The sequence below is a fragment of the Mycoplana dimorpha genome (assembly GCF_003046475.1).
In the GTDB taxonomy this organism is placed as follows: domain Bacteria; phylum Pseudomonadota; class Alphaproteobacteria; order Rhizobiales; family Rhizobiaceae; genus Mycoplana; species Mycoplana dimorpha.
The window spans coordinates 338,923-393,285 of record NZ_PZZZ01000002.1; the positions used below are offsets into that span (position 1 = coordinate 338,923).

The following is a 54,363-nucleotide window of genomic DNA, read 5'->3' on the forward strand; positions in this document are numbered from 1 at the left end:
GTCGATAGCGCGGCATCAGGACACCATCGTGCCGGCGGCAATCGGCGTGCCGCGCAGGAAGTCGGCGACGTCGAGCGGCTTGGCGCCGGCCTTCTGCAGCCGGGTCAGCGACACAGCGCCTTCGCCGCAGGCGATCGCCAGCCCGTCGCCGGCAAGGACCGTCCCCGCCGTTGCCGAGCCTCCGGCCAGACGCGACCCGAGCACCTTGATCCGCTCCGCCTTGCCGGCGACCGGCAGTTCGAACCAGGCGCCCGGGAAGGGCGAGAGCGCGCGGATGTGGTTGTGGACCTCTGCAGCGGGCCGGGAGAAGTCGATGCGGGTCTCGCCCTTGTCGATCTTGGCGGCGTAGAGCACTCCGTCACCGGATTGCGGCGTTAGCGGAAGGTCGCCGGCCTCGAGCCGTGCCATCGCTTCGACCATCAACTTGCCACCGGCGTCCATCAGGGCATCGTGCAATTCGCCGCCCGTGGTGTCGGCGCCGATCGCCACGCGCCGCGTGAGCGCTACCGGCCCGGTGTCGAGTCCCTTGTCCATCTTCATCACCATCATGCCGGTCTCCGCGTCGCCGGCCATGATCGCGCGCTGGATCGGCGCGGCGCCACGCCAGCGCGGCAGCAGCGAGGCATGCCCATTGTAGCAGCCGAGCTTCGTGCCGGTGAGGATCGCCTCGGGTAGGAGAAGGCCGTAGGCGACAACGACGGCGACGTCGGCATCGAACACGCGGAATGCGGCGCGGTCCTCCTCGGCCTGGAAGTTCGGCGGGGTCAGCACCGGAATGCCAAGCCGTTCTGCCGCCTGGTGCACCGGCGACTTCTGCAACTCGAGCCCGCGCCGTCCGCCCGGCCGCGGCGGCTGCGAATAGGCGGCGACGATGGTATGGCCGGCCTCGGCCAGCGCCGTCAGCGTCGGCACCGAAAATTCCGGCGTACCCATGAAGATGATGCGAAGCGCCATGCGGCAAGGCTCCCGTCTAAGCTATTGCGCCCCTTCAAACGGGTTTACGAGCTTCAGATCAAGCCCCTCGAAGTCCTTTACATTGCGGGTCGCCAGTGTCGCGCCGTGATGGAGGCAGATCGCGGCGATCATGGCGTCCTTTGTCTCCATCCGGCGGCCGGCCTTTTGCCGTCGCGCGGAAATGTCGCCGTAGATTGCTGCCGTGTGCCGATCGAAGTCTAGGATCCGATTGGCAAAGTCGTCTTCAAGCCGTCGGTACGTTTCCCGAAGCAAAAGCCGCCGTTGTTCGTCTACCACCAAGGCGATGCCATAACGGATTTCCGCGACTGTTATGACCGACAGGAAAACATCGTGGATATTCCAGCGGTCGAGCCAGTCGAGTATATGATCGCTGTGCCGGCGCCCGCGAAGCTCAGAGGCTACGTTAGTATCAAGGAGCAGCATACGAGGCTACTCGAAGGACGGGGGAGCACGATCGGGCGACTTGCGGAATGTTTCGATCGCCTGCAGTTCATCGTCTTCAAAATGCGCCTCCCCGAGGATGCGGCGCAAGTGCGTGCCGGCCATTTCGCGCTGGTCGCCTTGCGTTGAAAGCAGAACCCTCCGGAGCAGAGCGAGCGCCTCTTGCGAAAGACTGCGCCCGTTGCGTTTCGCCGCTTCCTGGAGCTTGCATTTCAATGCGTCGTCGAGACCGCGCAGCAGCAAATCGCTCATTGTTCGCTCCGCCGTGATATCGATGATATCATAGGCTTCCGAAGAGCCGATTGCAATAATCGCCGACTTAGATCGCCTTCGATACGCGCATTTTGGCCGACTTGGTGAATTTGCGGATCACCATGTCCCGCTTGAGCTTGGAGATATGATCGATGAAGAGCACACCGTTCAGGTGATCGATCTCGTGCTGCAGGCAGGTGGCGAGCAGCCCGTCGGCGTCGAGCGTCTGCTCCTTGCCGTCGCGGTCGATATAGCGCACGGTGATCTCCGCCGGCCGCTCCACCTCGGCATAGTAGTCCGGGATGGACAGGCAGCCTTCCTCGTAGACCGAGCGAGTATCAGAAGAGCTGACGATCTCGGGGTTGATGAAGACGAGCGGCGTCTTCTCCTCGCCCTCCCGAGATACATCGAGCACCAGCATGCGCCGCGGCACGCCGATCTGGATCGCCGCCAGTCCGATGCCAGGGGCGTCGTACATCGTCTCGAGCATGTCCTCGGCAAGGCGTCGTGCCTCGTCGTCGACGGTCCCCAGCGGCGTGGACACCTGGCGGAGAATGGGATCGGGAAGGATAATCAGCGGTTTGATCGTCATCCGCCTCACTTAGCGGTTTGCCGTGCGCCTTTCAATCGGCTTGCTCGCTGTCGAGTAGCTGTTTGTTCACGTTATGATCTATCTTCGCGCCGAATTGATGCTATGTTTGCCCCATGAATCCGGATGCTCCCTTCCAGACCGCGTTGATTCGACTCCGCGACGTAATCGCCGGCGATCCGGCCCTGCAGCTCGCCTGCATGGCGGTCGCCTTCATCGCAATCGGCTGGGTCGTGCTCGCCCGCCGCGCTGGCGTCAGCCGGCGTGAGGCCGCCGCGACGTCGGAGGCCCGCCTTGCCGAACTGCTGCGTGCCCAGAGCGAGATGCAGGGCCGCATCGCCGCAATGGCCGACGTCTTCGGGGCGCGGCAGGCAGAGACGAACCAGGCGATCAACCAGCGCCTGGATGGTTTGACGCAGCGCCTAGGCCAGTCGATCAGCGAGCAGACGCGCGCCACCCATGAAAACCTGCGCCGCCTGCAGGAGCGGCTGGCGGTGATCGACACGGCGCAGACGAACATCCAGTCGCTCGCCAAGGACGTGGTCGGCCTGCAGGCGATCCTGGCCAACAAGCAGACCCGCGGCGCGTTCGGCCAGGCGCGGATGGAGACGATCGTCGCCGACGGGCTGCCGATCGGCGCCTACCAGTTCCAGGCGCAGCTTTCAAACGGCGTTCGCCCGGATTGCGTGATCCGGATGCCGAACGGCCAGCCGCCGCTCGTGATCGACGCGAAGTTTCCGCTGGAGGCGTGGAACGCTATGGGCGGGGCTCCGAATGCGGAGGGTTCGAAGCTGGCGGCCCAGCAGTTCCGCCGTGACATGGAAGTGCACATCCGCGGCATCGCCGAAAAATACCTGCAGCCCGGCGAGACGCAGGACACGGCCTTCCTGTTCGTTCCGTCGGAGTCGATCTTTGCCGCCATCCACGAGAATTTCGAGGGGATCGTGCAGCGCGCCCACCGCGCCCGGATCGTCATCGTCTCGCCGTCGCTGCTGCTACTTTCCATCCAGGTCCTTCAGGCGCTGCTGAAGGACCAGCGCATGCGCGAGCAGGCACACGTCATCCAGGGCGAGGTGATCCGGCTGATGGAGGATCTGGGCCGCCTCGACGACCGGGTGCGCAAGTTGCACGGGCACTTCACCTCGGCACAGAAGGATGTCGACCAGATCCTGACCTCGACGGAGAAGCTTGCCCGTCGCGGCGCGCGCATCGGCGAGATGGAGTTCGAGGCGATCGCCCCGGCGGGACGGGAAAAGAATGCGCCGGCTGCCGCCACAGAACGCGCCGTCGAAAGCCGCACCGGGCAGCTGAAACTGAGGGTAGTTGACGAAGACTGATCGCCTCGGGCAGTTTCCGGCAGGGCCTTACAGAGGAATGCCGCACCATGATCACCGTCTTCGGATCCATCAACATGGACCTCATCGCCACGACGGCGCGCCTGCCGCAGCCGAGCGAGACCGTCCCGGGGCACAGCTTCAGCACGGCGGCCGGCGGCAAGGGCGCCAACCAGGCGCTCGCGGCAAGGCGCGCCGGCTCCATGGTGCGCATGGCCGGTGCGGTCGGTGGTGATGCCTTCGCCGCCGAGTCGCTCGTGTTCCTCACCCAGTCCGGCGTCAATCTTGATCTCGTCAAGGTTGCCGACGTGCCCACCGGCACCGCTCACATCATCGTCGCGGAGGACGGCGAGAACGTCATCGTGGTCGTCGCCGGCGCCAATGGCGAGGTAACGCCGGCGGATGCGAAGGCGGCGGTCGCGCAGATGTCGGCCGGCGACGTTCTGGCGCTGCAACTCGAAGTGCCGGCCGAAGCGGTGGAGGCGGCGCTGGATGCAGCCAAGGCGCGGCGCGTGACATCGGTCCTGAACCTGGCGCCGTTCACGCCGGATGCGCGGAGGCTCGGCGCCAAGGCCGACATCCTCGTCGCCAACGAGATCGAATTCGAGCAGTTCTCGGGAAAAACCAACCTTTCGGCTGCCGAGCGCGAGGCAGAGCTGCGATCGCTACACGAGCGGACCGGCCAGACGATCGTCGTTACGCTCGGCGCCGACGGCGTCATCGCCATCCGCAGGGACAAGGTGTACCGCGCTCCGGGGCTGAAGATCGAGCCGGTCGATACGGTCGGCGCCGGCGACAGTTTTTGCGGCTATCTCGTCGCCTCGCTCGATGCGGGGCTGTCCTTCGCCGACTGCCTCCGTCGCGCCGCGATCGCCGGCTCGCTCGCCTGCCTGAGGCGTGGCGCCCAGCCATCGATCCCGGGCGCCACCGAAGTCGATGCGCACATGCAGGAGCAATAGCCACGGCCGCTGGTATATCGGCCAGGCCGACGCCGGCCTGCATACGAGGCGCGCGGTATTCGCTGGTCCGGCAAGGTCCCGCAACGGAGCGCCGTGCGCGGCTACCCGCGCGTCAGCCGGCGAAGGCCGCCTCGTACAGGTCCGGCTTGAACCCTGCGACAAACCGGCCGCCGAGATCGAGGATCGGCCGCTTGATCATAGAGGGCTGCGCCACCATCAGCGCGATCGCCTTGGCCACGTCGAGATCGGCCTTGTCCGCCTCGGGCAGCGCACGAAACGTGGTTCCCGCCCGATTGAGCACCGTCTCCCAGCCGAGCGCATCGGCCCATCGCCGGATTGACGCCGCGTCGATGCCATCGGCCTTGTAGTCGTGGAAGTGATAGGTGATCCCGCGGTCGTCCAGCCAGGTCCGCGCCTTCTTCATGGTGTCGCAGTTCCTGATGCCGTAGAGGGTGATCGTCACTTCCTGCTCCTTGTCGATATGTCTCCACCATCCAGTCCCCGCAAGCGGCCGCCAGGATCGGGGCTGCGATGCCTCGCTCACTCAGAGGCTGAGGAATTTTTCCACCACCGTGTCGACCTCAGCGCTCTTCAGCCCGGCGATGTTGATGCGCCCGGAGCCTGGCATGTAGATCGCGTGGTCGGCGCGCAGCCGCATCACGTCGGCCTCCTCCAGCGGCAGGAGCGAGAACATGCCCTCCTGCTCGGCGATCGCCGTCAGCACCTGCCAGCGCCGCGCCAGTCCGGCGGCAAGCCGTTGCCGGATCGTCGCCACCCGGACGCGCATGGTTTCGAGCTCCGCGGCCCAGTCCGACTTCAGCGCCGCGTCGCCCAGGATCAGGCTGACGACCGCCGCGCCGTGATCCGGCGGCATGGAATAGCTGGTGCGGGCGAGGCCGGCGAGGTTGGTGCGCACCGAATGCGCGGCCTCCCTGGTGGCGGCAATGGCATAGATCGCCCCGGTGCGTTCGCGGTAGAGACCAAAGTTCTTCGAACAGGAAACGGCGATGAGTGCTTCGGGAACGCCGCCGAGCAGGGTGCGCAGGCCCGCCGAGTCCGCCTCGAGCCCCTTGCCGAAGCCCTGATAGGCGCTGTCGACGAGCGGCAGCAAACCGCTGTTTGCGATCAGCGCCGAGACGGCGGTCCATTGCTCGGGCGAAAGGACACCGCCGGTCGGGTTGTGGCAGCTCGCGTGCAGCAGCACCGCCTCGCCCGCTTTGGCCCCCTTGAGTGCGTCCATCATGCCGTCGAACAGGACCGTCTGCGACGGAACGTCGAAGAACGGGAAGGTGACGACCTCGAGGCCGGCCGCCTTGAAGATCGCCTGGTGGTTCGGCCAGGTCGGCAGGCCGAGCCAGATCCGCCTGACGCCTGTGCGTGCCATGAGATCGGCGGCGAGCCGCACCGCGCCCGACCCGCCCGGCGTCTGCACCGCGGCGGTGGCAAGGTCACGCCCGGCCCTCCCGGCGGTCAGGTCCCACAGGCGTTCGAGAAAGACAGGATCGCCCTCCGGCCCGACATAGGTCTTCGTCGTCTGGCCGTCGACCAGCCGACGCTCGGCCTCCTTGACGGCGCGGAAGATCGGCGTGGCGCCCTGCTCGTCGCGATAGACGCCGACGCCGAGGTCGACCTTGCCCGGCCTCTCATCGGCCTTGTAGAGCCCGATCAGGGCGAGAAGCGGATCGTCGGGCTGGCGAGCGAGCGTGTCGAACATGGCAGGATCCCTGGCAAAGAACAGCTGCGGACGGTTTACGAGAAATCGCTTGCGATTACGAGCGCGATCTTTCCCTAAATAGGCGGTGCGTGGAGCGCGATATGCCTCCTCCGGCAACCTTCCGCTGTTTATGCCGTTGCAGCGAGAGGTAGCGTCCCTTATCTTCTGCCTGCCTGACCGCGCAAAGGAAGGATCGTTGAAGAGACTGAACGAGAAGGTGAGTTCCGTAGCCCTGTCTGCGATCCGCAATCGCCGCGGGCACCGCCCGCTATCGGCAAATCGCGACGGCGGCGATACGGTCATCGCCTCCTACAACGTCCACAAGTGTGTCGGCGTCGACCGCAAGTTCGACCCCGACCGGGTCGCCGAAGTCATCTCCGAGATCGATGCAGACGTGATCGCGATCCAGGAAGCGGACAAGCGCTTCGGCTGCCGGTCCGGACTGCTCGACCTGGCCGCGCTGGAGCGCTACTGCGGGCTCGTGCCCGTGCCGATCACCACCCTGTCCAGCACCGGCCACGGCTGGCACGGCAACATGCTGATGTTCCGCAAGGGAACCGTGCTGAAAGTCAGCCAGCTGAAGCTTCCCGGCGTCGAGCCGCGCGGCGCGCTTGTTGTGAACATCGACTTCCCGACGGGCCGGCTGCGGGTCGTTGCCGCGCATTTCGGCCTGCTCAAGCGGTCGCGTGAGCTGCAGGCCAAGGCGATCCTGGCGTCCGTGGCTCAGGAGGAGGAGATGCCGACCGTCCTCATCGGCGACCTCAACGAATGGCGCGTTGGCCGGCGCTCCTCGCTTTCGCCGCTATCGCCGGTGTTCGATCCGGCGGCCGGTGCCGTGCCGAGTTTCCCGTCGCGCTTTCCGGTCCTGGCACTCGACCGCGTGCTCGGCCATCCGCATGATCTGGTCGCGGCCGTCGAAACGCACGACAGTCCGCTCGCGCGCGTTGCATCCGACCATCTGCCGATCAAGGCGCACATCGATCTCCAGTCGATCTGGGAGCGATCCTATCGCGACCGGCAGGAGCACGCGGGGGCCGCCTGACGCTCAAAGGTAGGGTGATCCGAGCCAGACGATCCGCTCGATCAGCCGGCGGAAAAACGGCCGTGCCCGCAGCGCGGCAAGATCCACGGGCTCGGCGTGTTCCAGTGCCTGGCCGATCCGCCTTTCGATGCCGGCGCCGAACGATGGGTCGAACACCTCGATGTCGATCTCGAAGTTGAGCCGCAGCGAGCGCGGGTCGAGGTTCGACGAGCCGATATACGACCAGACGCCGTCCACCACCGTCAGCTTCGAATGATTGAACGTGCCGCGCGAGCGCCAGATGCGACAGCCGGCCTCGAGCAACTGGTCGAACTGCGCGGTCATGGCGAGGTCGACGAGCTTGAGGTTGTTGGTCCCGGGCACGACGATATCGATGCGCACGCCGCGGCGCGCTGCCGTCGCCAGCGCGCTGATGAGCTCGCGTTCGGGTAGGAAATAGGGCGACATGATGCGGATGCGGCTCTTGGCGATCGAGATCGCGCCCATCAGTGTGCGCTGGTTGGTCTCCAGGCTTCGGTCCGGGCCGGACGGCACAACGCGAGCAAGCAGCCCCTTGTTCGCCTTCTCGACAGGGGGAACGATCTGCCAGGCCTCGCCGTCGAGGGCGGCACCGCCCGAAAACCGCCAGTCCTCGAGGGCAATATGGAACATGTCGCCGACGATCGGCCCGGTGATGCGGAAATGCGTGTCCTTCGCGCAGAATTCGCCCGAAAATTCGCTGGCATATCCGGCGCGGATATTCAGTCCCCCGGTAAACGCCGTCTCGCCGTCCACGACCAGGATCTTGCGGTGGGTGCGCAGGTTGGCGTAGGGCAGTCTCAGCCCCATGATGATGTTGCCGTTGAAGACCTCGACCGAAACGCCGGACTGCTTCAGGACGTGGACGATACTGGGTATCGAGTAACGGGCCCCGACCGCGTCGATCAGCACGTGCACCGCGACCCCGCGGCCGGCCGCTGCGGTGAGCGCCTCGACGAAGCGCAGGCCCATGCCGTCGCGGTCGAAGATGTAGGTTTCCAGCAGGATGCTGCGTTTGGCGGAGCCGATGGCTTCCAGCATCGCCGCATAGGCCTCGTCGCCCGTCTCGAGCACGTCGATCCGGTTGCCGGAGGTCAGCGGGAAACGGCCGACGTTGTCGCCGAGGTGTTTCTGGGCCGCCAACGCTGCCCCAAAGCGGGCATGCACGGCCTCGTCGGAAGCATCGTGGCGGGCGACGTGGTCGTATCGGCCCTTCTTCGCGATCGCTCCGGCGCGCCGCGTCAGCGTCTTGCGGCGGACGCGGTTGATGCCGAGGGCGTAGTAGATGACGGCACCGATGATCGGCGACAGCAGGATCACGCCCACCCAGCCGATCGCCGCGCGCACCTCCTCCTTCGTCATCGCAGCGTGGATCGCAGCGGGGGTGCCAAGGACGATCGACAGGACGATGAGGAGGTGCGGCCAGTAATCGGAAATCGCCTGCAGCATGCCGTTCCCGTGGGCACTCCATCGCTCTAGAAGGTTGAACGCAATTGCGATTCCACCTTAGAACGGTGCTGCCCGAAAGGAAATGGCCTCCGCAGGCGCGCGGCGATCTCGCCCTTAGTCCTCGAGCGTGCCGGGCTTGCGGTCCGATCGGGCGCGTGCGCCGCAGGCGATCTTCATCAGGTCGCCGCCGCGGCGGACCGAGCGGTCCGAACTGCGTGTCGCGATCAGCCCCGCCAGTTCGGCGCGGATCTCGACCGTGCCGTCCGCCATGCCCGGACGGGTGACGATCGTCGCCAGAAGGTCGCCCGCTTCGACGCGTTCGCCGACATCCTTGTGGAACAGCACCGTTCCCGGCTCGAGCGCCCGGACCATCGCGATGTTGTCGAGCGGCAGTGCCGGTCCATCGAAGCGCGGCAACTCGACGCTCGCGTCGCGAACCGCGCCGCGCGCGGCCAGGAAGCGCCAGAGGCCGTCCGCGTCCTCCTTCGCCATTTGCGGGTAGACGTCGCGCCGGCCGCGCAATTCCAGCGTGACGGCGAGCCGTCCCGGCACTTGCGCAAGCTTCTCTCCGCCCTGACGCTTGAAAGCGTAGCCGACGGCCTCCTCGAAAGCGGTGCTTTCGCCGTCGGACAGGAACACCGCTTCCATCTTAAGGGCGGCGGCAAGATCGGCGGCCTCGGGCCAGAAGGCCTCGTCGATATAGGCATACTGGACGGACTCGTCGTCACAATGAAGGTCGAGCACCAGTTCGGCGCCGAGCGCCATGTGAAGCAGCGTGCGCTTCAGTCGGTTGACCGCCGTTTGGCCCTGGAGGTTCTCGAGAAGGCTGTCCCTCTCGCCAAGAGCGACCAGCGGAAAGTCACGGTTGAAGTTGGTCCGCGAGGCCAGATCGAAGCGGCCCTGCAGTTCGCCGAAATGCGACTGCGCCGCGCCGATCGGGTTGGCCTGCGGTACGATGGTGACGTCACCGAGGATGTCGCCGTCGGCTTCTGCTTCGCGCAGGCGTTCGCAGAGGAAGTGGCTCACCGCCGTGCCGGGCAGTTCGTCGGCGTGCAACGCCGCCTGGATGTAGACGGAAGGCGCCTTCGCGTCGCTGCCTTTGAAGCGGAGGACGGGAACGCGCCACTCGATGCCGGGCGTATCGCCGCCGATGATGATCTCTGAAATCTGCACGTCGTGTCCTCTCTGAAAAAGTTCTCCCGACGGTTTATGCGAATTGGCAGCGGGGCGCGCAAGCCCCGGTAGGAAACGAGCAGGAAACGGGTTGAGAACGGCCGGGCAATGCCCGATATTTGATCAAACGGGAACAGGAGCCGCATCATGACCGGCAAGACCCATTACCTGATCTGCGACATCGATGGCGGTCCCTGCGGCATCGCCTGGACCGCGGCCGGCGTCGTCCGCTTCCAGCTACCGGGCAATGACGCCGCAACGACGCGCCGTCTGCTGCTTCGCCGCCTGCCTGAGGCAGAACCAGCCGAACCATCCCCGGCAGTGGCCGAGGCCGTCGCGATGGCAAGGCGCTATTTCGCCGGCGAGGAAGTGGATTTCTCGGACGTGCCGCTCGACCTTGCCGGCCAGAGCGATTTCTTCCGTGCGATCTACGAAGCGGCGCGGCGGCTGCACTGGGGCGAGACGACGACTTACGGCGCGCTCGCCCGTGAACTCGGTGCCGGGCCGGAAGCGGCGCGCGACGTCGGCGAGGCCATGGCGAAAAACCCCGTCGCCCTCATCATTCCCTGTCATCGGGTGCTAGCCGCCGGCGGCAGGATCGGCGGCTTCTCCGCCCCGGGCGGCGCCTCGGCCAAGCTGAAGATGCTGGCGCTCGAAGGGATTTCCTTCGCCCCGCCGGAGCCGGCACAGCAGTCGTTCGGATTTTGAAACGAACGGAAGCGCCAGCTTTAGGGCTCCGTCACCGTTTCATAGCCCGCAGCATGCGCAGTCCGGATGAATTTCCGATCGAAAGTCACCATGCCGTCGCATGCGGCCGCCTTGCGCAGATGCAAGGCATCAGCGAAATCCATACCTTCTTCCGCAAGATCCAAAGCGGCGGCAATCGCGGCGGCGTCTTCGAAGGTCACCGTCGGGAGGCCGGCGAAGGCGCGCAAGGCGCGTGCGACATCCGTCCGCGCATACCCATATGCACTACGCAGCACCCACTCGGCTTCCAGCACAACAGTTACCGCGACGAAAACAGCCGTTCCCTCGACGACAGCGCGAGCGCGCGGCGACTGGTCTGGATGATCGTTGGTGAGATAACGGACCAGAACATTGGTATCAATCGCGAGCACGGCGACGCGCCTCGTCGATGATGCTGGCCTCCATTTCTTCCAGCGTCTTCGGTGCGCCGCTCACGGGAAGCATGCCGAAAACCCGTCCGGGCTGGGTGGGAGCAAAGGTCGGCGCCGGCTTCAGGAGCACACCGTCCGCCGTTTCCTCCACGATCAGCCGTGTTCCGGCGCCCCATTCTTGCCGCTGGCGGATTGCCTTCGGCAGAATGACCTGTCCCTTGGTCGAGACGACGGTCGTGAGCTTTTCGGGGTGGGCCATGGCATCGTCCATTGGTAAGACAATGGTAAGATACCGCCAGCGGTGCCCCGATTCAAGCGTCTCGATGGAAGCGCCTTACTCCCACTCGATCGTGCCCGGCGGCTTGCTCGTCACGTCGTAGACGACGCGGTTGATGCCGCGGACCTCGTTGATGATGCGGGTCGCCGCACGGCCGAGGAAATTCATGTCGTAGTGGTAGAAGTCGGCGGTCATGCCGTCCACCGAGGTCACCGCGCGCAGTGCGCAGACGAACTCGTAGGTGCGCCCGTCGCCCATGACGCCGACCGTCTGCACCGGCAAGAGCACGGCAAAGGCCTGCCAGATCTTGTCGTAGAGGCCGGCCTTGCGGATCTCGTCGAGATAGATCGCATCCGCCTCGCGCAGGATCTCCAGCTTGTCGCGGGAGATGCCGCCCGGGCAGCGGATGGCAAGGCCGGGACCCGGGAAGGGATGGCGGCCGATGAAGCTGTCGGGCAGGCCGAGCTCACGGCCGAGCACGCGCACCTCGTCCTTGAAGAGCTCGCGCAGCGGCTCGACGAGCTGCATGTTCATGCGCTCCGGCAGGCCGCCGACATTGTGGTGCGACTTGATGGTGACGGACGGACCGCCGGTGAAGGAGACGCTCTCGATCACGTCCGGGTAGAGCGTGCCCTGCGCGAGGAACTCGGCGCCGCCGAGCTTCTTGGCCTCTTCCTCGAAGACCTCGATGAAGAGCCGGCCGATGATCTTGCGCTTGGTCTCGGGGTCGGACACGCCTTCCAATTCACCGATGAAGCGGTCGGAGGCGTCGACGTGCACGAGGTGCAGGTTGTAGTGCTCGCGGAACATGGCGACGACGTTCGCCGCCTCGTCTTTCCGCATCAGGCCATGGTCGACGAGGATGCAGGTCAGTTGGTCGCCGACGGCTTCGTGAATGAGGAGGGCCGCAACCGAGCTGTCGACGCCGCCCGAAAGGCCGCAGATGACGCGCTTGTCGCCAACCTGCTCGCGGATCGCCTCGACGGCGCGGGCGCGATAGGCCGACATCGACCAGTCGCCGGTGATGCCCGCGATCTTGTGCACGAAGTTGGAAAGCAGCTTCGCTCCGTCCGGCGTGTGCACCACTTCCGGATGGAACATGGTGGTGTAGTACTTCTTCGCCTCGTTGACGCAGACCGCGAACGGCGCGTTCTCGGACACCCCGATGACCTCGAAGCCTTCCGGGGCGACGGTGACGCGGTCGCCGTGGCTCATCCAGACCGGATATTTCTTGCCGACTTCCCAGACGCCCTCGAACAACGGGCTGCTCTTGAGGACTTCCACGTCGGCGCGGCCGAATTCGCGGGCGTGCCCGCCCTCGACCCTGCCGCCGAGCTGGGTGGCAAGCGTCTGCTGCCCATAGCAGATGGCAAGGATCGGCAGGCCGGAATCGAACACCACCTGCGGGGCGCGCGGGCTGCCGTGATCGAGAACAGAGGCGGGGCCGCCGGAGAAGATGATCGCCTTCGGCTTCATCCGGTGGAAGGCCTCTTCGGCAGACTGGAAGGGGATGATCTCGCAATAGACGCCTGCTTCGCGCACGCGCCGGCCGATGAGCTGGGTCACCTGGCTGCCGAAATCGATGATGAGGACGCTGTCGGGATGGGCTGTCTGGGTCATGGCGAGCCTTTAATGAAATTTGCCGCCGCGCGCAACCGGGCTGCCGGAAATAGGGCCCCTCAGAGCGGGATCGCGCCGTCAGCCAGGGCCTGCTCCAGCCGGTCGATCGCGTCGGCCAGCTTCTCGTCGATGATGTGCAGGTATTCGGTCCAGTCGCCGACGTGCTTCAGTTCGGCCTTGCCGTCGGAAATGCCGCGGAGGCCTATGAGCGGCACGCCGAAGGCCTGGCAGGCACGGAGGACGGCGAAGGTCTCCATGTCCACCATGTCCGCATCGATCGCGTCATAAGCCCCTCCCGAGACGATGTTCGCCCCCGTCGAAAGGCGCGCTTCGGGAATTCCGGGTACCCGCAGCGGCATCGGCACCACGATCGGCAGGTCGAGAAGCGGTGTGGCGCCCTTCGGAAAACCAAGGGGCGAGGCGTCCATGTCGCGATAGGAGACGCTGATCGCCTGGTAGATTTCCGTCTGTTCCAGCGTCGCGGAGCCTGCCGAGCCGAGGCAGATCACAAGATCGGGACGGCGGTGGCTTCCCTCCAGCAGGGTGAGCGCACGGGAGACCTGCACGGCTGCCTCGACCGGGCCGATGCCGGTCATCAATGGCGATATGCGGCTTCCGAGGTGCTCGCCGTATTCCGAGGCGACCGCCATCACATAGAGCAGGCTCTTGCCCGCGACCTGTTTCAGCACATAGCTCATCCTGCCACGTCCTCCCGGCCGCGCACCACCATCATCGTTCCGGTCATGGAGGCGATCAGCTTGGCCGGACCCTCGCCAACCGAATAGGCCCGCCCGTCGGCGACGATGATGTTGGAGCCCGGCTTCGTCACTTCGCCGCGAAACAGGAACCAGTCACCGCGTCCGGGCGACATCAGGTTGACCTTGAACTCGATCGTGAGGATCGATGCCTCCGGATCGATCACCGAATAGGCGGCATAGCCGCAGGCGGAGTCCAGCGCCGCGGAAATGATGCCGGCGTGCAGAAAACCGTGTTGCTGCGTCAGCTTCTCGTCGAAGGGCAGCTCGATCTCCACCGAGCCGTGCTCGACGCGCGTCAATCGCGCCCCGATCAGGTGCATGGCCGCTTGGCGGCTGAAGCTCATGGTGATGCGTTCGCGGAAGTCCGCGGGTGGAAAGTCTGTCATTTTCATTCGCTTTGCCGGTTCGCCGGAACGGCGCGAACCCTCGCATGCGCGCCTTCGCGCCGCAAGACGGCAATTACGCAGGCGATATCGCAGGAGCCGGCAGGCGGGATGATTGCAGTGCGCCAGCCGGCGCCCTACATCCATGCCATGGACCAGGCGATAGAAATCCGCCCGGGCAGGACCGCCGATGTCTTTGCGATCGGCCGGGTGCTCGTGGCGACCTGGAGGGCGACGTTCCGAGGGCTGCTCGACGACGCCTATCTCGACCGCATGTCGCCGGCCGAGCAGGCGGTTCGCCACATGAGCCGCCGCAACGCGGCGGACGTCGGCCACTTCGTCGCGATCGAGCGCAAGAGCGGCGAACTGGTGGGCTTCGTGAATTTCGGTCCCGCACGCTATCCCTCGCCGACGCCGGTGGGTGAGATCTACGCCCTGTACGTGCTGCCTGCCTATCAGGGCCGCGGCATAGGCGGGGCACTCGTGCGCGCGGTGGCGCGGCGGATGGTGGAGGGCGGTACGGTGACGATGTTTGCCTGGGTGCTATCGACCAATCCGAATAGGGGCTTCTACGAACGGATGGGGGCGGCCCCGATGGAGGTTGGCATCATCGGGCTCGGTGGCCGTCAATACGAGCAGGTCGCCTACGCCTGGCACGACCTGCAAATGCTGATCGCGCGCGACGCCGGCGCCGCGTGAGCGGTCAAAGCCTCCCAAATCGGACGATGTGCTGGTCCCAGGCGAGATCGGCGCGCACGCCATCGAAGCGCCCGTCATAGGAGGACACCGCGAAGCCTAGGGGGGAAGGCGCGATGCCGGCCGCCTCGCTGATCGCCTCTTCGCGCAGGATACGCCCGCTCGCTGCGTCGACTGTCACCGCCAAGCCGCCCTTTGGCGAGGTCAGGCCGACCAGCCCCCGGGCGCGATTGACGGCGATGGCGCCGACATAGTTGGCGAGCCGCGCCGTCGTTTCCGCCGGCAGGTCGAGGAAGCGGATGTCTTCGCCTGCGGAAAAGTGGCCCGCCAGCGGCGGCAGGTCGTCACGCCGCCCCTCGTATTGGCAGGCGAACCAGACGCGCCCCTTGGAATCGATGTCGACATGCCGGGTGGAAAGCTGGCGCAGCGCCGGCGGCAGGGCGTGGCGTTGCACGAGCGCGCCCGTCGCCGCCTCGATCAGCGCCAGCGACGGTTCCATGTGGTCGAGATTGAGCTTGGTGCGGCCGAAATCCGGATGCGTCTCGATCCCGCCATTGGCGACGACCAGCGTCCTTCCATCGTCCGACACCGTCATGTCGTGGGTGCCGATGCCGTAGCTGTCGAACTCGCCGATGCGACGGTAGCGGTCGGTGGCGTCATAGAGGCCGATCACCCCGCGATTTGCCTGGAAATCGTTCTCGCTCGCATAAAGCAGTCGGCCGTCCGGCGAGAAACAGCCATGACCGAAGAAGTGCCGGTCCGGGCCGGCATGGATAACGGTTGCCGCTTGCCGCCGCTGCGTGTCGAAGATCAGGGCGAACGTTCCCGGGCGCCGCGCGAAGGCCGCGGCCTGCCCCGTCGCCACGCAATGGGCCATGCCGTGGCTGCGCGCCGGCAACCGGACGCGTTCGATGACCGTGCCGTCTTCGGCAAGCGTCGCAAGGCCAAAGCTGCCGTCCCGGGCCATGAAGCCGGAGGCGAACACCGCATCGCTCCGCTCCAGCGCAAACAGCGAGGACGGCGACAGCGTTGCCGCCCAGGCGGCTCCCGCCATCTTCGTGAAACTGCGCCGATCGAGAAGCGGTGTGCGCATCCTGCGTTCTCCCGTGTAGCCCGTCAGTCTCCGTCCGAGAAGGAGAAGCCGGCGCCGAGCCCGATCGCGCCGCCATAGTCGTTGTTCAGTCGCAGCACCAGGTCGCGGGCGTTGATGACGAGAAAGTCCAGCTTGCGGCGCTCGGCCGGAACGCTGACTGCTTTCTCGATGTCTGGATCGATGGTCGGCACGATGTGCTGCAGCGAGTTCAGGACGAAGACAATGGACCCGGCGATCGAGCCCTGCGAGGGATCGAGCAGGCCTTCCATGCCGGATTTCGTAAACAGCGCCTTCAGCCCCTCGAGATTGCTCTCGATGGACCTCCAGGTGTTGCCCGAACGCCAATAGATCGCCGATTTCGGGCGGGCAGGGGCGTCCTCGCCCTTGTAGAAGGATTCGATGCGCTGGTCGCGCACGGTCTCCGCCCCATGCACGAGCACGCCGAGCAGTGCGGTGATTGCCTCCTTGCCGTCGCGGAAGACGGGATTGCCCGGCCCAGGATGCTTCCAGGCGCGCTGTACGCCGTCCGGCTGCTCCCACTCGGCGCTGAGCGCCCCGGCAATCGTCTGGAGATTCGCTGCAACGGCGGCACCATAGCGGCAGCGGAAACTGTTCGCCGCCTTGTCCAGCGCTTTCGCACCGTTGCCGTAGAGGACGTACTCCAGCGCCCCCATTCCCTGCACGGCGACGCTCTTGCCGGCCAAAGTCGTGGCGTCCGTGTCCTCCTCATCGGCCTTGGCCAGCAGCGCCTGCACCTGTTTCAGCCCGGTGCTCTTGCGATCGGGATAGAAGAGGATGCGTTCGAACCGGTTCTGGCGGAGCGCCGGCCCTTCACGGACGATTTCGATGAACGACCACTTGGCCACCGTGTCGTTAAAGGCGGCGCGGGCGGCGGTTCCGGTTGCTGCCGAAGGCGCTCTGCAATAGGCGGAGACGGCATCGGCAAGGTCTGATGCCGAAGCGTGGAGATCGCGATAGCCGGGCCGGATCACCTCGTCGACCGCGCGAGCCATGACGGCCGAAACCGCCTCGTCGGTCAACACGGCCGGAGGCGGCGGCTCGGATTCCTGCCCTTGGGCAGGCAGGGCAAGCGCGGCAAGCATGAGGCCGGCCAGAAAGCTGCGGGTGACGCGGTAAGGCAGTGGCATCAGAGCGACTCCAGGAAGGTCAGCAGGGCGTCCCGCTCGGTCTTTTCCAGATCGGCGAAGCGGTCACGGGCGGCCGCGGCCTCGCCGCCGTGCCAGAGAATGGCCTCGGTGAGGTTGCGCGCCCGCCCGTCGTGCAGGAAAAAGGTATGGCCGCTCACCGTCTCGGTCAGGCCAATCCCCCACAGCGGTGGCGTGCGCCATTCCTGGCCGTTCGCCAGCCCCACCCGCTGACCGTCGGCCAGGCCTTCGCCCATGTCGTGCAGGAGAAAATCGGAATAGGGCCAGATCAGCTGGAACGACTGCGCCTTGTCGTGCGCGTCCCGGCGGGTGACGAATTTCGGATTGTGACAGGCGGTGCAACCGATTTCATAGAACACCTTCTTGCCGGCAAGCGTCTCGGCAAAGCTCGCCCTGCGCCGCGCCGGAACGGCCAGGTTCTGGGCGTAGAAGGTCACGAGGTCGAGCACCGGGTCGGGTGCTTCCGTGTCCCCAAGGCGCTGCTGCACGCCGTCCGGCATCTCGAGGCAGGCCTTCTGCGCCGCGGTGCAATCGCCATGGCTATTGGGCACGTCGGGGTTGGAGATGCCGATGTCGCCTGCGAAGGCCTCCGCACTCTGCCGGCGCACCGAGGCGTTCTGCGCCTTCCAGCCGAACCGGCCGAGCAGGAGCTTGCCGGACGTGCCATCGCGCACCAGAGCCGCCTTGCCGCTGATGCCGTCGCCATTCGCATCGTCGGGATCGGCGAGCGCCATGATGTCGGCCTCGTGAATCGCCTCGATCAGGCCGAGGCCGATCATCGGCGGCGTCATGCGCGGTGAAAGCGTGGTCGTCGGATCGAGGTCGCCATAGCCGAGGTCGGTCACCGCATAGACCGGCCGCCGCAGCGATACGGTCTCACCGCCCCGCAGCGTCACGGGCTCTTCCGTGTAGGTGACGTGCATCCGTCCCTCGGCGGCAAGACCGGGCACGGCAAAATCCTGCAACTGGCCGCCATAGACGGGATCGGGAAAGTTCGCCACCTCGAGCGCTTCGAGCCTGGCCCGCTCGGCCTCGTTCGCTGGCGGGCGGGCGAGGCGGAGGAAGGTGGTGCCGCTGTCGTCGCCGGGTTCCGGCGGATGGCCGCGCCCGTCCTTCAGGTGGCAGTTCTGGCAGGCACGCGAGTTGAAGAGCGGCCCGAGACCGTCCGAGGCTTGGGTCGAGGACGGCGAGGAGACCCACACCTTGCGGAACAGCGCATTGCCGAGCTTGAAGCCTTCCTCCTGCTCAAAGGTCAGGTTCTCCGAAAAATGCGAAAAGCTGTCGGCGTTGACAGCGGCAGTCGAGGTCGCCGCCCCACCCGACATTGCCTCATAACTCTCGGGCTTGGAAAAGTCCGTCGTCGGACGCGTCACCGCCTCGACCCGCGCCTGGTCCTTCGCCGACAGGTCGGTGCGCCCTGCGCTGCCCGGCAGTTCCTCTGCCACGGCGAGAGCGCCGCAGGCGAGCGACAGCAGGAAAATGCCAAGGGCAGGCGTCAGGCGACCGGTCATGTGGGAATCGGGCCGCTCCTTGAACAGGCCGCCCGCCTTTGCATTTTCATTGGAAGACGGCGTTAGGATTATCCAGGCTGTCGGAACCTTCAAGCTCGATCGTGCCGAGATCCAGCGCCGAGATGACGCGTTCGATCGTCTTCGACTGAGCCACCAGGCCGTCGATCGCCGCCTGCACCGTCGCATTGCCCTCGGCATTGCCTTCGCCGATCATCTGGTCGTAGGCCTCGACGGTCTCGGCGCGCTTCACCATCGCCTGCATCGCCGCAATGGTGGTGTCGAGCTTCGCCTTCATCTCGGCGTCGAGGGCGGCATCCTTCGCAGCCACAAGCTCGGAAAGGGACGGGCCGGTCAATCTGGTGCCGTTGGGGCGGACGTATTCGCCAGTATAGGCGCTTCGGATGCCGACAGCATCGTAGTAATGCGAGTTGTGGGTGTTGTCGGAGAAGCAGTCGTGCTCCTCTTCCGAGTCGTGCAGCATCAGGCCGAGCTTCATGCGCTCGCCTGCGAGTTCACCATAGGAGAGCGAGCCCATGCCGGTGAGGATCGCGGAAAGCCCGGCCTTCGGATCGGCGCTGACCGTCTTCGCCGCGCCGCCCTGCGGCGCCCATTGGGCGACCATCTCTCCGAGATCGGCCACCAAAAGGCCGGTCGCCGCCTTCAGATAGGCGGCGCGGCGCTCGCAATTGCCGCCGGTGCAGTTTTTCGTATCGAAGTCGGTGGCCGGCCGCTTGCCGGCGCCCGGGCCGGTGCCGTTCAGGTCCTGGCCCCAGAGCAGGAACTCGATCGCGTGATAGCCGGTCGCGACGTTCGCCTCCACGCCTCCGGCTTCCTGCAGGGTGCCGGCGAGAAACTCGGGTGTGAGCTTCGTCGCGTCCACCTCCTTGCCGTCGATCCTGATCGTCGGATTGGCGATGACGTTGGCGACGAACAGCGCGTTCTCCTCGCTCTCGGATCCGTAGCTCGCATCGACATAGTCGATCAGGCCCTCGTCGAGCGGCCAGGCATTGACCTTGCCTTCCCATTCGTCGACCACGGCATTGCCGAAGCGATAGACTTCCGTCTGCTGGTAGGGAACGCGGGCCTTGATCCAGGCGGTGCGCGCGGCCGTCAACGTCTCGTCGTTCGGGTCCGCGATCAACTGGTCGACGGCAACGGCGAGTTCTTTGGCGGCCGCAAGCGAGTCTGTAAACTTGGCGTGGGCGACCTCGACATAATGCGCGACGATCGCCCCAGGCTCGGTCGCTGCGAAAGCGGGCTGGGCGGCAGGTGCGGCGATGGCGGCCAGAAGCGCCAGCGCGGTCGAGCGGAGAAAGGACGTCGTCATGTTGCCTTCAGGACTCCCGGCTATTTTTTTTGCTTTTTCCCGGCGCTTGAAAAGACGGCAAGGATGCCGGAACGCTGCCCACAACCGGGCGTGTGGGCCTGGCTGTCATTACGTAAAAATAAACTGGTGTCAAATAGTATAGTTTAGAACCGTTCGATCTTTGCGTCGCCGTTTGGCTGCCCTGACGGGCGGAGCCGCTTAGGCCTTGCGGCCCATCGCGCAGAAGAAGAAACCGTCGGTGTCGGTCGAGGCGGGCGTCAGAGTCACCGTCTTCATATCCGCCGACCAGGGCTTGGGCTTGTCGGTGCCGAACAGGTCTTCCCAGGCTTCCGCCGCGGACAGGATCTCGAAGTCGGGATTGTCCTCGCAAAACCCATAGACCTGGTTCTCGTTTTCTTCCGGCAGCACCGAACAGGTCACATAGAGCAGGTATCCGCCAGGGCGTACGAAATGCGCCGCACTTGCCAGCGCTTCCTCCTGTTGGGCCAGCCGCTCCTCGAGGTTCTTGTCGGTCAGCCGCCACTTGGTGTCCGGGCGGCGGCGCCAGGTGCCGGTGCCGGTGCAGGGCGCATCGACCAGTACGCGGTCGAAGCGGCCGGCGAGCGGCGAAAGGCTGGAAAAGTCCTCGTGCACCTGAACGTTGCGGGTGCCGGCCCGCTTCAGGCGTTCGATGATCGGCGCCAGCCGCTTCCGGTCGGCATCGAAGGCATGCACCTGACCCTTGTTGTTCATGGCAGCCGACATCGCCAGCGCCTTGCCGCCGCCGCCGGCGCAGAAGTCGAGCACCTGCTCGCCCTCCTGGGCGAACACCAGATCGGCGACGATCTGCGAGCCCTCGTCCTGCACCTCGAACCATCCCTCCTCGAAGGCGGGCTCGGCGGTAACATTCGGCAGGCGCGCCGGCCCTTCACCAGCCGGGATGCGGATACCGTTGCGGGCGATCGTCGTCGGCACGGCGCCGCAGTGTTCCAGCGCCCTGAGCACCTTGTCACGCGAGGCCTTCAGCGTATTGGCGCGCAGGTCGAGCGTCGGCCGGCTCGTCAGCGCCTGGGCCTCGTGCAGCCAGTCGTCGGAAAAATTCTCGACGAACGAGGCCTGAACCCATTCGGGAATGTCGCCCTGCACGTGCAGAGGGGCGTGCTCCAGCCGACGTCGCGCGAGCGAAGCGAGCCGCTCGGCGGGAATGTCGGGCGCGAACTTGTCGCCGTCGAGCTGTCGCGCCAGTGTCTCCGGGGTCAGACCCCACTGGCGAAGCATGACGCCGAGCGCCAGGGCATCGGCGCTATCGTCGTCCATCAGGTAGGCATGCGACAGCTTCATGCGCAAAGCGTCGTAGACGATGTTGCCGATCGCCGCCCGGTCACCGGAGCCGGCGAAGCGGTGGGCGAGGCCCCAGTCCTTGAGCGAGTCCGCCACGGGACGCTTGCGCGTCTCGATATCCGCCAGGACCTCTATGGCTCCCGAGAGCCGCCCACCCAGTCGCATTGCTCAACTCCGTTTTGACGCCGTGGTAACGGCAAGGGGCGGCGAGGGCAAGCGGACCGGCTAATTTGACTCAGCTGTTGATGATTTCGTAGCAGACCTTGGCGTGGCCGCTGCTGATCATGCCGATCTCCGAGGCGGCGGCCTTGGACAGGTCGAGCACCCGCCCGCGGACGAATGGGCCGCGATCGTTGATCCGCACGATGACGCTCTTGCCGTTATTGGCGTTGGTAACCTTGAGCTTGGTGCCGAAGCGAAGACTCTTGTGCGCGGCGGTCATGTGGGCCGGATTCATGCGTTCGCCGGAGGCGGTTTTCGAAGTCAGCGCATACCAGGAAGCGCGGCCGCAACCGGCCGCGTCGGCGACAGATGCGAAAGTAACGGGCGCAGCGATGACGAGTGCAGCGAGGGCCGCAGTAGAGGGCTTGACAGACATGGTGACCTCCCAGTGCTGGTGTCCATTTACTTCTGACAGCACTGTCTATTCGGGCCAAAGATGGCAAAACAGCGCCTTGTTCCACGCGGGCCGGGCGCCGAGCACGGCGTTAATACTCCATTAAGAATACCGGGTGCCTTGGGGACTTCGACGGAGGCGTCGCAAAAAGCCTTGAGAATCAGAGATAAACTTGAATGATCGCCGGCCGTGGAATTTGATGTTTCCACAGGTTATGCAGGCGGAAAAAAGTTGCACATACGCCGAAAAGAGTACCCTAAACCTGATCGGTCAAGGAGCGGTATCGCGCATAAGCTGTGAAAAATTGACGAAACTTAGGCGGGTTTCGACGCTCGCCACAATTGCAGGTTCGCCGGATTGACGCGTCAACCGCGCCAGACGCCGTCGTTCCACATCTGGGCCAGCGATATCCGGTAATCGGGGAAGCGGAAGAGGAAGCCGAGTGCGCGGATCTTGGCATTCGAGACGCGCTTGTTTTCGCCGTAGAAAGACCGTGCCATGGGCGACAGCTCGGCCGTCTCGAAGGGAACTTCGGGCGGCATCTCGGCGCCCATCAGCCGGGCCGCCTCGGCCACCACGTCTTGCGGCGGGGCGGGCTCGTCGTCCGTGATGTTGAAGATCCCGCCATGCCGGCCCTCAGCCAGGAACAGCGCCGAGGCGCCGATGTCCTCCACCCGAATACGGTTGAACACCTGGTCCTTCTTGACGAGCCGCCGCGCCGTGCCCTCGGCGACATTGCGCAGCGCGTTGCGGCCGGGTCCGTAGATGCCGCCGAGCCGCAGCACGGCGACGGGAATGCCGCTTTCGCGCGACAGTTCCAGCCAGCGGTTCTCCGCCTCGACACGCTCGATCGAGCGGGTGGAGACCGGATGGATCTTAGTTTCCTCATCCACCCAGCCGCCCTGATGGTCGCCGTACACACCCACGGTGGAGAGATAGCCGGCCCATTGCAGCTTCGGCATCAGGTCCGAAATCGGCGGCACACCTTCGCGAAACAGCGGGTCGCCCGCCTTGCCAGGTGCAATGGACTGCACGAGATGCGTGGTTTGCCGCATCGCTTCGCCGAGCGCCTCGGAGATCGCCTCGCCGTCAAAGAGCAAGGCCTCGATGCCGCACGCTGCGAGCGCTGCCGCCTTGTCCGCCGAGCGCGTGGTACCTGACACCGCATATCCCGCCGCCATGAAGGCCTGCGCGATGGCGCGACCGGAGAAGCCGGCTCCCAAAACCAACAGACGCATCATCGATCCTCCATTGCCAGTTCATATTCCGCCCGCACCTGCGGATCGGCCTCGCCTGCTGCTCTTGCCGCAAGGCGCTCAAAATCTTGTCTTTCCATCAGCTGGCCGAGCGCCCAGACGGCCATGCCGCGCACGAGGGGCGAGGGGTCCTCCGCCAGCCGCTCGCAGGCGGGGATCAACGCCGCATCGCCGCTGTTGCCGGCGGCGATCAGCACATTGCGCACGAACCGGTCGCGACCGATACGCTTGACCGGCGAGCCGGAGAACAGCGTGCGGAATGCCGTGTCGTCGAGCTCCAGCAGTTCGGCGATCCTTGGCGCGCGCAGGTCGTCGCGGGCGTGGAATTTCATCTCCGAGGCGGTCGCCGCGAATTTGTTCCACGGACAGGCAGCCAGGCAATCGTCGCAGCCGTAGATGCGGTTGCCGATCAGCGGCCGCAGCTCCCGGTCGATCGGGCCCTTGTGCTCGATGGTGAGGTAGGAGATGCAGCGCCGCGCATCGATCTTGTAGGGCGCCGGAAAAGCATTGGTCGGGCAGGAATCGAGACAGGCCCGGCAGGAGCCGCAATGGTCGCGCTCCGGTTCGTCGAGCGAGAGGTCGGCAGTGGTGAACATGCTGCCGAGGAACAGCCAGGAGCCGAATTCGCGGCTGACGAGATTGGTGTGCTTGCCCTGCCAGCCGAGCCCCGCCTGCATGGCGAGCGGCTTTTCCATCACCGGCGCGGTATCGACGAAGACCTTGACGTCCTCGCCGGCGCGCGCGGCGAAGCGCGTGGCGATCTCCTTCAGCCGGCCCTTGACGACGTCGTGATAGTCGCGGTTGCGGGCATAGACCGAGATCGCCGCCCGGTCGGGCCGGGCGAGCACGCTGCGGGGGTCCTCGTCGGGACCGTAGTTCAACCCGAACAGCACGATCGAGCGCACCTCACCCCAGAGCACGCGCGGGTCGGCCCGCCGCTCGCGCGTCTCGGCCATCCACTCCATCGTCCCCTGATAACCGGCTTCGATGAATTCTTTCAGTCGCGCCGGGGCGTCGGGGATGGCGTCGGGCCGTGTCACGCGGCAGACCTCGAAGCCCTTCTCCGCCGCTTCGGCGAGGAGAAAATCCTTCAGCTTTTCCCGCCGCTGCGTCTGTCGGTCCGTGCGTTCGGCTGCGCCGGGCATGGCTTCGCCTCAGAAATCGAGGTCCGCATAGTGCGAGACCGGGGTGACGCCGCGCACCCGTTCGGCAAGCAGCGGCCGGAACGAGGGGCGTGACTTGATCCGCTGGTACCAGTCCTTCGCCTGCGGCGCGTCCTGCCAGTTGATCTCGCCGAGATAGTCGAGCACCGAGACTGCCGCTGCGGCGGCGAGGTCGGCATAACTGAGCCGGTCGCCGGCGAGATAGGTACGCGAGCCGGCAAGCCACGAAAGATACTTCATGTGCTGGCGGATGTTTGCCCGGGAATTGCGCAGGATCTTGCTGTCCGGCGGCCCGCCGCCCTGGTCTGGCGTCATCTGCAGCTTGAAGATCCGCTCGCGCACGAGCGGCCGCGTCACGTCCTGCTCCATCTTCTGCAGGAACCATTCGACAAGCCTACGGATCTCCGCCCGCTGGAACGGATCCTCGGCCAGAAGCCGGCGGTCGCGCTTCAAAACGCCGTGCGTCTCGTCGAGATATTCGCAGATCACCGTCGCGCCGCAGAGCGCGCGCATGCTGTCGTCGACATAGACCGGCAGCGTGCCGGCCGGATTGAGAGCCAGGAAATCGCGCCGGTTCTCCCAGGGCTGTTCTTCCGCGAAGTCGGTCTGGTAGCCGTACTCGGCGAGGATCAGGCGAACGAATCGCGAAGCGGAGGACATCGGGTGATGATAGAGGGTCGGCATTTCTGGCTTTTCGTCTGAAGATTGTCGGAGGAAGCGGACCGGCCGGCAGATCGGGCAGGCGAATTACGCTGGTCACGACTCCTGACACAAAGCTATAGGAATATGGTTAAGCAAACACAAGCTTCGCGGTCGTTGCTTCACGCCGCCGCCTTTTCAAGGAATGTCCATGCCCGACCAGTCCATTGTCAGCGCGCTAGTCCTCGGTCTGATTGAGGGCCTGACCGAGTTCATCCCCGTTTCCTCGACTGCCCATGTGCTGCTTGCCGGCCATTTCCTCGGGTTTGAATCGCCCGGCAACACCTTTGCGGTGCTGATCCAGCTTGGCGCGATTCTCGCCATCCTGGCCGTGTACGCGACGAAACTGGTGCAGATCGCGCTGGCGCTTCCGACCAGTGCCGCCGCCCGCCGCTTCGTGCTTTGCGTGCTGATTGCCTTTCTGCCGGCCGCCCTGATCGGCGTCGTCGCCCACGGCTTCATCAAGTCGGTGCTGTTCGAGACCCCGCGTCTGATCTGCATCGTCCTGATCGTCGGCGGCTTCATCCTCTATGCGATCGACCGTATGCCGCTGAAGCCGCGCTACAAGGACGTCATGGACTATCCGCCGTCGCTCGCGTTCAAGATCGGCCTGTTCCAGTGCCTCGCGATGGTGCCGGGCACCTCGCGCTCGGGCGCGACGATCGCCGGCGCGCTACTGATGGGCGCGGACAAGCGCTCGGCGGCGGAATTCTCGTTCTTTCTGGCGATGCCCACGATGCTGGGGGCTTTCACCCTCGATCTCTACAAGAACCGGGACGCACTGACATTCGATGCTGGTGTGCTGATCGCCATCGGCTTCGTCGCGGCGTTCGTGGCGGCGCTCGTCGTCGTGCGATCGCTCCTCGATTTCGTATCGCGGCGTGGTTTCGCGCCCTTCGCCATCTGGCGAATCGTCGTCGGCGTGGCCGGCCTCATCGGCCTGTCCATATGGGGCTGACGCTTTGAGGCGCGGCCGGGTGTAGGCGCCCGGCCGTTGCGTTTATCGGCCGATCGACGAGGTCGTGCAGGGGTCGACGCCATAGGCGGGCGCGCAGCCGTGCTTGCCGGCGGCCACCGTGGTCGGGGCCATGAACGAGCCCGCCAGGATCACCAGCGCTGCGCAGCCGAAGAAAAGTGCAATTGCCTTGCCCATGTCGAAGAAGCCCCTAAGGAAAATTGCGCCCGGTCTGCCGGTTGCGCGAGGCGGTGTGTATGCCCGACCCTGGGAAACATCAATAAGCGAACATGCTGAAGGCCGGGTAAAGACCGACGGGAGTTTTCAACTGCGGCAGAACTGCAACGTCCGGCCCGGCGTGCGGCGGCGGCGCGACGGCCGGGGCGCCGTCGCATGCTGCTTCGGGGCCCGCAGCCGCATGCCTGACGGTCGGTCCGGTTGCCTACAGCGTGCGCAAAAAGGTCAGATCGTCCCGCGCGTAAATTGCCCCTTCGGGCGATAGCGGACCAGATAGGTCGGCAGAATGGCCTCGACCAGGGCCGGCGCGATGCCGAGCGCCTCGAAGGTGCGTCCGTCCTTCTTCGCCTCGTCGGAGACGATGTTGTCCAGTCGCAGCAGCTTGACCTGGTCGGCGGTCAACGGCGGATCGACGAAGGGAACGAGGGTCGAGAGGGATCCGATCAGCGAGGCGACGCCGAAGGGCAGCGAAACAAGCGGCCGCTTCCGGTCGATGACCTGCAGCATCAGCTCGATGCACTGGCGGAACGTCAGGATTTCCGGTCCGCCGAGCTCGTATGTAGTACCCTTGGCAACCTTGCCGTCGACGGCAAGCGCCACCGCCTCGGCGACGTCCGCCACGTAGACCGGCTGGAACTTGGTGTGCCCGCCGCCGACCAGGGGCAAGACGGGTGCGAAGCGCGACATGTCGGCGAACTTGTTGAAGAAGCCGTCCTCGGGCCCGAAAATGATCGAGGGACGCAAGATCACCGCCTCCGGCAGAACCTTGCGGATGGCGAGTTCGCCGCGCCCCTTGGAGCGGGCGTACCCCGATGGCGACTGTGCGTCCGCGCCGATCGCGGAAATGTGCGTCAGCGTGGCACCGCGCGCGCGGGCGGCCTCGGCAACGGCGCGTGCGCCAAAGTCCTGCACGGCGTCGAAGCGGTTGCGACCCTTCTCGAAGAGGATGCCGACGCAGTTGACCACATGGTCAGCGTCCTGCACGGCCCGGTCGACCGAGTCGCGGTAGCGCAGGTTCGCCTGGACGTAGGAGATCTGGCCGAGGCCGCCGAGCGGCTGCAGGAAGCCGGCAAGGTCGGGGCGCCGGACAGCGACCCGGATGCGATAGCCGCGCCTCGCCAGTGCCCGCACCACATGTCGACCGACGAATCCGGACCCGCCGAAGACGGTGACCTGCGGCGGAAGATTGGAAAGGCTCATGCGGGATGCTCCTGGAATAGGCACGGTGGGTGCCGCCTACATAGCCGAAAGAAACCGGCAGGTGAAGGCTTGTCTGTGGCGCCGTTCTCCGCGTCGTCCGTGCCGCTCGCGGCCGCTCGTCAGACGCCTTCGACCACCACCATTTCCGCGTCTGCGACCTCCTGGCGGATGGCCGCGGCGATCTGGTATTCGGGCGAGTTGTAGCAGTCGATCGCCGCCTGCATCGACGGGAATTCGATCACCACGTTGCGGGCGCGCACCTGCCCCTCCAGCTTCTGGAACGTGCCGCCGCGCGCCAGGAAGACTGCTCCGTACTTCTCGAACGCCGGCTTTGCCGCCGCGACATAGTCCTTGTAGCGCTCGGTGTCGCGGACATCGACGCGCGCGATCCAGTATCCCTTGGCCATGGTTTCCTCCTCGGTGTGCATTGTGGCTAAGATTGAAGCGCGGCCGACATTTCGGCAAGGATCGCCTCGGCCGCCGCAACAGGATCGTCCGCCTTTACGATCGGCCGTGCGACGACCAGGTGGCTCGACCCGGCCCTGAGCGCCTCGGCCGGCGTCATTACCCGCTTCTGGTCACCCTTTTCGGCGCCGGCCGGGCGGATTCCCGGCGTGACGATCGCCATGTCCGCGCCAACGACCTTGCGCACGGCGGAGGCCTCCTCGGCCGAGCAGACGATGCCGCCCATGCCGGCCGCGCGTGCCTGGTCGGCGCGGCGCAGGACGAGTTCGTGCGGGGAGCATTCGTAGCCGGCCTCGGCGAGGTCCTGCGCGTCCATCGAGGTCAGCACGGTGACCCCGAGCAGGCAGAGGCCGGAGCCTTGCGCCGCCTCGACGGCCGCCCGCATCGCCTTCGGATAGGCGTGCAGCGTCAGCATCGACATGCCCATCTTGGCAATGTTCTCGACACCCTTCGCAACCGTGTTGTCGATGTCGAGCAGCTTCATGTCGAGGAAGACCTTCTTGCCGTCCCGAACGAGATCACGGGAGAGTTCGAGCCCGCCGGCGAAGACGAGCTGATAGCCGATCTTGTAGAAGAGAACGCTGTCGCCGAGCGCTCGCACCTTGGCCTCGGCCTCGGCGACGGTCGGAACATCAAGGCCGACGATCAGGCGTTCGCGTGCATCCATGGTGACATACCTCTCCACAATTCCGTCGCCGTCCAGTCGCACGGGACGGGACTGTCCGCAAGCGCAGCGCAAAAAGATTGCGGGCCTTTCAATGCGTCCGGCGATAGGTCCAGAGTTGCGCCGGCGGAATGTTGCGAACCACGAAATCGAGATGGCTGATCTGGTAGCGGCCGGGCATGGCGGGAACCGGGGAAACGGGTCCGTAGGAGATCTGCACCACCGGTCGGCCCGCCGGAATGCGGTTCAGCAGGCCTTCGATCAACGCCACGCGGCGGTGCGCCGGGAAGTTCAGAAGCGGCACGGCGGAAATGACGCTGTCGAACTTCTGGTCCCTGAGGGTTCCGAGCGCGGTGTCGAGGTCAAACGCATCGCCGTTGACGAACTGCACGCCCGCGAAGCGTTCGACTAGGTGGTTGTAGAATTCCGTCGAGTACTCGACCGAGACAACCTTTTCTGGTGCGAGCCCCGTCTCGAGGATCGCCTTGGTGATCGCGCCCGTGCCGGGGCCGAGTTCGAGGACGGGGAGGCCTGACGTCGGATTGATGACGCTGGCCATCCGGCGCGCCGTCACCGAAGAGGTCGGGATGATCGAGCCGACAGCGCGAGTATTGCTGATCCAGCCCTTGAAGAAGCGGATTTCCTCGTCGAATTTCCTGCCGAGCCGTTCCTTGACCTTCCCGCGCAAATTCATGTCCACTCCCCCCGAATTGACGGCTGCTACCTATGCTTCTTCCGGATGATTCGGAAGACACTCCGGAAGTATTTGTTTCCGCATGCGGCAAAAACAAGTCATCTTGCGACGGTTTCAGGCTCCGCGGTTGTCGTTCTCGTGGCGACCGGGGCGGGAGGAATACCCAGCCGCCTTGCCAGCGACCGCGCATCGAACGGCGCCCTGAGCTTTACGTCCGTATTGTCGAAGTAGACGAACACATCGCGGCCCCTGTTGCGCGGCGCCGTTGCCGGCAGAAGACGTCGGGCATCGTCCGGCTCCCGGCCCTCGGCCCAACTGCGGACGCGATCGGCCCAGATGTCGAGCGCCGCGTCGTCGTAGCCGCTGACATAGAGCCTCTCCGACCCGTGCAGGCGGCAGTAGACGAAGTCGGCGGTGAGATCCATCAGCAGCGGCCAGTCCACCGTGTCGGCGCAAACGAGCGCCACCCGGTGACGGCGCAGCAGTTCGACGAATTCTTCCGTGCAGAAGCTTTCGTGCCGGATCTCGACGGCGTGCCGTATTGCCTGTGTCGCATCGGTTTTCAGCCACGCCCGTCCGTTGAGGCGCTCGTCATGGCGTTTTGCCAGCGCGACCGCCTCGTCGGGATCGTGCGGCAGCAGTGCGAGGAAAGCCGCGAAACGCTCCGCGTCGAACCGCATCCGCGGCGGAAACTGCCACAGGATCGGCCCGAGCTTCGGTCCCAGCCGCAGCACGCCTGATGCGAGGAAATTGGAAAGAGCCGCCTGCGCTTCCTTCAGTCGCAGCATGTGGGTGATGTAGCGCGATCCCTTGATCGCGAACACAAAATCGTCCGGCGTTTCCTCCCGCCAGTGGCCGAAGGCCTCCGGTCGCTGCAGGCCGTAGAAGGTGCCGTTGATCTCGATCGAGCGAAACTGTCTGGAGGCGTAGGCGAGTTCGTCGTTCTGGACGAGGCCCTTCGGATAGAACACGCCGCGCCAGGGCTTGTAGGTCCAGCCGGAAATGCCGATCCGAACCGTTCCTGTCCTTGCCATGCCTGCTCCTCCACCGCCGGATCGTCGGCGGCACGGGAGAAACCGGCGGGACGCGTCTTCGTTCCGCGGCGCGGATCAGACGCGCATCGGCATCAGCACGTAGAGCGCATCGTCACCGGCGAGATCCCGCACGAGCGTCGGCGAGCCCGGATCGGCGAGCATGAACACCGCCTCGTCACCGGAAAGCTGGGCGGTGATGTCGAGCAGGTACTTGGCGTTGAAGCCGATCTCCAGCGGATCGTTGTCGTAGCCGACCGGCAGCTCTTCGGTGGCGCTTCCCGAATCCGGGTTGTTGACCGTCAGGGTCATCTGTCCGTCGGCCAGGGCCAGCTTCACAGCGCGGCCGCGTTCAGACGAGATCGTCGAGACGCGGTCCACGGCCTGGGCGAAGGACTGGCAGTCGATCCGCAGTTCCTTCTCGTTGCTGGTCGGGATGACGCGCTGGTAGTCGGGGAAGGTGCCGTCGATCAGCTTCGAGGTCAGGATGACCGAGCCGATCGTAAAGCGGATCTTTGCATCCGAAACCTCCACGGTCACTACCAGGTCCGGATTGTCGACCAGCTTCTGCAACTCGCCGACGGTCTTGCGTGGGATGATGATGCCCGGCATGCCCTCCGAGCCGGACGGCGCCTCGACGTCGGCGCGGGCCAGGCGGTGGCCGTCGGTGGCGACGGCCCGCAGCTTCAGCTGGCCGGCGTTCTCGATCGTGTGGATGAAAATGCCGTTCAGGTAGTAGCGCGTCTCCTCCGTCGAGATCGCGAACTGCGTCCGGTCGATCAGCATCTTCAGGTCGGTCGCCTTCAGGCGGAAGGTGTGGCTGAAGCTTCCGGCGGTCAGGTCCGGGAAGTCCGACTGCGGCAGGCACTGCAGCGAGAACTTGGAGCGGCCGGAGGCAACCGTCATCGCCGCACCGTCCGGCGTGTTGGCGAGCAGCACCTCGGAGCCATCCGGCAGCTTGCGCACGATGTCGTAGAGCAGGTGCGCCGGAACGGTCGTGGCTCCGGCCTGTTCGATCTGGGCCGGCGTCGACTCGGTGATTTCCAGGTCGAGGTCGGTCGCCTTCATCTCCAGGTTTCCGCCGTCGGCGCGCAACAGGACGTTCGACAGGATCGGGATGGTGTTGCGCCGCTCGACCACGCGATGGACGTGGTTCAGCGATTTGAGGAGATTGGACCGTTCGATGGTAATACGCATGGATCTACCGCTCTCGACCGCTGCCTGCCGGGCGAGCCGGCGCGGCATCATTCTTGCTTTCCGACGGGCGCCGGAAGGATGTGGACGGGCAAATTGGCAGATTTTTGCGTTCGAATGCAAGGGGTACCGCGATCGCGGCAGGGGATATCGCGCCCATGCATCGCCTGTCCGGGCTTGCCGCCTGCCCGGGGCTCGCCCATAAGGAGACCACGCGTGCATGGCAACAGGAACGGACCGCTCGGAATGCAGGAAGAACCGCGCAAAGGCGGCGCAGCCCCCGCCCGCAGCTACCGTCTCCACGGCACGGTGGTGGAGGCGCGCCCGCTCGAGCCCGCCCTCTATCTGGTGGCGACGCCGATCGGCAATCTCGGCGACATCACCCTGCGCGCGCTGGAGACGCTCGCCGGCGCCGACGTGCTCGCCTGCGAGGACACCCGCGTCACCCGGGTGCTGCTCGACCGCTACGGCATCGCCACCCGCCCCTACGCCTATCACGAGCACAATGCCGACGAGGTCGGCCCGAAGCTGGTCGCGGCTCTCGACAACGGAAAGTCCGTGGCGCTCGTCTCCGATGCCGGCACGCCGCTCGTCTCCGATCCCGGCTACCGCCTCGGCCATCTGGCACTGGCGGCCGGCCACAAGGTCGTCCCCATCCCAGGCGCCTCGGCGCCGCTTGCAGCGCTTGTCGGCTCCGGTCTTCCGAACGATGCCTTCCTGTTTGCCGGCTTCCTGCCGGCCAAGGACAAGGCGCGGCGCGACCGGCTGGGCGAACTCGCCCGCGTGCCGGCGACGCTGATTTTCTTCGAATCGCCGCACCGGATCGGCGCGACCCTTGCCGCTGCCGCAGATGTTTTGGGGGGCGATCGGCCCGCCGCCGTCTGCCGCGAACTGACAAAGACCTTCGAGGAATTCCGCCGCGCGCCGCTCGCCGAGCTGGCGGCGCATTACGAGGCCAATCCGCAGGTCAAGGGCGAGATCGTGCTGGTGATCGGCCCGCCCTCGGCGGAGGTCCCGCCCGACAGCGCCGATGTCGATGCGCTGCTCGCCGCGCTTCTGCGCGACCTGCCGGCCGGCAAGGCTGCGACCGAAGCGGCGCGCCAGACCGGCCTGCCGCGCCGCGAACTCTACCAGCGGCTTGTCCGCATGAAGGCCGGCGATGGCGACTGAGGCGGAAAGGGGATTGCGCCGCAAGGCGCTGCGCCGCGGCCACGTCGCGGAATTCATCGCCGCCCTCTATCTGATCGCCAAGGGGTACCGGATCCTCGCCATCCGCCATCGAACCAAGCTCGGCGAGATCGACATCATCGCCCGCAAGCGCGACCTTGTCGCCTGCGTCGAGGTGAAGGCGCGGCGGAGCGAAGAGGCCGCGGTCCACGCCGTCACCGGCACCACGCAGCACCGCATCCGGGCGGCGAGCGATCTCTGGCTTGCCCGCCAGCCGGACGCACACCTTCTGTCGATCCGCTACGACATCGTCGCCGTCCGGCCCTGGCGTCTGCCCCGGCACCTGCCGGATGCCTTCTGATCAAGCCGCACCACCCATCCTATCGAGCAATGATAGCGACCGTTAAAATGCGAGCGAAACGCTGAACCTCGCCCTTACCTTCCGCCGCTATGATCCTCGCCTCGATCCGAAGGGGAAGTTCATGGCCTGGAAACTGATGCTTGCGAGCGCGATCGGCATGGCGGCGAGGACGTTGCCGGTGCGCACGGCGCTGCCGCCGCCGCTGATCGCGGCTTCGATTGGCGAGATGGAAATGGTCGACGCGCCGATCGAGCCCGCCTGGATCGTCGCGGGCGAACCGCGGGCGCGGCTGGCGCTGCATTCGCGCGGTCACGACGACCAGTCGACCACGGCGGTCTGGGACTGCACGGCCGGCACCTTCCGCTGGCATTTCGGCTGGGACGAGACAGTGATGATCCTGGAGGGCGAGGTGCACGTCACGGCCGAGGACGGCAGCGAACGGACGCTGCGTGCCGGCGATATCGCCTATTTCGCCGGCAGGACCTGGGCGACGTGGCGGGTGGACGACTACGTCCGCAAGATCGCCTTCTGCCGCAAGCAGTACCCCGCACCGGTGGCAATGGCCCTTCGCCTGCGTGCCATGATGCGTCCCGGCAGCGCCGGCGGCGGTCTGGCCGCCTGACCTCGGAGACGCAAGAGGCGCGGGGGCAAATCTGGCCATGTCTGCCCCTAACCGACCGTTGCGTTTACCGCATCGCGCGCCTAAATGTGGGCGGCAATTCCTGAGGATCATTCCATGGCAAACATCAAGAACGTCGCGGTCCAGATGGATCACGTGTCCTCCATCAACATCGGCGGCGATTCCACCTTCGCCATGAGCCTTGAGGCGCAGAACCGCGGCTACCAGCTCTTCCACTATACGCCGGACAAGCTCAGCCTGCGCGACGGCAAGGTCTTCGCAACGGTCGAGCCGATGCGGCTGCGCGACGTCCATGGTGACCATTATGAACTGGGCGAGCCGGAGCGGATCGACCTGTCGACCATGGACGTGGTGCTGCTGCGCCAGGATCCACCCTTCGACATGGCCTACATCACCTCCACCCATCTTCTGGAGCGCATCCATCCGAAGACCCTGGTGGTGAACGACCCCGCCTGGGTTCGCAACTCGCCGGAGAAGATCTTCGTCACCGAATTCGCCGACCTCATGCCGTCGACGCTGATCACCCGCGACCCGACCGAGATTCGCCGCTTCCGCGAGGAACTGGGCGACATCATCCTCAAGCCGCTCTACGGCAATGGCGGCGCCGGCGTGTTTCACTCGACCCGCGACGACCGCAATCTGTCCTCGCTTCTGGAAATGTTCGGCCAGATGTTCCGCGAGCCCTTCATCGCGCAGGCCTACCTGCCGGAGGTGCGCAAGGGTGACAAGCGCATCCTGCTCGTCGACGGCGAGCCGGTCGGCGCGATCAACCGCGTCCCCGCCGAGCATGACGCCCGCTCCAACATGCATGCCGGTGGCCGCCCCGAGGCGACCGAGCTGACGGCCCGCGAAATCGAGATCTGCAAGCGCATCGGCCCGTCGTTGCGCGAACGCGGCTTCCTGTTCGTCGGCATCGACGTCATCGGCGACTATATGACCGAGATCAACGTGACCTCGCCGACCGGCATTCGCGAAGTGAAAAAATTCGGCGGCGCCGATGTCGCAAGCCTGCTGTGGGACGCGATCGAGCGTAAGCGGTGACGGCTGGTTCAGGTCTCCCGAGGGTGTCAGCCGTTTCGGGCAAGACTTGAACAAGAACTTGCAGCAGGTCGCGTGCATCCGTTGTCACGCGACCTGCCGTTTCTCATTCGCAAGCCGCGAGTACGGTTTTTCTGCGGTCGGGGCGACACCACCACCGCGCCTGCCGGCTGCGGACGCCTCCAACCCTGCTGATCGATCCCAGTTGCCTTCTGCGGTTTGAACCGTGGGGCGGAACGCGCCAGCGGCGAACGCTTGCCGGATGCCCGGGCGTCATCACGAGCCGGTCCGTAAGCCGTCGGCCGGATCGCATGTTCGCCGGCGACGTGCGATGTGGCGACCGCCTTCAATCCATACCGTAATCTGTCGGAGGCCCAACAGGTCGCCGCCGCCTGTCTGTTCCGGGCTTGCAACCTGGTACAGCCTCTGCGGGAATTAATCGCGCGTTTGTTCGTTAATTGTTCTTGTTACATTCCGTGTTTCGTGCAAGATTGTCAACCGCAACTATAGGATGGGTTGTGTGGGGCGACAGAAGGCGCCCCGGAGTGCTGCGGCCGAATTGGATATCGATCGGTTGGTTCAGCGGCATGAGGCCGTTGGGGGGACGTTTCATGGTGGCACGGGTGAGCACGGTGGCGTTTCAGGGGATCGACGGCGTGCCCGTCGAGGTCCAGGTGATGGTTGCCCCCGGCAAGATCGGCATGCAGATCGTCGGGCTTCCGGACAAGGCCGTCGCTGAAAGCCGCGAGCGCGTCCAGGCGGCGCTGCATGCCTCCGGTCTTTCGCTCCCCGCCAAGCGGGTCACGGTCAACCTCGCGCCGGCCGACCTGCCCAAGGAGGGCAGTCACTTCGACCTTCCGATCGCGCTCGGCCTGATGGCGGCGCTCGGCGCCATTCCCGCCGATGCGCTCGGGGGATATGTCGTCATCGGCGAGCTCAATCTCGACGGCACGATCGCGGCAATCGCCGGTGCCCTGCCGGCGGCGATCGGCGCCAATGCGCTCGGCAAGGGGCTCATCTGCCCGGCCGACAGCGGCGCCGAGGCGGCCTGGGCCGGCGCGGATCTCGATATCCTGGCGCCGCGCAGCCTGATCGCGCTTGCCAATCACTTTCGCGGCACCCAGGTGCTGACGCGCCCCGCCCCCGCCATCCGGGCCGCGCCGACGAGCCTGCCGGATCTTGCCGACATCAAGGGGCAGGAGAGCGCCAAGCGGGCGCTAGAGGTTGCCGCCGCCGGCGGCCACAATCTTCTGATGGTCGGCCCGCCCGGCTCGGGCAAATCGATGCTGGCGGCCCGCTTGCCGTCGATCCTGCCGCCGCTGTCGCCGGCCGAGCTGCTTGAAGTCTCGATGATCCATTCGGTCGCCGGCCAGCTTTCGGGCGGCAGGCTGTCCGACCGGCGCCCCTTCCGGGCCCCACACCACTCGGCGACGATGGCCGCGCTTGTCGGCGGCGGCCTGCGCGCCCGCCCCGGCGAGGCCTCGCTTGCCCACCACGGCGTCCTGTTCCTCGACGAACTCCCCGAGTTCTCGCCGCCGGTGCTCGACGCGCTTCGCCAGCCGCTGGAGACCGGCGAGTGCGTGATTGCCCGGGCCAACCACCGCGTCAGCTATCCGGCGGCCATCCAGCTGATCGCCGCCATGAACCCGTGCCGCTGCGGCATGGCGGGAGAGCCCGGCCAGGTCTGCGCCCGCGGCCCGCGCTGCGCTTCCGACTATCAGGGCAGGATCTCGGGACCGCTCATGGATCGTATCGACATCCGCATCGACGTGCCTGCGGTGTCGGCCGCCGACCTGATCCGCCCGATGCAGGCCGAGCCGAGCGCTGCCGTGGCGGCGCGGGTGGCCCGCGCCCGCGAAGCCCAGCGTGACCGGTTCCACGTCCTGGGCAGCCCGCAGGTTGCGACCAACGCCCGTGCCTCGACCGCACTGATCGAGCACATCGTCGAGCCTGATCCGGGCGGGCTGCAATTGCTGCGCGACGCGGCCGAGAAGATGCGTTTTTCCGCCCGCGGCTATCATCGTATCCTGAAGGTCGCCCGCACGCTCGCCGACCTGGACGGCAAGGACACGGTCGGCCGCATCCACGTGGCCGAAGCGATATCCTATCGCATCGCCGGAGAGCGGCTGATGGCGGCGGCCTGAGGGGGGCTCAGGCGGCTTCACGGCCCCTGGCGCGCCTGCGCCGCTTTCGATGCCCGATCACCGGGCAGGGGCTCCGGATCCGGCGGCCGCGCGAACGGCCGCCTCGGAGGCTCGAAGATGCTAGCTGACCAGTCCCTCGAAGAGGGCGGTCGAAAGGTAGCGCTCGGCGAAGGAGGGGATGATCACGACGATGTTCTTGCCTTCGCTCTCCGGCCGGCGGCCAACCTTGATCGCCGCCGCCAGCGCCGCGCCGGCGGAAATGCCGACCGGCACACCCTCGAGCCGCGCCACCAGCCGGGCTGTGTCGAAAGCCTCGTCGTTGGTGATGGTGACGACCTCGTCATAGATCTCCGTATCGAGGATCGCCGGCGCAAAGCCGGCGCCGATGCCCTGGATCTTGTGCGGGCCGGGATTGCCGCCGGACAGGACCGGGCTGTCGGCCGGCTCGACGGCAACCACCTTGAAGCCCGGCTTGCGCGCCTTCAGCACCTGGCCGACGCCGGTGATCGTGCCGCCGGTGCCGATGCCCGAGACGAGGATGTCCACCTGCCCGTCGGTGTCATTCCAGATCTCCTCCGCGGTCGTCTTGCGGTGGATTTCCGGATTGGCCGGGTTTTCGAACTGCTGCGGGATGACCGCGTCGGGGATCGTCGCCGCCAGTTCCTCGGCCTTGGCGATCGCCCCCTTCATGCCCTTCGGGCCCTCGGTCAGGACCAGCTCCGCGCCGAGCAGCGCCAGCATCTTGCGGCGTTCGACCGACATGGTTTCGGGCATGGTCAGGATCAGCCGGTAGCCCTTCGCCGCCGCGGCGAAGGCAAGTGCAATGCCGGTATTGCCCGAGGTCGGCTCCACCAGCGTCGACTTGCCGGGGATGATTTTGCCCTGCGCCTCGAGCGCCGCGATCATCGCCACGCCGATGCGGTCCTTGACCGAGGCGATCGGATTGAAAAATTCCAGCTTGGCCAGCAGGTTTGCCTTGACGTCCTTCTCCTTCGCCAGCTTGTCGAGCCGCACGATCGGGGTGTCGCCGATGGTTTCGGTGATGGAGGCATACACGCGGCCGCGGCCGGGCTTGCGGGGTTCAGACATATCGAGCTCCCTAGTCTACAGTGTCGGCAGAATAGGTTCTCGGGCGTGCGGATGCCAGTGCCGATTCACCCATGGATTGCTCCGCGAGTGGAAAATTCGCTTGCCGATCCGCTTGCCGGCAAATCTTTATTTCACGCGGCGCGGATCGCGATATAGGCCGCGGTGCTGGCGAGTATGCCGGCGGCAAGGCGGTTCAGGGTGCGCAGCGCGGTCGGCTTCTTCAGAAGAACGCGGGCCCGCGAGGCCAGCGCCATATAGGGCATCAGCACCGTCAGCAGCACGACAAAGGTCGTACCGAGCAGCAGCCCGTACTCGTCAAGCCCGATGGCGCTGAGATCGATCAAGGTCGGCACCAGCGCGACGTAGAACAGCATCACCTTCGGGTTGCCGAGCGTCACCAGAAGGCCGGAGAGAAGTGACATCATGTTGCCGGAGGGCCGCCGCGATTCGACCTCCTGCGCCACCAATCCGGTCGTCCAGAGCTTGCCGGCGACATAGACGAGGTAGAGGGCGCCTGCGATCTTGATTATCATGAACGCGGTGGTGAAGGTCTGCGCTATAAAGGCCAGTCCGAGGATGACCGCGGTCAGATAGACGATGTCACCGAGGATGAGGCCCAGGCCCATGAAGAAGGCTTCGCGGAACCCCGTGCCGAGCGCCCGCGCGACGAGAGCGGTAATCCCCGGCCCGGGGATCGCCGCGGCGATGAAGAGCGCCCCGCAATAGGCAAGCAATGCGGCAAGGGTCATGGAAGGTCTCGCGTTTTGAGGTTGTCTACGCCACAGCCGTATCGCTTTCAAGCGGTCTCCACACTGTCGTTCTGCGGCGCTCCGGTGCTTCATCGGCGGGAGCCGCCCGGACAACCTGGCAGAGAGATTGTTGAAGATCGGGCGGGGCGCTCTAACTTTCGTTTCGTCATCCGCGGGCAAACGCCGGCCGCCCCATTCAGGCATCGGCAAGCCCGGGATGGTCGTCCGCCCGGATGGCGGCCACCGGGCTTTCCGCCTTGCCAAGGAGAGAACGCATGTCCCCGAATCCCGTCGAAAAGCACAAGCGTGCGCCCCTGACGACCCCTTCTGACCTCGGCTCGAACGCGATCACCGACATTTCCGCCGCCTTGAGGGCGTTGCTGGCCGACACGTTCGCGCTCTACATGAAGACCAAGAACTTCCATTGGCACGCTTCGGGGCCGCACTTCCGGGACTATCACCTGCTCCTCGATGAGCAGGCCCAGCAGATATTTGCCACCACCGACGACATCGCCGAGCGCGCCCGCAAGATCGGCGGCACGACGCTGCGCTCGATCGGCCATATCGCCCGCCTGCAGCGCATTCCCGACAATGATGCCGATTACGTCACCCCTCAGGACATGCTGGCGGAACTTCGCGAGGACAACCGGCACCTGATCTCGATCCTGCGGGAGACCCATGACCTGTGCGACGAGCACAACGACGTTGCGACCGCCAGCCTGATCGAAAACTGGATCGACGAGGCCGAGCGCCGCACCTGGTTCCTGTTCGAGGCGACGCGACAGTCCAAGTAGGCGATTGCTCCCGGGGCGGCCCGGCGCCGGGCGAAGCGGCCGGTGTATCTGGGCCGCTCGGGCCGGGGTTTCGAGGCTAGCTGGCGTTGCGGCGCAGCATGCGCATCGGCGACCAGCCGAGGTTCATGCCCATCGCGGCGATCAGGATCACGGCGGAGCCGACGACCTGCATCGGCTGAAGGGCGTGGCCGAAGGCGATGCGGTCGACAAGGATTGCCGCGACGGGATAGATGAAGGACAGCGCGCCGGTCAGATGGGTCGGCAGCTTCTGGATTGCCCCGTAGAGCAGCACATACATCAGCCCCGTATGGACGGTGCCGAGCGTCGCAAGGCTCGACCAGGCGGCCGGAGTGGACGGCAGGTCCGAAAAATCGGCGAACGGCAGCAGCATCACGACGCCGGTGGCGACCTGGATCAGGGCGATCAGGTGCGGCGGCGTGCCCTTCAGCCCCTTGGCGGCGATGGCGGCCAGGGCGTAGAAGAAGGCCGCGCCGAGCGAAAACGCGATACCAAGTGCATAGTCGGCGCCGCCGAGACCGCCGGCGGGCTTCGCCTGCACGATGGCGACCATCCCGGCAAAGGACATTCCCAGCCAGAACAGCTTGGCTGCCGTGACCTCCTCCTTGAAGAACAGCGCGCCGAGTGCCAGCAGCATGAACGGCTGGGTATTGTAGACGGTGGTGGCGATCGAGATCGAGGCCAGCGGGTAGGCGCCGAACAGCAGCAGCCAGTTGGCGACGATCGCGATGCCGCCGAGGACGGCGAGAGCAAAGCGCTTACGGGTGAGCAGGCCGGAGCGCAGCAGCCCGAGCATTCCGCAGATGACCGCAAGGGCGACCGTGCCGATCACACACCGCCAGAACACCACGTTCAGCGCCGGCTGGCCCGAGACCAGCACGAACCAGCCGATCGTTCCGGAAATCAGCATCGCCGCGATCATTTCGACCACGCCGGTCCGGGTTGTTTTGTCCATGAGGGGCCTCCTTCGAGCCAGGCGCGGAGAGTACTGGCCCATGCCAAGGATCTCAATGGCATTATTTAGGAGATATGCTAAGTTTGCCTAATTTTTTAAGGCAAAGGGAGCTGAAATATGATTCTCGATGAGATTGATCGACGCCTTTTGTCGATGCTGGCGGAGAACGCGCGCCTGTCCCTCAAGGAGCTGGCCGCTACAACGGAGCTGTCGTCGCCGAGCGTGGCCGAACGGCTGCGCAAGCTGGAGGAGCGCGGCGTCATCGACGCTTTTACCATCGACGTCAATCCGCAGCACATCGGTTATTCGCTGCAGGCGATCGTCAGGGTGCGACCGCTGCCCGGCCAGTTGCACATTGTCGAGCGGTTGATCCAGGAAATGCCGCAGTGCGTCGAGTGTGACAAGGTCACCGGCGACGACTGTTTCGTTGTCAGGCTCTACCTGCGCTCGATGGAGGAGCTCGATACCCTGCTCGACGGCATCGCCGAACGGGCGCAGACGAACACATCGCTGGTGAAGGCCACGCCCGTGAAGAGGCGTCTGCCGGGACTGTCCCCTTAGCGCGGCAACCGATCCCGGCCGGCGTCAGAACTCGGCCATCGGCGAAAGCCGGCCAGGCCGCGACGGCATGAGCCCGGTCTTGCCGCGCACCATGAACTGCAGGTCGACGGTTTCGGCCACCGCTTCTCCCTTCCAGTCCAGGCGGTCGGGCGGAAACGCCGCCTCCACCCTTTCCGGGCGCACGCCGAGCGCCTGCAGGATCGTGACGAGCGACGGCACCTCGGCTGCAACAACGTCGAGCAGTTCGAAGGGGCCATTGTCCGCGGCACGCCAGGCGATCACGGCATCCTGCGCGGGCAGGTAACTCAGTGTGAGGTCGTCCAGAAACAGCGCGTTGATTAAAAACATCGTCGCTTGACCGCAGACGGCGAAATGCTGCGAGACGGGCGAGCGTGCGCGCAGCAGACGCTGCAGCAGCGCAAGATCGGCCGCGTCGTGCAGGTCGAGCCGCCGCATCGACGGGGACGATCCCGTCGGAACGATAGGCGCGGGGCCGGAAAACCGGTGCTGCGGCACGACCTCAAAGCCATGGGGCTCGTAGAGGGCGGGCTTGTCGGTGTAGAGCGCAACCGCCTCGAACCCGAGCGCATCGCAGCGTTCGACGGTCCGACGGACGAGATCCCGGAAAAGTCCGCGGCCGCGGTAGTCGGTCCGTACTGCGCCCGATTGCAGGCCCGCGGCCTTGACCGTCCTCCCGTTGATCAGGAGCGGCATCGAAAAGGCGGTGAAGTTGGCGACGCAGCGCCCGGCCGCGTCGAAATAGGCCGATGGCAGGCTGCTCGGGTCGGGGCCGCCCAGCCGGTCGAGGGGGCCGAGATCGATGCCAAACACGTCCTCGAGCAGATCCTTGAGCGCTGCCCATGCCGCGGGATCGCCGAGAAAGTCCTCCCGGTAGACAAGTCCGCTGCGGTCGCTCATTGCACGCCGGTCGAACCGAAGCCACCGGCACCGCGACCGGTGCCGCCGGCGATGTCCGCCTCCCGCACCGCCGCCTGCACCACGGGTGCGATCACCATCTGCGCAATGCGCATGCCGCGCTCGACGACGAACTTTTCGTCGCCGAGATTGACCAGCAGAACCTGCACCTCGCCGCGATAGTCGCTGTCGATCGTACCGGGCGTGTTGAGGCAGGTGATGCCGTGCTTGAAGGCAAGCCCGGAGCGCGGCCGCACCTGTCCTTCGTATCCCTCGGGGATTTCAAAGACGAAGCCGGTCGGCACCAGCGCCCGCTTGCCCGGCCGGATCACCAGGCGCTCGCCTTCGCCGATGGCCGCGCGCAGGTCCATGCCGGCTGCGCCAGCGGTCTTATAGGCGGGCAGTTCGAGGCCGGTGGCATGCGGCAGGCGGACGAGTTTCAGGGTCGGATGGGGATCGTTTCGCATGTTCATCCCTCATTTGCGGATCGGTGGCCCGCCGGGTCAACGGCACGAAACGCGAATTGAAAGTTTTCCACGGAACCGTTACATAGCCCGCGATCAACAGGATTTTCACACGCATGGCCGAAAGTCTCGCCGAGGCGGTCTCCCGCCGCCGCACATTCGCTATTATTGCGCACCCGGACGCGGGTAAGACAACGCTCACCGAAAAGCTGCTCCTGTTCGGCGGTGCGATCCAGCTCGCCGGTGAGGTCAAGGCCAAGAAGGATCGCATCCAGACGCGTTCGGACTGGATGAAGATCGAGCGCGAGCGCGGCATTTCGGTCGTCACCTCGGTGATGACCTTCGAATACGAAGGCAATGTCTTCAACATTCTCGACACGCCCGGTCACGAAGACTTCGCCGACGACACCTATCGGACGCTGACGGCGGTCGACGCGGCCGTCATGGTCATCGACGCCGCCAAGGGCATCGAGCCGCGGACCTTGAAGCTGTTCGAGGTGTGCCGCATGCGCGACATCCCGATCATCACCTTCATCAACAAGATGGACCGCGAGAGCCGCGATCCCTTCGAGATTCTCGACGAGGTCGAGGAGAAGCTGGCGCTGGACTGCGCGCCCGTCACCTGGCCGATCGGCCGCGCCAAAACCTTCTGCGGCTCCTATCACCTAGCCACCAACGAGGTGCGCGGCGCCGACACGCAGGAGCGGCTGACCAAGGTCAACGATCCCGAAATGGCGTCGCATCGCCTGCCCGAGAACGAGCGCGAAGCCTTTGTCGAAGAGTTGACGCTGGCGATCGAGGCCTGCAAGCCGTTCGACAAGAAGGCCTTCCTCGAAGGCCACCTGACGCCGGTGTTCTTCGGCTCGGCCCTGCGCAACCTCGGCGTCCGCGACCTCATCAATGCGCTCGGGGCCTACGCGCCGCCGCCGCGCGACCAGGTGGCGGATATCCGGACCGTTCATGCGGCGGAAGACAAGATGACGGCGTTCGTCTTCAAGATCCAGGCGAACATGGACCCGAACCACCGCGACCGAATCGCGTTTGCCCGCGTCTGCTCCGGCAAGCTGGAGCGCGGCATGAAGGCCCGATTGGCGCGCACCGGCAAGCAGATCGGGCTCACTGCGCCGCAGTTCTTCTTCGCCTCGCAGCGGCAATTGGCCGATACCGCCTATGCCGGCGACGTGGTCGGCATTCCGAACCACGGCACCTTGCGCATCGGCGACACGCTGACCGAAGGCGAGGCGCTCGTCTTTGAAGGCGTTCCGAATTTCTCGCCGGAGATCCTGCGCCGCGTCCGGCTCGAGGACGCCATGAAGGCGAAGAAGCTGAAGGAAGCGCTGCACCAGATGGCGGAAGAAGGCGTCGTCCAGCTCTTCTCGCCGGAGGACGGTTCGCCGGCGATCGTCGGTGTCGTCGGCGCCCTGCAGCTCGACGTCTTGAAGGAGCGCCTGCAGCAGGAATACGGCCTGCCGGTTTCATTCGAGATGTCGCGCTTTTCGGTCTGCCGCTGGATCTCCGCCGACAATCCGGCGGATCTGGAAAAGTTTGTCACCGCGCGGCGGGGCGATATCGCCCGCGACCTCGACGGCGACCCGGTGTTCATGGCGCAGGATGCGTTTTCGCTGCGCTACGAGCATGAACGCTATCCGGCGATCAAGATGGTGGCGATCAAGGAGTACCACGTCGCCAAGGCGGCGTGAGCTCGAGGCCTCACTGAAGCCCTCTGAAGATGAACCAGGCGCCGACGCCGACGAGAAGCGCGCCGGCGATCCGCCCGATGCGGTCGCCGCCCGGCACGACCTTTTCGGCGAGCACCAGGATCGCGATGGCGGCGATCCAGAGAATGTTCATCACCCCGCCGACGAACAGAAGCAGCATCAGCGGCCAGCAGCAGCCGAGGCAATAGGCGCCATGCTGCACGCCCATGGCAAGCGCGCCGGCCGGATCGCGCCGGAAACCGCCGGCCGCATGCAGGAAGGCCACCGGCGCTCGGCACTTGCTCAGGCATGCGTGCTTGAGCGGCGTCCATTGGTAAAGGCCGGCGATGATGAGCAATGAACCGTTGAGGATGGTGCTGCTGCTTTCCATCATCGGCGTCAGCAGTAGCGCCCGATCGAGCAGGAACTGGGCCAGCGTCGCCGTCACCGAGAAGCCGAACCAGACCGCAAGATAGCCGGCGCCGAACACGCCGGTCGCCGCGAACGGCGCACCCTGCGCGGCGGCGTGCCGGCCGACCCGGGCATAAAGCAGGAGCATCGGTGCGGCCGAGGGCAGCATCATCCCGATCATCATGACGAACCACATGGTGAACACGAGCGCGGCGTCGCCAGGGCTCCAGGCGGGCGGGCTTCCCGTCGACCCTGCCATGCCGGACATGTCCATCCCCGGCGTGGCCTGCATACCCTCCATGCCGGACATGTCGTTCATGCCAGTCACCGGCATGCCGCCGTCACCCATTGAGGATGCCAGGGAGAGAAGGTAGAGCCACGCAAGCGCCGAGATCGCTGCAAGGGATAGCGCAACGATGACGCGGTCTCGCCGGAGAATCCTGTCGAGCGCTGAAACCGCCATGGCCTCACCGGACCATCTAATGGACGACACCGGTTTCGGTCATGTGGAGGCGGGCGAAATGGGCGTGGCTGTCGGCGAGCGACAGCGCCAGCGGGCCCTTGATTGCCGCCCAGCCGCGGCCGACTTCGCAGGTGTCATACTCGAATCCCTGCGGCAGGTTGACGCGAACACGGTGCTCGTCACCGGTTACCGGATTGCGGATCGGCTCGCCCCGCGCGTCGATCCACCCTGGAACGCTGACCCGCGCCGTCCGCTTCTCCAGGTCGACATCGAAGTCGATCTGCGCAAACACCGGGTCGTGCACCGTGTCGAAGGTCGTGGCAAAGACGGCGAAGAAGGTGGCACCGGGTTCGGTGTCCTGGCCGCTCATGATGCGTAGCAAGGCATCGCGCTGTTCCGGCGAGGCACGCTCGTCGATGATCGGAATGCACTGGCCATGGCCCTCGTGAATCGCGCCCGGCCAGGTCGCGATCATTGCGATCCGCAGCCCGTCCAGGCTGGTATCCCCATGAAAGCCGCTCTCGATGTCGATCACCCCGGCCGCTTGGCAATTGCCGTGCGAGGGAAGGCCGTTGAACTGGCAGGGACAGCTATAGTCGCAATTGCACTGGATGAATTCACGTCCCTGCAGCTTCCATTTGACGCTCGCCATGACGCCCTCCAGCCCGTGAAGATTAGAAAAATCTAATGTACGCCCCACGGCTTTCGGTTGTCCAGTCGGGTCTTCAGACCGGGACACCGATGCACTTCCACTATTCTTCGTCTCGCCTGGGAAGCCGGCCGATATCGTTAACCCATGCAAGGGACGAGCGACACCAGATCTGCTTGGTCGGCGAGAGCTGCCGGCGCTGGTCGATCGTGCCGACGCGGATCCCGACCTCCTCGGCATCCTCGCCCTCGCCGGTGCGATAGCAGGGGGAGCCGCATCTGGGGCAGAAATACTGGAGGCTCCTGTTGCCGCTGTCGCCGACCTTCACATAGATCGAAGGCGCACCGCCGGTCAGCCGGAAGTCCTCGGTCCTGGCGGTGGTGCTCACGCGATAGGCGGAACCGGTCAGCCGCTGGCAGTCGGTGCAGTGGCAGATCGAAACGCGCGTCGGATCGATCTCCGCCTCATATCGGATAAAGCCGCAATGGCACTGGCCGGTTATGTGCATCGGTACCTCCCGCCGTCTCCGGCAGGAGGTAGGTCGATGCGTCCAGGCGTCAATGCGCCGGTTTGATGAAGGTGCCGTTCCGCAGCTCTTCCATCGCCTGCTGCAGCTCCGCGCGGGTGTTCATCACGATCGGCCCGTGCCAGGCGACCGGCTCCTGGATCGGCTTGCCGGTGACGAGCAGGAAGCGGATGCCTTTCTCGCTGGCCTGCACGGTGACGTTGTCACCGGTATCGAACACCACCAGCGTCCTATTGCCGGAGAGATCGCGGATGTTCAGTTCCTCGCCCTGGAATTCCTTCTCGACCTTGACGCCGAAGGGCTTCGAGGCGTCGCGGAAGGTGCCGGAGCCTGCGAAAATGTAGGCGAATGCGGACCGGTAGGTGTCGACCGGAATGGTCTTCTTCTTTCCGGGCGGCACCGAGACGTCGAGATAGACCGGTTCGGCGGCGATGCCGTCGACCGGGCCCTGCTTGCCCCAGAAGCCACCGCTGATTATGCGCACCGCCGTGCCGTCGTCGTCGACCACGACCGGGATATCGGCGGACTTGATGTCCTGATAGCGCGGCGCCGTCATCTTCAGCGACGAGGGCAGGTTGGCCCACAGCTGGAAGCCGTGCATGCGGCCGGCGAAATCGCCCTTTGGCATCTCCTGATGCAGGATGCCGCTGCCGGCCGTCATCCACTGAACGTCGCCGGCGCCCATGGTGCCGCGGTTGCCAAGGCTGTCGCCGTGCTCGACCGTGCCTGCCAGCACATAGGTAATCGTCTCGATGCCGCGATGGGGGTGCCAGGGGAAGCCGCGGATGTAGTCGGCGGGGTCGTCGTTGCGGAAGTCGTCCATCATCAGGAAGGGATCGGTCATGGACGGATCGCCGAAGCCGAAGACGCGGTGCAGTTTCACGCCGGCTCCCTCCATGGCCGGGCGGGCGATGCTTTCATGCTTGACGGGGCGTATGGACATGCAAGGTCCTTTCAGAGGGGTTCACAGTGCCTCGAAATATAGGTTGTCCAGCCGAAGGTTGAAAACATCGCCGATCGAAACGCAGTGTTCATGAAAACGCCTGCACCGCACGGACCAGGCATCCGGACCATAGTGGTGCAGGCGGCTCGGCGGCGTTTACTTTCGTTAACACATTATTACCCTTTTTCGCTGATTCTGGTGGGAGCGGGGTCGATGCATTCGTTCAGGGCCGGCGACAGGCTGGCAGAAAGCGGGTCCAGCCAATGTGCCGATGGGCAGCCTATCGCGGTGAACCGATCTATCTCGAGGAGCTGGTCTCCTCGCCGGCGCATTCGCTGATCGAACAGTCCCACTGCGCGACGCGGGCGAAGACGGCGACGAACGGCGACGGCTTCGGCATCGCCTGGTACGGGGAGCGACCGGAGCCGGGGCGCTACCGCGACATCCTGCCAGCCTGGTCGGACTGCAACCTGAAGAGCATCGCCCGGCAGATCCGCTCGCCGCTGTTTCTCGCGCATGTGCGGGCCGCCACCGGCGGTGGCACCCGGCGCGACAACTGCCATCCCTTCGTCCACGGCGTCTGGTCCTTCATGCACAATGGCCAGGTCGCCGATTTCGAGCACCTCCGCCGTCCGCTGGAGATGATGCTCGACGATGAGCTTTATGCCGCCCGCACCGGGGCGACGGATTCGGAGCTGCTGTTTCTGCTCGCCCGGCAGTTCGGACTCGCCCGCGACCCGCTCGCCGCCATGGCCGAGGCGATCTCGGTCGTCGAGCAGCTAGCGCAGCGTCTGGGGTGCAGGGTGCTGGTGCGCTTTACCGCGGCCTTTTCAGACGGCCGCACGCTCTACGCCGTGCGCTACTCCACCGACGATCTGGCCCCGACGCTCTATGCGGCGCCGATGGGCGGGGCGGGCGGCTATTGCCTGGTCTCCGAGCCGTTGAACGACGACACCGAAGCCTGGGTGGAAGTTCCCGACGGCAGCGCCGTCGTGGTCGGCGCCGACGGTATCGACGTGCGGCTCTTCGCGCCTCACGGCCATTGTGTCGCCAAGGACCCGGAACTCGCCGCCATCGTCAGCTGACACCGCGCAGTTGCCGGAAGCCCGGATATCCCAGACCATGGAGCGGTGCCGCTCTTACGGACCGAGCCGCTCGGCGATCAGCGCCGCCAGGCGCGCTGCCACCTCGTTCTTGTCCAGGTCCGGCCAGGCGTCGACGCCGTCCTTGCTGACGATACTGACGCTGTTGCGGCTGCCGCCCATGATGCCGGTTTTCGGCGAGACGTCGTTGGCGACGATCAGGTCGGCGCCCTTCCGCTTCAGCTTCTCGCGCGCGTTCGCCTCCACCTCCTGCGTCTCGGCGGCGAAGCCGACGACGAGCTTCGGGCGCTGCGCATGGTGGCCGATCGTCTTCAGAATGTCGGGGTTCTCGGCCAGTTGCAGGGGCGGCGGCGCCTCGCCGGGTTTCTTCTTGATCTTCTGCCCGCCTGCGGTCGCCACCCGCCAGTCGGCGACGGCCGCGACCATCACCGCGATGTCGGCCGGCAGCGCCGCAAGGACGCCGTCCAGCATCTCTTCGGCCCGCTCGACATGGATGGTGCGTACGCCGGCCGGATCAGCGATCTCGACCGGGCCGGAAACCAGCGTGACGTCCGCGCCGAGCCGGGCCAGCGCCGCGGCGATCGCGTGGCCCTGCCGGCCCGAGGAGCGGTTGGCGATGTAGCGCACCGGGTCGATCGGCTCGTGTGTGGGGCCGGAGGTGACGATCGCACGCCGGCCGGCAAGCGGCTTGGGCCCTTCGTCCAGAAGGTTCTCGATTGCGGCGACGATCTCCAGCGGCTCGGCCATGCGTCCGAGACCGGCCTCGCCGCCTTCGGCCATCTCGCCGGCATTCGGCCCGACGAAGCGAACCCCGTCGCCGGCGAGTGTGCCGGCGTTGCGTCGCGTGGCAGCATGCGCCCACATCTTCGGGTTCATCGCCGGCGCGACCAGCACCGGCCGGTCGGTGGCGAGCAGCACGGTGGAGGCGAGGTCGTCGGCAAGGCCGTTCGCCATCTTCGCCATTAGGTCGGCAGTGGCAGGGGCCACGAGCACGAGATCGCAGTCGCGCGCCAGGCGGATATGGCCGACGTCCTGCTCGTCCTCACGCGAAAAGAGGTCGGTGAAGACGTGGCCGGACGACAGTGCGCCGACTGCAAGCGGGGTGACGAACTGCTGGGCGCCGGCGGTCATGATCGGGATCACGGTGGTGCCGCGCTCGCGCAGCCGACGGATCAGGTCGAGGCTCTTGTAGGCGGCGATGCCGCCCGAGACGATCAGAAGAATGCGCTTGTCCTTCAAGGTCATGAGCCGGTCCCATCCGTCGCGATCAGACCCCGCCGGGCGGGGGTTCGAGGTTCCTAGCGCATAACGGCGCAAACCGGAATGAAATTCCGCGGTTGGCCTGGGGCAGACCCATCACGTCCCCTCGTCGGGAATGTTCAGCAGGAGGCCGCAGGCCTTGCAATGCACCGCATCGGCGTCGTGGCGGCGCAGCCCGCATTGCGGGCATTGGAAGATGACCTTGTGCGGTCGGACGATCGTCTGCGCCAGCCGCACGAACAGCGAGATGCCGATGATCATGGTGACGATCGAGGTCAGCTTGCCGAGCGTGCCCGGGAGCGTGATGTCGCCGAAGCCGGTGGTCGTCACAGTGGCGACGGTGAAATAGAGCGCGTCGACAAAGCCGCTGACATTCTCGGCATAGAAGAAGGTCGAGTAGACAAAGCCGGTGACGAGGAACAGGAAGACCAGGAAGTTGATGCAGGCCTGGATCGTGTCCTCGTATTCGACAAGGCCCCGGCGCCTGAGGATCAGCGAGAAAAGCCGGCTATGGCTGATCGCCCAGATGCGCAGCGCGCGGAGGAAAGCGAAGTTGGCGAGCTGGTTCGGAAAGAGCAGGGTGCCGAGGATGGCAAGGTCCACCCACGTCATCGGCCGGCCGAGCCAGTAGCGCAACGTCGGCGCCACCAGCATGCGCGCCACGAGTTCGCAGGCAATGATGACGGCGACGACATAGTCGACGACAAGATAGGCCTGGCCGGCGCGCAGGTAGGGGCCGATCAGGAAGAAGGCGATGATGGCGAGATCGACCATCATCATGGCGAACTGGAAGGCGAGCGCGGCCGGATGGCTGCCGTAGTAGAGGCTTCGCAGTCGCCGGCGCAGCACCTCCATCAGCGGGGCGGATCGATCGGTGTGCGCTCGCTCATCCATGTCTATGCCTTGCCGCTTTCGGGTCAAGCGCGCCGGCCGTCGCGATCGTGGCTGCGCCGCACCATCGCCGGGGCGCGGCCGGATCGGGGCTGGTTGACCGAAGGCCGGCGCGGGAAAAGCACGTCAACCTTCCTGTTAAAGCGAACGGCGAGCGTCGCAGATGAGCCGATGAACTGCTGTCTCAGGTCTTCCGGGCAGGATCATCGGCCCCACCGGTCTTATTCGACCGCAGCCGTCTGTTCGGGCTGAGGCTCCGGTTGGATCGGCTGATCGACGACGTCCGTCGGCTGCTCGGTCTCCGGTTCGGTGGGCTGGTCGACGACATCCGTCGGCTGCTCGGGCTCCGGTTCGGTCGGCTGGTCGACCACGTCCGTCGGCTGCCGAGCCGCCAGTTCATCGCGCACCTGATCGATCTTGCCTACGGCCGGGCCGACGCCGAGGACGTCCTTCGCCCACGCCATTACCTCAGGATCAACCGCCGCCATTTCACCGGGCTGTGCCGTGTTGATGTTCTTGTTGGCGGCCGCAAGCAGGGCGGCGCTCAGCGCCTCGTCACTGAGAGCCGGATCGGTCGGCACGGCACCGACGCCGTTTTCAAGCTCGAAGGCCGCATAGGCCATGACATAGGCACGCACGGCGGCCATGCGCGGGCTCTTGGAGTTCATATAAGCGTGATAGTTGCGGTTGAGTGAGTTCAGGCTGCCGAGCTTTGCCGCGGTAGGTGCTGCCGGAACCGTCTTCAGCTTCGCGACTTCGGTCTTCGCCTTCAGCTTTGCCGTTTGGGCCGTCTTCCCTGCCGGCTTGGATTTGTGCTCCGCGGTCGACCTCGGCTTCTGCTTGGTCTCGTCATCCTTGCCGAAGAGCTTGCCAAAGGCGCTGGCGATCGGATCCTTCTTCTGCTTTGTGTCAGCTCTTGCACCGGCGGTTCCGGACTTGCCGTGACCGGCGGCCGCACCCTTGCCGGTGGCCCTATCGCCGCTCTTGCCGCCACCGTGGCCAGCGCCATTGCCGCCGGCCTTGCCGTTACCGCCGCCCTTGCCATTGCCGCCGCCGCCATTGCCGCCGCCGTTCCCGCCACCACCACCGTTGCCATCCTTGGCGAAGGCGGACGAGGCGGAAAGCGTTGATAAATCTTTGATGTCGATGCCGAACGGCGCCGCGGCGAGGGCCGCGGACACGCAGGCCGTCAGGGCGAAATTGCCGATTTTACGCATGAAATGTTCCTCCGAATAATCGAATCATCGGTACAAGTGGCCCCAGGTGCAGTGGGTTTGCACATTGGGGCGGATTTTTGGCGGACCGGAAGCCGGCCGGCGACGGGCGCGGCCGGCCGATTGAAGGAACTGCGTGCGGGACGCCGGGCTCGGTTTCCACCCGCTGGGCCAGCGCTGCTACTTGACGAGCCGGATCGCCCCCGGATTGTTGATGGTATTGTTGGCCAGCTCCGTCTTGCAATCCAGCTTGAAGCCGGCGTTGCCGATCATGGTGATCTCCTGCGCCACGATGCGAACGCATTCACCGCCCGTCTTGCCGTTGCCGGAAAACTGGATCTCCTTCGAGGCCGGCATATAGATGATGCCGGTCAGCGACGAGTTTGTGTTGCCGTTGATGACGGCCCGCGCGGTGTTGTTTCGATCCGCGACAATCGAGAAGCCCGCCCATTCGCCGGTCGTCGCCGCGGTGATTTTGAAGGTCGAGCCGCCGTGCAGGTCGAGTTCGGCTCCGTTCAGCAGGAAGAACGTCACGCCTTCGCCCGTGACCACGGATTGGCTTGCGAACTTCATTGTGCCGCCGTCGATGATGTAGTTTCCGGGCTGCAGCGACACCTTCCCCTTGATCTCCAGGTCGCGATAGGTGCCGGGCTTCAGGGTGACGGCATAGCTGTCGGCCACCTTGTTCGGCGTCTTGCCGGTACCGTTGCAGTCCCCGTTGCCACCGCCGCCGCCAACGAAACCGGTGCCGCAGCCGGCCAGGCTCACCCAGCTTCCGGCCGTCGGCATCTTTTTGTACTTGAACGGATCCGGGGTCGGGGCAGCGTCCTCCTGCCCCCTGCCGCAGGCAAGCTCGAGGTTGGCAAGCGTCGCCGAGATCTTGCCGACTGCGTACAGGCACTCGGCCTTCAATTTGGCGGAGCCGCCGAGATAGATCGATTGCGTGTCCCGGGAGTTCGACGTGATCGTACAGTTGGATGTATCGACCACGGCGCTGCCGCCGACTTCGATCGCGCGGCTGGCCGTCGGATGCAGCGCGAGGATGCAGGCCTCGATGCCGGGAATGCGGGCTGCAACGCTGTTGCGGGCGATCGTGTATGGGCTGAGGCCCCAGAAGATCGGATCGTACTGGAGCGAATAGCTGGCTGTGGCGGCCGGGTCGTCGTTGATCTTGGAAAAGGCAACCACGAGCTTTGTGCTTCCGTCGGCAGCGGCGCCGGCGGCCGCGGGCGCCTCCACGGTCGATGACCGGCCGAAATTTGCAAGGAAGACAGCGTTGGCCTTTTCGATGGCCTTGGCCTGGCCTTCGCCCTCGCCATACGATTTGACGGCTGCGATGGCCGCCGCATCGAGAGCGGCCTGCATCCTGCCCGACTGCTCCGTTGCCTTGCTCAGGTTCAGGGCGATGGAGGTGACGGCAAACAGCGGCACGAGCACGAGCGCCGTTAAAATGCCGAAGTTACCGCTTTCATCGGCGACAAGACGCCGAACCTTCTTTGCAAGAATACCGCGCATCGCTGGCCCCCACATTCATTGTGTGAGGCTAATATACACGTCGTTTATTGCTGATCCGTTGCTGCATTCGTTAGAAAAGTTTCGGTTTTTACCGCAAAATCGGCCGCGCAACGGCCAGGCGCAAGTCCAATTCCATGATCTCGTTTTTCGGTTGCAACTGTCATTTCGGCAGAGAACGGCCGAACCGGGAAGATCTCTAGCTTACCACAGCGGCGATGTAGACGAGGGCCGCGGCGATCACCCATAGCGCCACCCGTCCCCATCGACCATGCCGGGCCTCGGAGCGGCCGATCGCCTCGGCCGTGGCCGCGTCGAAGCGTAGCCCATGTTCGGCCATGGCGGTAAGGTCGCGGGAGAACTTTTCCGTCTTCGCGGCGATCTCCGGGACGGCTTCGGCGAGGCGAAGGGCGGCGTGCGCGCCGTCCTTCAGGTCGGCGAGAATGCGCTTCGGACCAAGATTGTCGCGGATCCAGCCGCCGACGACCGGCTCCGCCGCCTTCCACATGTTGAAGCGCGGGTTCAGCGTCCGCGCCACGCCCTCGACGACGACCATCGTCTTCTGCAGCATGACGAGTTCGGTGCGCGTCTCCATGTCGAAGAGTTCGGTGACCTCGAAGAGCAGCGTCAGGAGCTTCGCCATCGAGATCGTCTCGGCCGGCTGGCCGTGAATCGGCTCGCCGATCGCGCGGATCGCCTGCGCGAAGCTCGCCACGTCGTGGTGCGAGGGCACGTAACCCGCCTCGAAATGGACGCTCGCCACGCGCTCGTAGTCGCGGCTGATGAAGCCGTAGAGGATTTCGGCGAGGAAGCGGCGCTCCTTCTTGCCGAGGCGTCCGACGATGCCCATGTCGACGGCGACGATATGGCCTTGCGGGTCGACGAACAGGTTGCCCTGGTGCATGTCGGCGTGGAAGAAGCCGTCACGCAGCGTGTGGCGCAGGAACGACTGGATCAGCGTGTCGGCGAGCTTGTCGAGGTCGTGGCCGGCGGCGCGCAGGCCGTGGAGGTCGGACATCTTGATGCCGTCGATCCACTCCATGGTGACGACGTCACGGCCGGTGCGCTCCCAGTCGACCTTCGGTACGCGAAAGCCGGGATCGTCCTTGGTATTCTCGGCGAGCTCGGAGATGGCGGCGGCTTCCAGGCGCAGGTCCATCTCGACGCGAGTGGTCTGCTCGAGGGTGCGGGTCACCTCGACCGGCTTCAGCCGTCGTGTCTGCGGCAGGAAGCGCTCCTGCAGGTGCGAGGCGGCATACATCGCCTGGATGTCGTGGGCGAAGCGCTGGCGGACGCCGGGGCGGATCACCTTGACGGCCACGCGGCGCTCGCCGGCGGCATCGCGGACGATAGCCGGGTGCACCTGGGCGATCGAGGCCGCGGCGATCGGTTCGCCGAACTTCACATAGA

59 protein-coding genes (2 of these 59 cut by a window edge) are annotated in these 54,363 nt (G+C 65.6%); 15 read left to right on the plus strand and 44 right to left on the minus strand.

The genetic code is table 11. The features are described 5' to 3' along the window. The 5 genes from truA to def all read right to left on the minus strand — a co-directional run. Positions 1-16 carry the beginning of a tRNA pseudouridine(38-40) synthase TruA gene (truA, locus tag C7449_RS05190; protein ID WP_108001721.1) on the minus strand. Its footprint begins 728 nt before the window's first position, so only the first 16 of its 744 coding nucleotides appear in the window; it begins with the start codon at positions 14-16; the stop codon falls past the left edge of the window. Beyond that, the gene (fmt, locus tag C7449_RS05195) at positions 16-954 is read right to left on the minus strand and encodes a methionyl-tRNA formyltransferase (RefSeq protein ID WP_108001722.1); all 939 of its coding nucleotides are present in this window, start codon (positions 952-954) and stop codon (positions 16-18) included. The genes truA and fmt overlap by 1 nt, the downstream gene beginning before the upstream one ends. A 21-nt stretch (positions 955-975) precedes the next feature. After that, entirely contained in the window at positions 976-1,398 is a 423-nt protein-coding gene (locus C7449_RS05200) for a type II toxin-antitoxin system VapC family toxin (RefSeq protein WP_108001723.1), read from the minus strand. 6 nt (positions 1,399-1,404) lie between these two features. After that, on the minus strand, positions 1,405-1,668 hold the full coding sequence (locus C7449_RS05205; protein WP_108001724.1) for a FitA-like ribbon-helix-helix domain-containing protein: 264 nt from the start codon (positions 1,666-1,668) through the stop codon (positions 1,405-1,407). Positions 1,669-1,735: 67 nt separating this feature from the next. Further along, positions 1,736-2,260 carry a peptide deformylase gene (def, locus tag C7449_RS05210; RefSeq protein ID WP_108001725.1) on the minus strand — a complete coding sequence of 175 codons (525 nt, stop codon included), beginning with the start codon at positions 2,258-2,260 and terminating at the stop codon, positions 1,736-1,738. 113 nt (positions 2,261-2,373) lie between these two features. Between def and C7449_RS05215 the strand changes: the two genes are divergently transcribed. Both C7449_RS05215 and C7449_RS05220 read left to right on the plus strand, forming a co-directional pair. After that, positions 2,374-3,594, plus strand: coding sequence for a DNA recombination protein RmuC (locus tag C7449_RS05215; protein WP_170115801.1), 1,221 nt, complete (start codon positions 2,374-2,376; stop codon positions 3,592-3,594). Between the two features lie 47 nt (positions 3,595-3,641). Beyond that, entirely contained in the window at positions 3,642-4,550 is a 909-nt protein-coding gene (locus C7449_RS05220; RefSeq protein ID WP_108001726.1) for a ribokinase, read from the plus strand. A 112-nt stretch (positions 4,551-4,662) separates the two neighbouring features. On the opposite strand, the gene C7449_RS05225 is transcribed toward C7449_RS05220, so the two are convergent. Then, the gene (locus C7449_RS05225) at positions 4,663-5,013 is read right to left on the minus strand and encodes an ArsC family reductase (RefSeq protein ID WP_108001727.1); all 351 of its coding nucleotides are present in this window, start codon (positions 5,011-5,013) and stop codon (positions 4,663-4,665) included. A gap of 81 nt (positions 5,014-5,094) precedes the next feature. Then, positions 5,095-6,264: an amino acid aminotransferase gene (locus C7449_RS05230; RefSeq protein WP_108001728.1), complete on the minus strand. Its 1,170-nt coding sequence runs from the start codon at positions 6,262-6,264 to the stop codon at positions 5,095-5,097. A 196-nt stretch (positions 6,265-6,460) separates the two neighbouring features. Here C7449_RS05230 and C7449_RS05235 point away from each other — a divergent pair, with 196 nt between their 5' ends. Further along, positions 6,461-7,306: an endonuclease/exonuclease/phosphatase family protein gene (locus C7449_RS05235; protein ID WP_210204699.1), complete on the plus strand. Its 846-nt coding sequence runs from the start codon at positions 6,461-6,463 to the stop codon at positions 7,304-7,306. Positions 7,307-7,309: 3 nt separating this feature from the next. On the opposite strand, the gene C7449_RS05240 is transcribed toward C7449_RS05235, so the two are convergent. Together C7449_RS05240 and C7449_RS05245 are read right to left on the minus strand one after the other, a co-directional pair. Beyond that, complete coding sequence (locus C7449_RS05240; protein WP_108001730.1) at positions 7,310-8,773, minus strand: phospholipase D-like domain-containing protein; 1,464 nt, start codon at positions 8,771-8,773, stop codon at positions 7,310-7,312. Between the two features lie 114 nt (positions 8,774-8,887). Beyond that, positions 8,888-9,946, minus strand: a complete 1,059-nt coding sequence (locus tag C7449_RS05245) for a M14 family metallopeptidase (RefSeq protein ID WP_108001731.1) — start codon at positions 9,944-9,946, stop codon at positions 8,888-8,890. A gap of 147 nt (positions 9,947-10,093) precedes the next feature. Here C7449_RS05245 and C7449_RS05250 point away from each other — a divergent pair, with 147 nt between their 5' ends. Next, positions 10,094-10,654, plus strand: a complete 561-nt coding sequence (locus C7449_RS05250; RefSeq protein WP_108001732.1) for a methylated-DNA--[protein]-cysteine S-methyltransferase — start codon at positions 10,094-10,096, stop codon at positions 10,652-10,654. 20 nt (positions 10,655-10,674) lie between these two features. Here the strand turns inward: C7449_RS05250 and C7449_RS05255 are convergent, their stop codons facing one another. The 5 genes from C7449_RS05255 to C7449_RS05275 form a co-directional block, all read right to left on the minus strand. Further along, positions 10,675-11,064: a type II toxin-antitoxin system VapC family toxin gene (locus C7449_RS05255; protein ID WP_108001733.1), complete on the minus strand. Its 390-nt coding sequence runs from the start codon at positions 11,062-11,064 to the stop codon at positions 10,675-10,677. Beyond that, positions 11,051-11,323: an AbrB/MazE/SpoVT family DNA-binding domain-containing protein gene (locus tag C7449_RS05260; RefSeq protein WP_108002063.1), complete on the minus strand. Its 273-nt coding sequence runs from the start codon at positions 11,321-11,323 to the stop codon at positions 11,051-11,053. The genes C7449_RS05255 and C7449_RS05260 overlap by 14 nt, the downstream gene beginning before the upstream one ends. Positions 11,324-11,398: 75 nt before the next feature. Continuing rightward, positions 11,399-12,961 (minus strand): glutamine-hydrolyzing GMP synthase, encoded by a 1,563-nt coding sequence (gene guaA / locus C7449_RS05265; protein ID WP_108001734.1) that lies wholly within the window; start codon positions 12,959-12,961, stop codon positions 11,399-11,401. Positions 12,962-13,020: 59 nt separating this feature from the next. Next, the gene (locus C7449_RS05270; protein WP_108001735.1) at positions 13,021-13,659 is read right to left on the minus strand and encodes a 5'-methylthioadenosine/S-adenosylhomocysteine nucleosidase; all 639 of its coding nucleotides are present in this window, start codon (positions 13,657-13,659) and stop codon (positions 13,021-13,023) included. Beyond that, complete coding sequence (locus C7449_RS05275; protein WP_108002064.1) at positions 13,656-14,105, minus strand: PaaI family thioesterase; 450 nt, start codon at positions 14,103-14,105, stop codon at positions 13,656-13,658. Before C7449_RS05275 ends, C7449_RS05270 begins: the two co-directional genes overlap by 4 nt. Before the next feature lie 108 nt (positions 14,106-14,213). Here C7449_RS05275 and C7449_RS05280 point away from each other — a divergent pair, with 108 nt between their 5' ends. After that, positions 14,214-14,801, plus strand: a complete 588-nt coding sequence (locus C7449_RS05280; protein ID WP_108001736.1) for a GNAT family N-acetyltransferase — start codon at positions 14,214-14,216, stop codon at positions 14,799-14,801. A gap of 4 nt (positions 14,802-14,805) precedes the next feature. Here C7449_RS05280 and C7449_RS05285 read toward each other — a convergent pair whose 3' ends face one another. The 9 genes from C7449_RS05285 to C7449_RS05325 form a co-directional block, all read right to left on the minus strand. Then, entirely contained in the window at positions 14,806-15,891 is a 1,086-nt protein-coding gene (locus C7449_RS05285; protein WP_108001737.1) for a DUF1513 domain-containing protein, read from the minus strand. A gap of 23 nt (positions 15,892-15,914) precedes the next feature. After that, positions 15,915-17,039 carry an imelysin family protein gene (locus C7449_RS05290; RefSeq protein WP_108001738.1) on the minus strand — a complete coding sequence of 375 codons (1,125 nt, stop codon included), beginning with the start codon at positions 17,037-17,039 and terminating at the stop codon, positions 15,915-15,917. Next, positions 17,039-18,568, minus strand: a complete 1,530-nt coding sequence (locus C7449_RS05295) for a di-heme oxidoreductase family protein (RefSeq protein ID WP_108001739.1) — start codon at positions 18,566-18,568, stop codon at positions 17,039-17,041. The genes C7449_RS05290 and C7449_RS05295 overlap by 1 nt, the downstream gene beginning before the upstream one ends. Before the next feature lie 46 nt (positions 18,569-18,614). Continuing rightward, the gene (locus C7449_RS05300; protein ID WP_108001740.1) at positions 18,615-19,895 is read right to left on the minus strand and encodes an imelysin family protein; all 1,281 of its coding nucleotides are present in this window, start codon (positions 19,893-19,895) and stop codon (positions 18,615-18,617) included. A gap of 198 nt (positions 19,896-20,093) precedes the next feature. Then, complete coding sequence (locus tag C7449_RS05305; RefSeq protein ID WP_108001741.1) at positions 20,094-21,380, minus strand: RsmB/NOP family class I SAM-dependent RNA methyltransferase; 1,287 nt, start codon at positions 21,378-21,380, stop codon at positions 20,094-20,096. Between the two features lie 70 nt (positions 21,381-21,450). Continuing rightward, the gene (locus C7449_RS05310; RefSeq protein ID WP_108001742.1) at positions 21,451-21,813 is read right to left on the minus strand and encodes a septal ring lytic transglycosylase RlpA family protein; all 363 of its coding nucleotides are present in this window, start codon (positions 21,811-21,813) and stop codon (positions 21,451-21,453) included. Between the two features lie 383 nt (positions 21,814-22,196). After that, positions 22,197-23,069, minus strand: coding sequence for an SDR family oxidoreductase (locus C7449_RS05315; protein WP_108002065.1), 873 nt, complete (start codon positions 23,067-23,069; stop codon positions 22,197-22,199). Beyond that, positions 23,069-24,232, minus strand: coding sequence for a tRNA epoxyqueuosine(34) reductase QueG (gene queG, locus C7449_RS05320; protein WP_108001743.1), 1,164 nt, complete (start codon positions 24,230-24,232; stop codon positions 23,069-23,071). Before queG ends, C7449_RS05315 begins: the two co-directional genes overlap by 1 nt. 9 nt (positions 24,233-24,241) lie before the next feature. Next, on the minus strand, positions 24,242-24,934 hold the full coding sequence (locus tag C7449_RS05325) for a glutathione S-transferase family protein (RefSeq protein ID WP_108001744.1): 693 nt from the start codon (positions 24,932-24,934) through the stop codon (positions 24,242-24,244). 166 nt (positions 24,935-25,100) lie between these two features. Here C7449_RS05325 and C7449_RS05330 point away from each other — a divergent pair, with 166 nt between their 5' ends. Then, positions 25,101-25,907, plus strand: coding sequence for an undecaprenyl-diphosphate phosphatase (locus C7449_RS05330; protein WP_108001745.1), 807 nt, complete (start codon positions 25,101-25,103; stop codon positions 25,905-25,907). Between the two features lie 42 nt (positions 25,908-25,949). On the opposite strand, the gene C7449_RS21725 is transcribed toward C7449_RS05330, so the two are convergent. The 7 genes from C7449_RS21725 to dnaN all read right to left on the minus strand — a co-directional run bounded on the left by C7449_RS21725 (position 25,950) and on the right by dnaN (position 31,392). Beyond that, on the minus strand, positions 25,950-26,102 hold the full coding sequence (locus tag C7449_RS21725) for a metallophosphoesterase family protein (RefSeq protein ID WP_170115802.1): 153 nt from the start codon (positions 26,100-26,102) through the stop codon (positions 25,950-25,952). A gap of 264 nt (positions 26,103-26,366) precedes the next feature. Continuing rightward, entirely contained in the window at positions 26,367-27,341 is a 975-nt protein-coding gene (locus C7449_RS05335; RefSeq protein ID WP_108001746.1) for a complex I NDUFA9 subunit family protein, read from the minus strand. Between the two features lie 119 nt (positions 27,342-27,460). Beyond that, a complete protein-coding gene (locus C7449_RS05340) occupies positions 27,461-27,748 on the minus strand; it encodes a DUF1330 domain-containing protein (protein ID WP_108002066.1) in 288 nt (95 codons plus the stop codon). Between the two features lie 26 nt (positions 27,749-27,774). Further along, positions 27,775-28,473 (minus strand): orotidine-5'-phosphate decarboxylase, encoded by a 699-nt coding sequence (pyrF, locus tag C7449_RS05345; protein ID WP_108001747.1) that lies wholly within the window; start codon positions 28,471-28,473, stop codon positions 27,775-27,777. An 88-nt stretch (positions 28,474-28,561) separates the two neighbouring features. Continuing rightward, a complete protein-coding gene (gene pmtA / locus C7449_RS05350) occupies positions 28,562-29,164 on the minus strand; it encodes a phospholipid N-methyltransferase PmtA (protein WP_108002067.1) in 603 nt (200 codons plus the stop codon). Positions 29,165-29,262: 98 nt separating this feature from the next. Beyond that, positions 29,263-30,198: a DUF72 domain-containing protein gene (locus C7449_RS05355; RefSeq protein ID WP_108001748.1), complete on the minus strand. Its 936-nt coding sequence runs from the start codon at positions 30,196-30,198 to the stop codon at positions 29,263-29,265. Between the two features lie 75 nt (positions 30,199-30,273). Continuing rightward, positions 30,274-31,392 (minus strand): DNA polymerase III subunit beta, encoded by a 1,119-nt coding sequence (gene dnaN / locus C7449_RS05360; RefSeq protein WP_108002068.1) that lies wholly within the window; start codon positions 31,390-31,392, stop codon positions 30,274-30,276. A 243-nt stretch (positions 31,393-31,635) separates the two neighbouring features. Between dnaN and rsmI the strand changes: the two genes are divergently transcribed. The 5 genes from rsmI (at position 31,636) to C7449_RS05385 (ending at position 36,739) form a co-directional block, all read left to right on the plus strand. Beyond that, positions 31,636-32,559, plus strand: a complete 924-nt coding sequence (gene rsmI / locus C7449_RS05365) for a 16S rRNA (cytidine(1402)-2'-O)-methyltransferase (RefSeq protein WP_108001749.1) — start codon at positions 31,636-31,638, stop codon at positions 32,557-32,559. Next, positions 32,549-32,917, plus strand: coding sequence for a YraN family protein (locus C7449_RS05370; protein WP_108001750.1), 369 nt, complete (start codon positions 32,549-32,551; stop codon positions 32,915-32,917). Before rsmI ends, C7449_RS05370 begins: the two co-directional genes overlap by 11 nt. A 121-nt stretch (positions 32,918-33,038) precedes the next feature. Then, positions 33,039-33,539 carry a cupin domain-containing protein gene (locus tag C7449_RS05375; RefSeq protein ID WP_108001751.1) on the plus strand — a complete coding sequence of 167 codons (501 nt, stop codon included), beginning with the start codon at positions 33,039-33,041 and terminating at the stop codon, positions 33,537-33,539. A gap of 114 nt (positions 33,540-33,653) precedes the next feature. After that, entirely contained in the window at positions 33,654-34,598 is a 945-nt protein-coding gene (gene gshB / locus C7449_RS05380) for a glutathione synthase (protein WP_108001752.1), read from the plus strand. A gap of 608 nt (positions 34,599-35,206) precedes the next feature. After that, positions 35,207-36,739: a YifB family Mg chelatase-like AAA ATPase gene (locus tag C7449_RS05385; RefSeq protein WP_108001753.1), complete on the plus strand. Its 1,533-nt coding sequence runs from the start codon at positions 35,207-35,209 to the stop codon at positions 36,737-36,739. A gap of 120 nt (positions 36,740-36,859) precedes the next feature. On the opposite strand, the gene cysK is transcribed toward C7449_RS05385, so the two are convergent. Together cysK and C7449_RS05395 are read right to left on the minus strand one after the other, a co-directional pair. Next, positions 36,860-37,828 (minus strand): cysteine synthase A, encoded by a 969-nt coding sequence (gene cysK / locus C7449_RS05390; RefSeq protein ID WP_108001754.1) that lies wholly within the window; start codon positions 37,826-37,828, stop codon positions 36,860-36,862. Positions 37,829-37,959: 131 nt separating this feature from the next. Then, complete coding sequence (locus C7449_RS05395; RefSeq protein ID WP_108001755.1) at positions 37,960-38,577, minus strand: LysE family translocator; 618 nt, start codon at positions 38,575-38,577, stop codon at positions 37,960-37,962. 275 nt (positions 38,578-38,852) lie between these two features. Here C7449_RS05395 and C7449_RS05400 point away from each other — a divergent pair, with 275 nt between their 5' ends. Next, positions 38,853-39,371: a Dps family protein gene (locus C7449_RS05400; RefSeq protein WP_108001756.1), complete on the plus strand. Its 519-nt coding sequence runs from the start codon at positions 38,853-38,855 to the stop codon at positions 39,369-39,371. 76 nt (positions 39,372-39,447) lie between these two features. Here C7449_RS05400 and C7449_RS05405 read toward each other — a convergent pair whose 3' ends face one another. After that, on the minus strand, positions 39,448-40,344 hold the full coding sequence (locus C7449_RS05405) for a DMT family transporter (protein ID WP_108001757.1): 897 nt from the start codon (positions 40,342-40,344) through the stop codon (positions 39,448-39,450). Positions 40,345-40,464: 120 nt separating this feature from the next. Between C7449_RS05405 and C7449_RS05410 the strand changes: the two genes are divergently transcribed. Continuing rightward, on the plus strand, positions 40,465-40,905 hold the full coding sequence (locus C7449_RS05410; RefSeq protein WP_170115815.1) for an Lrp/AsnC family transcriptional regulator: 441 nt from the start codon (positions 40,465-40,467) through the stop codon (positions 40,903-40,905). Positions 40,906-40,929: 24 nt separating this feature from the next. Here C7449_RS05410 and C7449_RS05415 read toward each other — a convergent pair whose 3' ends face one another. Beyond that, positions 40,930-41,823 carry a GNAT family N-acetyltransferase gene (locus tag C7449_RS05415; protein ID WP_108001759.1) on the minus strand — a complete coding sequence of 298 codons (894 nt, stop codon included), beginning with the start codon at positions 41,821-41,823 and terminating at the stop codon, positions 40,930-40,932. After that, positions 41,820-42,293, minus strand: a complete 474-nt coding sequence (dut, locus tag C7449_RS05420) for a dUTP diphosphatase (RefSeq protein ID WP_108001760.1) — start codon at positions 42,291-42,293, stop codon at positions 41,820-41,822. The genes C7449_RS05415 and dut overlap by 4 nt, the downstream gene beginning before the upstream one ends. 107 nt (positions 42,294-42,400) lie before the next feature. Between dut and C7449_RS05425 the strand changes: the two genes are divergently transcribed. Beyond that, positions 42,401-43,984 (plus strand): peptide chain release factor 3, encoded by a 1,584-nt coding sequence (locus C7449_RS05425; protein ID WP_108001761.1) that lies wholly within the window; start codon positions 42,401-42,403, stop codon positions 43,982-43,984. 10 nt (positions 43,985-43,994) lie between these two features. On the opposite strand, the gene C7449_RS05430 is transcribed toward C7449_RS05425, so the two are convergent. From C7449_RS05430 to C7449_RS05445, 4 genes are all read right to left on the minus strand, one after another. Continuing rightward, the gene (locus tag C7449_RS05430; RefSeq protein WP_108001762.1) at positions 43,995-44,855 is read right to left on the minus strand and encodes a DUF2182 domain-containing protein; all 861 of its coding nucleotides are present in this window, start codon (positions 44,853-44,855) and stop codon (positions 43,995-43,997) included. A gap of 16 nt (positions 44,856-44,871) precedes the next feature. Then, the gene (locus C7449_RS05435; RefSeq protein ID WP_108001763.1) at positions 44,872-45,507 is read right to left on the minus strand and encodes a DUF1326 domain-containing protein; all 636 of its coding nucleotides are present in this window, start codon (positions 45,505-45,507) and stop codon (positions 44,872-44,874) included. 100 nt (positions 45,508-45,607) lie between these two features. Further along, positions 45,608-46,012: a GFA family protein gene (locus C7449_RS05440; RefSeq protein ID WP_108001764.1), complete on the minus strand. Its 405-nt coding sequence runs from the start codon at positions 46,010-46,012 to the stop codon at positions 45,608-45,610. A gap of 49 nt (positions 46,013-46,061) precedes the next feature. After that, positions 46,062-46,973, minus strand: coding sequence for a pirin family protein (locus tag C7449_RS05445; RefSeq protein ID WP_108001765.1), 912 nt, complete (start codon positions 46,971-46,973; stop codon positions 46,062-46,064). A 263-nt stretch (positions 46,974-47,236) separates the two neighbouring features. Here C7449_RS05445 and C7449_RS05450 point away from each other — a divergent pair, with 263 nt between their 5' ends. Beyond that, positions 47,237-48,058, plus strand: a complete 822-nt coding sequence (locus C7449_RS05450; protein ID WP_108001766.1) for a class II glutamine amidotransferase — start codon at positions 47,237-47,239, stop codon at positions 48,056-48,058. A gap of 54 nt (positions 48,059-48,112) precedes the next feature. Here C7449_RS05450 and coaBC read toward each other — a convergent pair whose 3' ends face one another. The 5 genes from coaBC to ubiB all read right to left on the minus strand — a co-directional run. Continuing rightward, positions 48,113-49,321 carry a bifunctional phosphopantothenoylcysteine decarboxylase/phosphopantothenate--cysteine ligase CoaBC gene (gene coaBC, locus C7449_RS05455; protein WP_108001767.1) on the minus strand — a complete coding sequence of 403 codons (1,209 nt, stop codon included), beginning with the start codon at positions 49,319-49,321 and terminating at the stop codon, positions 48,113-48,115. A 111-nt stretch (positions 49,322-49,432) separates the two neighbouring features. After that, positions 49,433-50,230 (minus strand): potassium channel family protein, encoded by a 798-nt coding sequence (locus C7449_RS05460; RefSeq protein WP_374828152.1) that lies wholly within the window; start codon positions 50,228-50,230, stop codon positions 49,433-49,435. 218 nt (positions 50,231-50,448) lie between these two features. Beyond that, positions 50,449-51,444: a hypothetical protein gene (locus tag C7449_RS21730; protein ID WP_170115803.1), complete on the minus strand. Its 996-nt coding sequence runs from the start codon at positions 51,442-51,444 to the stop codon at positions 50,449-50,451. Between the two features lie 177 nt (positions 51,445-51,621). Beyond that, entirely contained in the window at positions 51,622-52,956 is a 1,335-nt protein-coding gene (locus tag C7449_RS05480) for a pilus assembly protein TadG-related protein (RefSeq protein ID WP_108001770.1), read from the minus strand. A gap of 196 nt (positions 52,957-53,152) precedes the next feature. Further along, positions 53,153-54,363, minus strand: the 3' portion of a protein-coding gene (gene ubiB / locus C7449_RS05485) for a 2-polyprenylphenol 6-hydroxylase (protein WP_108001771.1). It continues 364 nt past the right edge of the window; only the last 1,211 of its 1,575 coding nucleotides appear in the window; the start codon falls outside the window, past its right edge; its stop codon occupies positions 53,153-53,155.

Excerpts from the sequence above, each read along its gene's own strand:
- fmt (WP_108001722.1), bottom strand. The coding sequence starts at position 954 with ATGGCGCTTCGCATCATCTTCATGGGTACGCCGGAATTTTCGGTGCCG.
- C7449_RS05200 (WP_108001723.1), bottom strand. The coding sequence starts at position 1,398 with ATGCTGCTCCTTGATACTAACGTAGCCTCTGAGCTTCGCGGGCGCCGG.
- C7449_RS05205 (WP_108001724.1), bottom strand. The coding sequence starts at position 1,668 with ATGAGCGATTTGCTGCTGCGCGGTCTCGACGACGCATTGAAATGCAAG.
- def (WP_108001725.1), bottom strand. The coding sequence starts at position 2,260 with ATGACGATCAAACCGCTGATTATCCTTCCCGATCCCATTCTCCGCCAG.
- C7449_RS05215 (WP_170115801.1), top strand. The coding sequence starts at position 2,374 with ATGAATCCGGATGCTCCCTTCCAGACCGCGTTGATTCGACTCCGCGAC.
- C7449_RS05220 (WP_108001726.1), top strand. The coding sequence starts at position 3,642 with ATGATCACCGTCTTCGGATCCATCAACATGGACCTCATCGCCACGACG.
- C7449_RS05230 (WP_108001728.1), bottom strand. The coding sequence starts at position 6,264 with ATGTTCGACACGCTCGCTCGCCAGCCCGACGATCCGCTTCTCGCCCTG.
- C7449_RS05240 (WP_108001730.1), bottom strand. The coding sequence starts at position 8,773 with ATGCTGCAGGCGATTTCCGATTACTGGCCGCACCTCCTCATCGTCCTG.
- C7449_RS05250 (WP_108001732.1), top strand. The coding sequence starts at position 10,094 with ATGACCGGCAAGACCCATTACCTGATCTGCGACATCGATGGCGGTCCC.
- C7449_RS05260 (WP_108002063.1), bottom strand. The coding sequence starts at position 11,323 with ATGGCCCACCCCGAAAAGCTCACGACCGTCGTCTCGACCAAGGGACAG.
- guaA (WP_108001734.1), bottom strand. The coding sequence starts at position 12,961 with ATGACCCAGACAGCCCATCCCGACAGCGTCCTCATCATCGATTTCGGC.
- C7449_RS05270 (WP_108001735.1), bottom strand. The coding sequence starts at position 13,659 with ATGAGCTATGTGCTGAAACAGGTCGCGGGCAAGAGCCTGCTCTATGTG.
- C7449_RS05275 (WP_108002064.1), bottom strand. The coding sequence starts at position 14,105 with ATGACAGACTTTCCACCCGCGGACTTCCGCGAACGCATCACCATGAGC.
- C7449_RS05280 (WP_108001736.1), top strand. The coding sequence starts at position 14,214 with ATGATTGCAGTGCGCCAGCCGGCGCCCTACATCCATGCCATGGACCAG.
- C7449_RS05285 (WP_108001737.1), bottom strand. The coding sequence starts at position 15,891 with ATGCGCACACCGCTTCTCGATCGGCGCAGTTTCACGAAGATGGCGGGA.
- C7449_RS05290 (WP_108001738.1), bottom strand. The coding sequence starts at position 17,039 with ATGCCACTGCCTTACCGCGTCACCCGCAGCTTTCTGGCCGGCCTCATG.
- C7449_RS05295 (WP_108001739.1), bottom strand. The coding sequence starts at position 18,568 with ATGACCGGTCGCCTGACGCCTGCCCTTGGCATTTTCCTGCTGTCGCTC.
- C7449_RS05300 (WP_108001740.1), bottom strand. The coding sequence starts at position 19,895 with ATGACGACGTCCTTTCTCCGCTCGACCGCGCTGGCGCTTCTGGCCGCC.
- C7449_RS05305 (WP_108001741.1), bottom strand. The coding sequence starts at position 21,380 with ATGCGACTGGGTGGGCGGCTCTCGGGAGCCATAGAGGTCCTGGCGGAT.
- C7449_RS05310 (WP_108001742.1), bottom strand. The coding sequence starts at position 21,813 with ATGTCTGTCAAGCCCTCTACTGCGGCCCTCGCTGCACTCGTCATCGCT.
- C7449_RS05315 (WP_108002065.1), bottom strand. The coding sequence starts at position 23,069 with ATGCGTCTGTTGGTTTTGGGAGCCGGCTTCTCCGGTCGCGCCATCGCG.
- queG (WP_108001743.1), bottom strand. The coding sequence starts at position 24,232 with ATGCCCGGCGCAGCCGAACGCACGGACCGACAGACGCAGCGGCGGGAA.
- C7449_RS05325 (WP_108001744.1), bottom strand. The coding sequence starts at position 24,934 with ATGCCGACCCTCTATCATCACCCGATGTCCTCCGCTTCGCGATTCGTT.
- C7449_RS05330 (WP_108001745.1), top strand. The coding sequence starts at position 25,101 with ATGCCCGACCAGTCCATTGTCAGCGCGCTAGTCCTCGGTCTGATTGAG.
- C7449_RS21725 (WP_170115802.1), bottom strand. The coding sequence starts at position 26,102 with ATGGGCAAGGCAATTGCACTTTTCTTCGGCTGCGCAGCGCTGGTGATC.
- C7449_RS05335 (WP_108001746.1), bottom strand. The coding sequence starts at position 27,341 with ATGAGCCTTTCCAATCTTCCGCCGCAGGTCACCGTCTTCGGCGGGTCC.
- C7449_RS05340 (WP_108002066.1), bottom strand. The coding sequence starts at position 27,748 with ATGGCCAAGGGATACTGGATCGCGCGCGTCGATGTCCGCGACACCGAG.
- pyrF (WP_108001747.1), bottom strand. The coding sequence starts at position 28,473 with ATGGATGCACGCGAACGCCTGATCGTCGGCCTTGATGTTCCGACCGTC.
- pmtA (WP_108002067.1), bottom strand. The coding sequence starts at position 29,164 with ATGAATTTGCGCGGGAAGGTCAAGGAACGGCTCGGCAGGAAATTCGAC.
- C7449_RS05355 (WP_108001748.1), bottom strand. The coding sequence starts at position 30,198 with ATGGCAAGGACAGGAACGGTTCGGATCGGCATTTCCGGCTGGACCTAC.
- dnaN (WP_108002068.1), bottom strand. The coding sequence starts at position 31,392 with ATGCGTATTACCATCGAACGGTCCAATCTCCTCAAATCGCTGAACCAC.
- rsmI (WP_108001749.1), top strand. The coding sequence starts at position 31,636 with ATGCAGGAAGAACCGCGCAAAGGCGGCGCAGCCCCCGCCCGCAGCTAC.
- C7449_RS05370 (WP_108001750.1), top strand. The coding sequence starts at position 32,549 with ATGGCGACTGAGGCGGAAAGGGGATTGCGCCGCAAGGCGCTGCGCCGC.
- C7449_RS05375 (WP_108001751.1), top strand. The coding sequence starts at position 33,039 with ATGGCCTGGAAACTGATGCTTGCGAGCGCGATCGGCATGGCGGCGAGG.
- gshB (WP_108001752.1), top strand. The coding sequence starts at position 33,654 with ATGGCAAACATCAAGAACGTCGCGGTCCAGATGGATCACGTGTCCTCC.
- C7449_RS05385 (WP_108001753.1), top strand. The coding sequence starts at position 35,207 with ATGGTGGCACGGGTGAGCACGGTGGCGTTTCAGGGGATCGACGGCGTG.
- cysK (WP_108001754.1), bottom strand. The coding sequence starts at position 37,828 with ATGTCTGAACCCCGCAAGCCCGGCCGCGGCCGCGTGTATGCCTCCATC.
- C7449_RS05395 (WP_108001755.1), bottom strand. The coding sequence starts at position 38,577 with ATGACCCTTGCCGCATTGCTTGCCTATTGCGGGGCGCTCTTCATCGCC.
- C7449_RS05400 (WP_108001756.1), top strand. The coding sequence starts at position 38,853 with ATGTCCCCGAATCCCGTCGAAAAGCACAAGCGTGCGCCCCTGACGACC.
- C7449_RS05405 (WP_108001757.1), bottom strand. The coding sequence starts at position 40,344 with ATGGACAAAACAACCCGGACCGGCGTGGTCGAAATGATCGCGGCGATG.
- C7449_RS05415 (WP_108001759.1), bottom strand. The coding sequence starts at position 41,823 with ATGAGCGACCGCAGCGGACTTGTCTACCGGGAGGACTTTCTCGGCGAT.
- dut (WP_108001760.1), bottom strand. The coding sequence starts at position 42,293 with ATGAACATGCGAAACGATCCCCATCCGACCCTGAAACTCGTCCGCCTG.
- C7449_RS05425 (WP_108001761.1), top strand. The coding sequence starts at position 42,401 with ATGGCCGAAAGTCTCGCCGAGGCGGTCTCCCGCCGCCGCACATTCGCT.
- C7449_RS05430 (WP_108001762.1), bottom strand. The coding sequence starts at position 44,855 with ATGGCGGTTTCAGCGCTCGACAGGATTCTCCGGCGAGACCGCGTCATC.
- C7449_RS05435 (WP_108001763.1), bottom strand. The coding sequence starts at position 45,507 with ATGGCGAGCGTCAAATGGAAGCTGCAGGGACGTGAATTCATCCAGTGC.
- C7449_RS05440 (WP_108001764.1), bottom strand. The coding sequence starts at position 46,012 with ATGCACATAACCGGCCAGTGCCATTGCGGCTTTATCCGATATGAGGCG.
- C7449_RS05445 (WP_108001765.1), bottom strand. The coding sequence starts at position 46,973 with ATGTCCATACGCCCCGTCAAGCATGAAAGCATCGCCCGCCCGGCCATG.
- C7449_RS05450 (WP_108001766.1), top strand. The coding sequence starts at position 47,237 with ATGTGCCGATGGGCAGCCTATCGCGGTGAACCGATCTATCTCGAGGAG.
- coaBC (WP_108001767.1), bottom strand. The coding sequence starts at position 49,321 with ATGACCTTGAAGGACAAGCGCATTCTTCTGATCGTCTCGGGCGGCATC.
- C7449_RS05460 (WP_374828152.1), bottom strand. The coding sequence starts at position 50,230 with ATGGATGAGCGAGCGCACACCGATCGATCCGCCCCGCTGATGGAGGTG.
- C7449_RS21730 (WP_170115803.1), bottom strand. The coding sequence starts at position 51,444 with ATGCGTAAAATCGGCAATTTCGCCCTGACGGCCTGCGTGTCCGCGGCC.
- C7449_RS05480 (WP_108001770.1), bottom strand. The coding sequence starts at position 52,956 with ATGCGCGGTATTCTTGCAAAGAAGGTTCGGCGTCTTGTCGCCGATGAA.